The 57671-nt window shown below is 44.3% G+C and carries 57 protein-coding genes (1 of these 57 running past the window's edge); 34 read left to right on the top strand and 23 right to left on the bottom strand.

Features of this window, described 5'->3' with window-relative positions; all coding sequences use genetic code 11:
• Window positions 1-2075 carry the 5' portion of a valine--tRNA ligase gene (locus FD974_RS07960; RefSeq protein ID WP_215366799.1) on the bottom strand. The gene continues 784 nt to the left of window position 1, outside the view, so the window shows 2075 of its 2859 coding nt (coding positions 1-2075); it begins with the start codon at window positions 2073-2075; its stop codon lies beyond the left edge, outside the window.
• A gap of 66 nt (window positions 2076-2141) precedes the next feature.
• Between FD974_RS07960 and FD974_RS07955 the strand changes: the two genes are divergently transcribed.
• Complete coding sequence (locus FD974_RS07955) at window positions 2142-4532, top strand: UvrD-helicase domain-containing protein (protein ID WP_215364118.1); 2391 nt, start codon at window positions 2142-2144, stop codon at window positions 4530-4532.
• 4 nt (window positions 4533-4536) lie between these two features.
• On the opposite strand, the gene FD974_RS07950 is transcribed toward FD974_RS07955, so the two are convergent.
• From FD974_RS07950 to FD974_RS07940, 3 genes are read right to left on the bottom strand one after another with little or no spacing between them, the layout of a single operon-like run.
• A complete protein-coding gene (locus FD974_RS07950) occupies window positions 4537-5319 on the bottom strand; it encodes a BPSS1780 family membrane protein (protein WP_215364116.1) in 783 nt (260 codons plus the stop codon).
• Window positions 5316-6293, bottom strand: coding sequence for a homoserine kinase (locus FD974_RS07945; RefSeq protein ID WP_215364114.1), 978 nt, complete (start codon window positions 6291-6293; stop codon window positions 5316-5318). The genes FD974_RS07950 and FD974_RS07945 overlap by 4 nt, the downstream gene beginning before the upstream one ends.
• A gap of 42 nt (window positions 6294-6335) precedes the next feature.
• Window positions 6336-6707: a hypothetical protein gene (locus FD974_RS07940; protein ID WP_251374573.1), complete on the bottom strand. Its 372-nt coding sequence runs from the start codon at window positions 6705-6707 to the stop codon at window positions 6336-6338.
• Between the two features lie 117 nt (window positions 6708-6824).
• On the opposite strand from FD974_RS07940, the gene polA reads away from it, so the two are divergent.
• From polA to FD974_RS07925, 3 genes are read left to right on the top strand one after another with little or no spacing between them, the layout of a single operon-like run.
• On the top strand, window positions 6825-9668 hold the full coding sequence (gene polA, locus FD974_RS07935; protein WP_215364112.1) for a DNA polymerase I: 2844 nt from the start codon (window positions 6825-6827) through the stop codon (window positions 9666-9668).
• 15 nt (window positions 9669-9683) lie between these two features.
• Window positions 9684-10580 (top strand): dienelactone hydrolase family protein, encoded by an 897-nt coding sequence (locus FD974_RS07930; protein ID WP_215364110.1) that lies wholly within the window; start codon window positions 9684-9686, stop codon window positions 10578-10580.
• A 5-nt stretch (window positions 10581-10585) separates the two neighbouring features.
• Entirely contained in the window at window positions 10586-11359 is a 774-nt protein-coding gene (locus FD974_RS07925; RefSeq protein ID WP_215364108.1) for a ZIP family metal transporter, read from the top strand.
• Here FD974_RS07925 and FD974_RS07920 read toward each other — a convergent pair.
• Window positions 11356-12186 carry a sulfurtransferase gene (locus FD974_RS07920; RefSeq protein ID WP_215364107.1) on the bottom strand — a complete coding sequence of 277 codons (831 nt, stop codon included), beginning with the start codon at window positions 12184-12186 and terminating at the stop codon, window positions 11356-11358. The genes FD974_RS07925 and FD974_RS07920 overlap by 4 nt on opposite strands.
• Before the next feature lie 33 nt (window positions 12187-12219).
• Complete coding sequence (locus FD974_RS07915) at window positions 12220-13326, bottom strand: aromatic ring-hydroxylating dioxygenase subunit alpha (RefSeq protein ID WP_215364106.1); 1107 nt, start codon at window positions 13324-13326, stop codon at window positions 12220-12222.
• Between the two features lie 162 nt (window positions 13327-13488).
• On the opposite strand from FD974_RS07915, the gene xseB reads away from it, so the two are divergent.
• From xseB to folE2, 4 genes are read left to right on the top strand one after another with little or no spacing between them, the layout of a single operon-like run.
• A complete protein-coding gene (gene xseB / locus FD974_RS07910; protein ID WP_215364105.1) occupies window positions 13489-13722 on the top strand; it encodes an exodeoxyribonuclease VII small subunit in 234 nt (77 codons plus the stop codon).
• A gap of 31 nt (window positions 13723-13753) precedes the next feature.
• Window positions 13754-14647: a polyprenyl synthetase family protein gene (locus FD974_RS07905; RefSeq protein WP_215364104.1), complete on the top strand. Its 894-nt coding sequence runs from the start codon at window positions 13754-13756 to the stop codon at window positions 14645-14647.
• A 16-nt stretch (window positions 14648-14663) separates the two neighbouring features.
• Complete coding sequence (gene dxs, locus FD974_RS07900) at window positions 14664-16580, top strand: 1-deoxy-D-xylulose-5-phosphate synthase (RefSeq protein WP_215364103.1); 1917 nt, start codon at window positions 14664-14666, stop codon at window positions 16578-16580.
• A 25-nt stretch (window positions 16581-16605) separates the two neighbouring features.
• On the top strand, window positions 16606-17433 hold the full coding sequence (folE2, locus tag FD974_RS07895) for a GTP cyclohydrolase FolE2 (protein WP_215364102.1): 828 nt from the start codon (window positions 16606-16608) through the stop codon (window positions 17431-17433).
• On the opposite strand, the gene tsaD is transcribed toward folE2, so the two are convergent.
• Complete coding sequence (gene tsaD / locus FD974_RS07890; protein ID WP_215364101.1) at window positions 17426-18499, bottom strand: tRNA (adenosine(37)-N6)-threonylcarbamoyltransferase complex transferase subunit TsaD; 1074 nt, start codon at window positions 18497-18499, stop codon at window positions 17426-17428. The genes folE2 and tsaD overlap by 8 nt on opposite strands.
• Before the next feature lie 77 nt (window positions 18500-18576).
• On the opposite strand from tsaD, the gene rpsU reads away from it, so the two are divergent.
• The 4 genes from rpsU (at window position 18577) to rpoD (ending at window position 24166) form a co-directional block, all read left to right on the top strand.
• Window positions 18577-18789, top strand: a complete 213-nt coding sequence (gene rpsU / locus FD974_RS07885; RefSeq protein ID WP_011903537.1) for a 30S ribosomal protein S21 — start codon at window positions 18577-18579, stop codon at window positions 18787-18789.
• Between the two features lie 117 nt (window positions 18790-18906).
• Window positions 18907-19353, top strand: a complete 447-nt coding sequence (locus FD974_RS07880) for a GatB/YqeY domain-containing protein (RefSeq protein WP_215364100.1) — start codon at window positions 18907-18909, stop codon at window positions 19351-19353.
• Window positions 19354-19388: 35 nt separating this feature from the next.
• Window positions 19389-21350 carry a DNA primase gene (dnaG, locus tag FD974_RS07875; protein ID WP_215364099.1) on the top strand — a complete coding sequence of 654 codons (1962 nt, stop codon included), beginning with the start codon at window positions 19389-19391 and terminating at the stop codon, window positions 21348-21350.
• A gap of 224 nt (window positions 21351-21574) precedes the next feature.
• A complete protein-coding gene (gene rpoD, locus FD974_RS07870) occupies window positions 21575-24166 on the top strand; it encodes an RNA polymerase sigma factor RpoD (RefSeq protein WP_251374572.1) in 2592 nt (863 codons plus the stop codon).
• A gap of 29 nt (window positions 24167-24195) precedes the next feature.
• Here rpoD and FD974_RS07865 read toward each other — a convergent pair whose 3' ends face one another.
• On the bottom strand, window positions 24196-24600 hold the full coding sequence (locus FD974_RS07865; protein WP_215364098.1) for a PIN domain-containing protein: 405 nt from the start codon (window positions 24598-24600) through the stop codon (window positions 24196-24198).
• Window positions 24590-24820 (bottom strand): AbrB/MazE/SpoVT family DNA-binding domain-containing protein, encoded by a 231-nt coding sequence (locus FD974_RS07860; RefSeq protein WP_215364097.1) that lies wholly within the window; start codon window positions 24818-24820, stop codon window positions 24590-24592. Before FD974_RS07860 ends, FD974_RS07865 begins: the two co-directional genes overlap by 11 nt.
• A gap of 751 nt (window positions 24821-25571) precedes the next feature.
• On the opposite strand from FD974_RS07860, the gene FD974_RS07855 reads away from it, so the two are divergent.
• From FD974_RS07855 to FD974_RS07845, 3 genes are read left to right on the top strand one after another with little or no spacing between them, the layout of a single operon-like run.
• The gene (locus tag FD974_RS07855) at window positions 25572-27197 is read left to right on the top strand and encodes a class I SAM-dependent DNA methyltransferase (protein WP_215364096.1); all 1626 of its coding nucleotides are present in this window, start codon (window positions 25572-25574) and stop codon (window positions 27195-27197) included.
• Window positions 27197-28408, top strand: a complete 1212-nt coding sequence (locus FD974_RS07850) for a restriction endonuclease subunit S (RefSeq protein ID WP_215364094.1) — start codon at window positions 27197-27199, stop codon at window positions 28406-28408. Before FD974_RS07855 ends, FD974_RS07850 begins: the two co-directional genes overlap by 1 nt.
• A gap of 10 nt (window positions 28409-28418) precedes the next feature.
• On the top strand, window positions 28419-31613 hold the full coding sequence (locus tag FD974_RS07845) for a type I restriction endonuclease subunit R (RefSeq protein WP_215364092.1): 3195 nt from the start codon (window positions 28419-28421) through the stop codon (window positions 31611-31613).
• On the opposite strand, the gene FD974_RS07840 is transcribed toward FD974_RS07845, so the two are convergent.
• Entirely contained in the window at window positions 31610-32029 is a 420-nt protein-coding gene (locus FD974_RS07840) for a hypothetical protein (protein WP_215364090.1), read from the bottom strand. The genes FD974_RS07845 and FD974_RS07840 overlap by 4 nt on opposite strands.
• Before the next feature lie 174 nt (window positions 32030-32203).
• Here FD974_RS07840 and FD974_RS07835 point away from each other — a divergent pair, with 174 nt between their 5' ends.
• Both FD974_RS07835 and FD974_RS07830 read left to right on the top strand, forming a co-directional pair.
• The gene (locus FD974_RS07835) at window positions 32204-33550 is read left to right on the top strand and encodes a hypothetical protein (RefSeq protein ID WP_215364088.1); all 1347 of its coding nucleotides are present in this window, start codon (window positions 32204-32206) and stop codon (window positions 33548-33550) included.
• Window positions 33551-33781: 231 nt separating this feature from the next.
• The gene (locus tag FD974_RS07830; RefSeq protein ID WP_215364087.1) at window positions 33782-33931 is read left to right on the top strand and encodes a hypothetical protein; all 150 of its coding nucleotides are present in this window, start codon (window positions 33782-33784) and stop codon (window positions 33929-33931) included.
• A 52-nt stretch (window positions 33932-33983) separates the two neighbouring features.
• On the opposite strand, the gene FD974_RS07825 is transcribed toward FD974_RS07830, so the two are convergent.
• The 5 genes from FD974_RS07825 to FD974_RS07805 form a co-directional block, all read right to left on the bottom strand.
• Window positions 33984-34325, bottom strand: coding sequence for a hypothetical protein (locus FD974_RS07825; protein WP_215364086.1), 342 nt, complete (start codon window positions 34323-34325; stop codon window positions 33984-33986).
• A gap of 34 nt (window positions 34326-34359) precedes the next feature.
• Entirely contained in the window at window positions 34360-34710 is a 351-nt protein-coding gene (locus FD974_RS07820) for a hypothetical protein (RefSeq protein WP_215364085.1), read from the bottom strand.
• 29 nt (window positions 34711-34739) lie between these two features.
• Window positions 34740-35105, bottom strand: a complete 366-nt coding sequence (locus tag FD974_RS07815) for a DUF6876 family protein (RefSeq protein ID WP_215364084.1) — start codon at window positions 35103-35105, stop codon at window positions 34740-34742.
• Between the two features lie 18 nt (window positions 35106-35123).
• Entirely contained in the window at window positions 35124-35645 is a 522-nt protein-coding gene (locus FD974_RS07810; protein WP_215364083.1) for a DUF6641 family protein, read from the bottom strand.
• Between the two features lie 720 nt (window positions 35646-36365).
• Entirely contained in the window at window positions 36366-36797 is a 432-nt protein-coding gene (locus tag FD974_RS07805; protein ID WP_215364082.1) for a hypothetical protein, read from the bottom strand.
• Window positions 36798-37073: 276 nt separating this feature from the next.
• Here FD974_RS07805 and FD974_RS07800 point away from each other — a divergent pair, with 276 nt between their 5' ends.
• Window positions 37074-37640, top strand: coding sequence for a site-specific integrase (locus tag FD974_RS07800; protein ID WP_215354682.1), 567 nt, complete (start codon window positions 37074-37076; stop codon window positions 37638-37640).
• 1 nt (window position 37641) lies between these two features.
• On the opposite strand, the gene FD974_RS07795 is transcribed toward FD974_RS07800, so the two are convergent.
• Window positions 37642-38601, bottom strand: a complete 960-nt coding sequence (locus FD974_RS07795) for a hypothetical protein (protein ID WP_215364081.1) — start codon at window positions 38599-38601, stop codon at window positions 37642-37644.
• Window positions 38602-38722: 121 nt separating this feature from the next.
• On the opposite strand from FD974_RS07795, the gene FD974_RS07790 reads away from it, so the two are divergent.
• The 3 genes from FD974_RS07790 to FD974_RS07780 are packed head-to-tail and all read left to right on the top strand — an operon-like array spanning window position 38723 to window position 40570.
• Window positions 38723-39388, top strand: a complete 666-nt coding sequence (locus tag FD974_RS07790; protein WP_215364079.1) for a hypothetical protein — start codon at window positions 38723-38725, stop codon at window positions 39386-39388.
• Between the two features lie 60 nt (window positions 39389-39448).
• Entirely contained in the window at window positions 39449-40249 is an 801-nt protein-coding gene (locus FD974_RS07785; protein WP_215364077.1) for a hypothetical protein, read from the top strand.
• A gap of 12 nt (window positions 40250-40261) precedes the next feature.
• Window positions 40262-40570 (top strand): hypothetical protein, encoded by a 309-nt coding sequence (locus tag FD974_RS07780; RefSeq protein ID WP_215364076.1) that lies wholly within the window; start codon window positions 40262-40264, stop codon window positions 40568-40570.
• Between the two features lie 101 nt (window positions 40571-40671).
• On the opposite strand, the gene FD974_RS07775 is transcribed toward FD974_RS07780, so the two are convergent.
• Both FD974_RS07775 and FD974_RS07770 read right to left on the bottom strand, forming a co-directional pair.
• The gene (locus FD974_RS07775) at window positions 40672-40884 is read right to left on the bottom strand and encodes a hypothetical protein (protein ID WP_215364075.1); all 213 of its coding nucleotides are present in this window, start codon (window positions 40882-40884) and stop codon (window positions 40672-40674) included.
• Between the two features lie 221 nt (window positions 40885-41105).
• A complete protein-coding gene (locus FD974_RS07770; RefSeq protein WP_108469576.1) occupies window positions 41106-41456 on the bottom strand; it encodes a DUF3147 family protein in 351 nt (116 codons plus the stop codon).
• A gap of 223 nt (window positions 41457-41679) precedes the next feature.
• Between FD974_RS07770 and FD974_RS07765 the strand changes: the two genes are divergently transcribed.
• From FD974_RS07765 to FD974_RS07735, 7 genes are all read left to right on the top strand, one after another.
• On the top strand, window positions 41680-42015 hold the full coding sequence (locus FD974_RS07765; protein ID WP_159074842.1) for a hypothetical protein: 336 nt from the start codon (window positions 41680-41682) through the stop codon (window positions 42013-42015).
• Between the two features lie 70 nt (window positions 42016-42085).
• Window positions 42086-43369: a TolC family protein gene (locus FD974_RS07760; protein WP_108469574.1), complete on the top strand. Its 1284-nt coding sequence runs from the start codon at window positions 42086-42088 to the stop codon at window positions 43367-43369.
• 13 nt (window positions 43370-43382) lie between these two features.
• Window positions 43383-43952 (top strand): hypothetical protein, encoded by a 570-nt coding sequence (locus FD974_RS07755; protein ID WP_108469573.1) that lies wholly within the window; start codon window positions 43383-43385, stop codon window positions 43950-43952.
• Window positions 43949-44989 carry an efflux RND transporter periplasmic adaptor subunit gene (locus FD974_RS07750; RefSeq protein WP_108469572.1) on the top strand — a complete coding sequence of 347 codons (1041 nt, stop codon included), beginning with the start codon at window positions 43949-43951 and terminating at the stop codon, window positions 44987-44989. Before FD974_RS07755 ends, FD974_RS07750 begins: the two co-directional genes overlap by 4 nt.
• 10 nt (window positions 44990-44999) lie before the next feature.
• Window positions 45000-48122: an efflux RND transporter permease subunit gene (locus tag FD974_RS07745; RefSeq protein ID WP_215364074.1), complete on the top strand. Its 3123-nt coding sequence runs from the start codon at window positions 45000-45002 to the stop codon at window positions 48120-48122.
• A 15-nt stretch (window positions 48123-48137) separates the two neighbouring features.
• The gene (locus FD974_RS07740; protein ID WP_108469570.1) at window positions 48138-48506 is read left to right on the top strand and encodes a hypothetical protein; all 369 of its coding nucleotides are present in this window, start codon (window positions 48138-48140) and stop codon (window positions 48504-48506) included.
• 718 nt (window positions 48507-49224) lie between these two features.
• Entirely contained in the window at window positions 49225-49620 is a 396-nt protein-coding gene (locus FD974_RS07735) for a hypothetical protein (protein ID WP_015422222.1), read from the top strand.
• 243 nt (window positions 49621-49863) lie between these two features.
• Here the strand turns inward: FD974_RS07735 and FD974_RS07730 are convergent, their stop codons facing one another.
• Window positions 49864-50673: an energy transducer TonB gene (locus FD974_RS07730; protein ID WP_199908297.1), complete on the bottom strand. Its 810-nt coding sequence runs from the start codon at window positions 50671-50673 to the stop codon at window positions 49864-49866.
• A gap of 3 nt (window positions 50674-50676) precedes the next feature.
• Window positions 50677-51351 carry a metalloregulator ArsR/SmtB family transcription factor gene (locus tag FD974_RS07725; RefSeq protein ID WP_159074855.1) on the bottom strand — a complete coding sequence of 225 codons (675 nt, stop codon included), beginning with the start codon at window positions 51349-51351 and terminating at the stop codon, window positions 50677-50679.
• A 40-nt stretch (window positions 51352-51391) separates the two neighbouring features.
• On the opposite strand from FD974_RS07725, the gene FD974_RS07720 reads away from it, so the two are divergent.
• The 6 genes from FD974_RS07720 (at window position 51392) to FD974_RS07695 (ending at window position 56199) form a co-directional block, all read left to right on the top strand.
• A complete protein-coding gene (locus FD974_RS07720) occupies window positions 51392-51817 on the top strand; it encodes a hypothetical protein (RefSeq protein WP_215364073.1) in 426 nt (141 codons plus the stop codon).
• Window positions 51818-52273 carry a rhodanese-like domain-containing protein gene (locus FD974_RS07715; protein WP_215364072.1) on the top strand — a complete coding sequence of 152 codons (456 nt, stop codon included), beginning with the start codon at window positions 51818-51820 and terminating at the stop codon, window positions 52271-52273.
• Window positions 52274-52276: 3 nt separating this feature from the next.
• On the top strand, window positions 52277-52891 hold the full coding sequence (locus FD974_RS07710; protein WP_215364071.1) for a class I SAM-dependent methyltransferase: 615 nt from the start codon (window positions 52277-52279) through the stop codon (window positions 52889-52891).
• A 260-nt stretch (window positions 52892-53151) separates the two neighbouring features.
• Window positions 53152-54309 (top strand): efflux RND transporter periplasmic adaptor subunit, encoded by a 1158-nt coding sequence (locus FD974_RS07705; RefSeq protein ID WP_251374571.1) that lies wholly within the window; start codon window positions 53152-53154, stop codon window positions 54307-54309.
• Window positions 54306-55496 carry an ABC transporter permease gene (locus FD974_RS07700; protein WP_215364070.1) on the top strand — a complete coding sequence of 397 codons (1191 nt, stop codon included), beginning with the start codon at window positions 54306-54308 and terminating at the stop codon, window positions 55494-55496. The genes FD974_RS07705 and FD974_RS07700 overlap by 4 nt, the downstream gene beginning before the upstream one ends.
• A 1-nt stretch (window position 55497) precedes the next feature.
• Window positions 55498-56199, top strand: a complete 702-nt coding sequence (locus tag FD974_RS07695) for an ABC transporter ATP-binding protein (protein ID WP_062310079.1) — start codon at window positions 55498-55500, stop codon at window positions 56197-56199.
• 84 nt (window positions 56200-56283) lie between these two features.
• On the opposite strand, the gene FD974_RS07690 is transcribed toward FD974_RS07695, so the two are convergent.
• The 3 genes from FD974_RS07690 to FD974_RS07680 are packed head-to-tail and all read right to left on the bottom strand — an operon-like array spanning window position 56284 to window position 57520.
• Window positions 56284-56967, bottom strand: a complete 684-nt coding sequence (locus FD974_RS07690) for a response regulator transcription factor (protein WP_215364069.1) — start codon at window positions 56965-56967, stop codon at window positions 56284-56286.
• On the bottom strand, window positions 56964-57320 hold the full coding sequence (locus tag FD974_RS07685; protein WP_215364068.1) for a hypothetical protein: 357 nt from the start codon (window positions 57318-57320) through the stop codon (window positions 56964-56966). Before FD974_RS07685 ends, FD974_RS07690 begins: the two co-directional genes overlap by 4 nt.
• 2 nt (window positions 57321-57322) lie before the next feature.
• Window positions 57323-57520: a hypothetical protein gene (locus FD974_RS07680; RefSeq protein ID WP_215364067.1), complete on the bottom strand. Its 198-nt coding sequence runs from the start codon at window positions 57518-57520 to the stop codon at window positions 57323-57325.
• Between the last annotated feature and the right edge of the window lie 151 nt (window positions 57521-57671).

Here is a 57671-nt window from a genome sequence, read left to right as displayed (position 1 = left end):
AATCCCTTGGCAACATCAGCCTCTGTTCTTTGTAACAGAGAAACAATCCACCTATCAGCAGGAGAAAAATCAAGGTAGCCGTCGGGACCGCACTGATTATCACAAGGAGCAAAGCCATTGTCCTGATCATTCCCTGGACAATTCATGAGTACAAAGCGTGTGGCATTCCACAGCTTGTTGCAAAAATTGCGATAACCCTCGCAGCGTTTCTGATCAAAGTTAATGTTGCGACCCAGGGATGCAAGTGAAGCAAAGGTAAAGCGCAGGGCATCTGTACCAAACGCGGGGATACCTTCAGGAAACTCTTTTTTGGTTTTCTTGGAAATGCTTTCAGCTTGCTTGGGATTCATTAACCCCGTAGTGCGCTTATTCACCAACTCTTCAATTTGGATACCATCAATGAGGTCGATTGGATCCAAAGTATTACCTTTGGACTTGCTCATTTTCTGACCTTCAGCATCACGCACGAGGCCATGCACATAGACAGTATTAAAAGGGACCTTACCAGTGAAGTGACAAGTCATCATCACCATGCGGGCAACCCAGAAAAAGATAATGTCAAAGCCAGTGACTAAAACAGAGGATGGCAAGAAATGTTTGAGTGCAGGCGTTTCTTCTGGCCAACCGAGTGAGCTAAAAGGCACGAGTGCGGAGCTAAACCAAGTATCGAGTACATCTGGATCGCGATTGAGTTGACCTTGGTAACCGGCAGCAGCAGCTTTAGTCTTGGCTTCCTCTTCAGAGCGCGCTACAAAGATCTGACCATCATCGCCATACCAGGCGGGGATTTGATGGCCCCACCAAAGTTGGCGAGAGATGCACCAATCTTGAATGTTTTCTAGCCACTGGGTGTAAGTGGTAATCCAGTTTTCTGGAACCAATTTAATGTCACCCTTAGTAACCGCATCTAATGCCGCGCCGGCAATAGATGAGCCTGGCTGATATTTATTGTCTGGGCTCGGTTTGGACATAGCCACAAACCACTGATCGGTGAGCATCGGCTCAATAATGGTTTGTGTACGATCGCCGCGGGGCACCATCAGTTTATGAGGCTGCACTTTTTCGAGTAAGCCTGCAGCATCTAAATCAGCTACCACTTGCTTGCGCGCTGCAAAGCGTTCTAAACCTTGATACGCAGCCGGGGCATTTTCATTAATCTTGGCGTCTAGCGTGAGAATATTAATGAGCGGTAGTTGATGACGTTGACCCACGGCATAGTCATTAAAGTCATGTGCTGGTGTCACTTTGACAACGCCGGTACCAAAGGCGAGATCCACATAATCATCAGCAATGATCGGAATCTGTCGATTGCACAGTGGTAAGTTCACTGTTTTACCAATGAGATGCTTGTAACGCTCGTCTTCTGGATTGACCATGACGGCGACGTCACCCAACAGAGTCTCTGGGCGAGTAGTAGCAACGGTCAGGTGTCCAGAGCCATCTGCTAGTGGATAGCGGATGTGCCACATGGAGCCATCTTCTTCTTCACTCACTACTTCTAGATCGGAGACTGCAGTTCCCAGAACTGGATCCCAGTTCACTAAACGTTTTCCGCGGTAAATGAGTCCTTGCTCATGCAAACGAACAAATACTTCTACTACTGCCTTGGACATCTTGCTGTCCATGGTGAAATATTCTTTACCCCAATCGATCGAAGCGCCTAAGCGACGAATCTGCCGAGTAATGGTATTGCCAGAAGTTTCTTTCCACTCCCAGACCTTTTCGAGGAACTTCTCGCGCCCCAAGTCATGGCGTGATACTTTTTGGGCATCGAGTTGACGCTCAACAACGATTTGCGTAGCAATACCGGCATGATCTGTGCCGGGTACCCATAATGTATTTTTACCCAGCATGCGCGCATGACGTACCAAGCCATCCATGATTGTTTGGTTAAAGGCATGCCCCATATGCAAGGTACCTGTCACATTCGGTGGGGGTAACTGAATTGAGAAGTCTCCCTTGCCCTCATCTAGAGTGGCGTCGGCAATTCCTCGGCGTTCCCATTCCGGACCCCAATAGGCTTCTATCGGCGCAGGTTCATAGGATTTGGCGAGATCATCGGCTGAGCTGGCCATTGGAGGGTTTGATGAATTAGGGGTATTCGAGGCATTTGGCATAAGAGGCAAATTATAATTGGGGCGATGTACTCAGACCTGCTCGCCAACCTTAATCCAGAACAACGCGAGGCAGTGACCCTCCCGCCCGTAAACGAAAATGGCCAGGCCCAGTCAGCCCTAATCTTGGCGGGGGCTGGTAGCGGTAAGACCCGCGTCCTCACCACCCGGATTGCTTGGCTGATTCAGACGGGCCAGGTTTCCCCGATTGGGGTCTTAGCGGTCACCTTTACCAATAAAGCGGCCAAGGAGATGATGCTGCGCCTGAGTGCCATGCTACCCATTAATACCCGGGGTATGTGGATTGGCACCTTTCACGGTCTGTGCAACCGCCTATTGCGTGCACATCATAAGGAAGCAGGTCTACCCTCAACTTTTCAGATTTTGGATACCCAAGATCAGTTATCTGCCATTAAGCGCCTGTTAAAGGGTTTAAAGGTTGATGATGAGAAGTATCCCCCTAAACAGCTGCAATACTTCATTGCCCATGCCAAAGAGCGTGGCCAACGAGCGCGCGAGTTATCGGTTGGGGATGACTTTCAGGCCAAGATGGCTCAGTTATATGAGGCCTACGATGAGCAATGCCAGCGTGAAGGCGTGGTTGACTTTGCTGAACTCTTATTGCGTAGCTATGAATTACTCAAACACAACGAAGCCATTCGGACACATTATCAAGAACGTTTTCGCCACATTTTGATTGATGAGTTTCAAGATACCAACGCCTTGCAATACGCCTGGCTCAAGTTGCTTTCTGGTCATGATGCGAGTCGGGTGAATGTCAGTGGCATGGGCAGTAGTGCAGTCTTTGCTGTAGGTGATGATGACCAAAGTATTTATGCTTTCCGAGGTGCTGATGTAGAGAATATGCGCCTCTATGAAAAGCAATACCATCCGATGATGGTGAAGTTAGAGCAGAACTATCGCTCACATGGCCATATTTTGGATACGGCCAATTTTTTAATTGCTAACAACTCAGATCGATTGGGAAAAAACCTGCGCACGGATGCTGGTCATGGTGAGCCAGTGCGGATTTATGATGCACCGAGCGATCATGCTGAGGCAGCTTGGCTAGTTGATGAAATTAAAGCGCTAATCAGTAGCGGTATTAAACGTACTGAAATTGCATTGCTTTATCGCAGTAATGCCCAGTCCCGCATCATTGAGCATGCCTTATTTTCTGCTGGCATTCCGTACCGAGTGTATGGTGGCCTACGCTTTTTTGAGCGCGCAGAGATTAAGCATGCATTGGCTTATCTCCGTCTTTTGGAAAATCCAAACGATGACACCTCATTCTCGCGGGTAGTCAACTTTCCAACGCGTGGTATTGGTGCGCGCTCAATTGAAGCGGTGCAAGATGCTGCTCGGGCGCAGAACAGCTCTTTGTATCTAGCTGCCTCTACGCTTGATGGAAAAGCGGGTGCTGCTCTCGGTGGATTTGTGCGTTTAGTTGATCACATGCGTGAAGCGACACGTCACAACACCTTACCTGAAACTGTAGAGTTTGTAATTCAGCATAGCGGCTTAATTCAACACTACCTCTCTGAACGTGAAGGTCAAGATCGTGTTGAGAACTTGCAGGAATTAATCAACGCAGCGACAGCCTTTATTGCAGAAGAGGGTTATGGTCAAGACGCTGCTGCAGCGATGTTGCCAGGTGAAAATGCACCCGGCGTTGTCGAAGTTTCTCCTTTGGCTGCGTTCTTGTCGCATGCTTCATTAGAGGCTGGCGATAACCAAGCGCAGGCTGGGCAGGATGCCGTGCAGTTAATGACCGTGCATTCAGCCAAGGGTTTGGAATTTACTTCCGTATTTATTACAGGGTTAGAGGAAGGTTTATTTCCTCATGAAAATAGTATCAATGAGCAAAATGGTTTAGAGGAAGAGCGTCGCTTGATGTACGTGGCAATTACCCGTGCCAAAGAGCGTTTATATCTTTCGCATACTCAGTCGAGAATGCTCCACGGCCAGGTCCGTTACAACATGCCATCTCGCTTCTTGGAAGAATTACCATCCGACTCCTTGAAGTGGTTAACTCCAAAGGCAAAAGATGCGCGTTGGGGTGGCGCTGGCAGTTATGGCAACGCTGGACGAGCCGGATCAACTTGGCAAGACGGTTATACCCGGCAGCGCGATTCAGAAACGAATGATTTCTTTGATTCTGGCAGTGATCGTCAAAGACCCGCTAGACAAATTGGACGTGTTGGTTCTGCCTCTACGGCTGTTACTCGAATGGCCTCACCCCCAAGAGGAAACTACCCATTTAAGATCGGCCAAAACGTATTTCATACCAAATTTGGTGAAGGACGTGTCACCGGCTTAGAGGGGCAAGATGCAGATGCACGCGCACAAGTGAACTTCAAGCGTCATGGCGTGAAGTGGTTGCAGCTCAGTATTGCAAAGTTAGCTGCGATTGATTGATGCGCTAAGCAATTAAGGTTGCTGATTCTTTTTCAGCGAAGCATGCTTTCCAGGTTGCAAAGAAAGAACAGTGCATCACAGTGAGCGCTGCCATGGATAGTGGCGCGATGATAAAAGACGCTGCTTGTCCTAAATTAATGGCATCTAGGATGGAGCCAATTGTTAAGGGGATGATCGCGAGGATGCCGCCCCAAATGGCGACATAGAATAAAAATGCACCCTTGTTGGCCCAACATGCAACAGCACTAGAAAATAGCGCCTGACCTACTGACATGTTTGCCCAAGCTACTAACACTGGTGAGAACCACATCAACATCGCTACAGGCACGTAGAGTAAGCAGCCATAAAACAAGATGAGATAAATCTGATTGATTACTTCTGGTGTGATGGGCTTATCGCCGGTCAGTAATGGAAGGATGACTTCAAAATCTACCAGTAGACTCAAAATAAAACTTAATGACAGAATCATTGCTGCATAGACTATGCCTAATTGCAGTATGCGTTTGCGCACAATGGGTGTACCTTGCAGAGCAATTAAATACACCATCGGACGGATACGTTCTTTTTGAATTGCTTGGCGACATGCCGTCATAAAACCAACCGAGAGGGTGGGTGTCAGAAGGAGAACAGCAAATACGCCAATTACTGGAATGATGACAGCTAATTGCGCTGTAAAGACGTATAAAAATACCAGCATTAAGAATCCCAAAGGATTTTGTTTAAACAGCCAAATGCCTTGACGAATCCAGGTGTAGCCTTCTTTAGGGGCAACGGTATTCAGTTTCATAGTGCCTTACGACTTAAAAGAATGTTTTCAAAATGACGAGGATCATGTGGAGTGAGCATTTGCGCATCTCTTGGGAGGTAATAGTCCCATAAGCGTGAAATCCAAAATCGTAACGCCGCCGCACGAAGCATCAACGGCCAGCTTCTTTGCTCCGCCTCTGTCAGGGGCCGCACACGTTGATAGGCTTGCATTAAGGCTTTTAAGCGATCGGGATCTAGATCTTGCTTGTTTTCGGCAAGACACCAATCGTTAGCAGTCACCGCTAAATCAAATAACCATTTATCGGTACCAGCAAAATAGAAGTCAAAGAAACCACCTAGCTGATCTTTAGTGCTATCACTTTCCACTTGTGGATCAAACAGGACATTATCCCTAAACAGATCACAGTGACTTGCACCTTTTGGTAGGTCAGCATAATCATCCGATGAAAAAAATGTTTCTTGGGTTGATAGCTCTGTTGTGAGTAATTGCGCTTGAGCGCTATTAAGGTGTGGCAATACTTGCGGAACGGTTTTTTGCCACCAAGATAGACTGCGAAGATTTTCCTGACTTTGTTTAAAGTCTGAGCTAGCTAGATGCATCTTCGCCAACATCTCACCAACAAGAGCGCAGTGATTTACTTTGGGATCCAATCTAGATAAACCAGGTAGCTTACTGACTATGGCTGCAGGCTTAGCTTTGAGTGAGAAAAGAATCTCGCCATGCTTATTCTCAAGAGGCTTTGGAACTGGAATCCCTTTGTTTGCCAAATGGCGCATTAACTCTAAATAGAAGGGCAGCTGTTCTGCAGATAATCTTTCGAAAATCGTTAAGACATATTCTTGCTTCTTATTTTCTTTTTCGGTATCGAGAAAGAAATTAGAGTTCTCGATACCACCATGAATCCCCTTGATGGAGACAGCTTGGCCAATCTCAAAATCGTGCGCGATCCAGTTTGCGATATCGCCCAGTTCAATGGGTGTAAAGACAGCCATGGCTACTTAAGAAAAGAAAAGTGAATCAATGACTAAGGTGTCTTAGAAAGGAATCTTAACGCTGGGGACGCTAATAAGATCAGTTTCTTTAGGCACTCCTGGCATCACAGTAGCAGGGGGTGCCATCTCGTAACTGGTGTAGCGTGTTTTGACATCAACCTGTGTTGGCGCATTGGCGTCTTTGTACTCTGTAATTTCAGTGCCGGTGGCCTCTTTGTGCACAAAGCTGGGTTTACGGCCTTCAGGGGCATTCGTCGCTTGGGAGGCGCTGACTGGCGGTGAAAGTGGTTGATTATTAATTTGCTGCAATTCAGAAGGGCTTAAGGCTTGGCTATTGCCTTGCGCTTGTGCTGCGCTTAGCCCTAATGTCAGAAAAGCAAGAAAAAAGCTTGTTAGAACAAGGGTATGGCTCATGCTTGAGTGTAATAAATTCGAGAGGGTATGCATCATTTTCACCTTTTTGGACCCATTTTCAGGGACGTTTAAAACCTAATCTGTAGGTAGTTAGCAACTAGATTGTACGATTGCGGTATGACTAAACATAGACTCTTGTTGGTAGATGGCTCTAGCTACCTATATCGCGCCTTTCATGCCATGCCAGACCTTAGAAATGGGGCCGGGGAGCCCACGGGGGCCATTTATGGCATGGTCAATATGATGCGCCGAGCTAGGTCTGAGATTCAAGCAGACCATATTGCCTGTGTTTTTGATGCCAAGGGTAAGACTTTTCGAGATGAAATGTACTCAGAATATAAGGCTCACCGCTCCCCGATGCCTGAGGACTTGGTAAAGCAGATCGAACCCATTCATGCCATGGTTAAGGCCCTAGGCTGGCCAGTATTAATGGTTTCTGGGGTTGAGGCAGATGATGTCATTGGTACCTTAGCCTGTCAGGCTACTGAAGCCGGCTGGGAAACCATCATTTCCACGGGTGATAAGGATTTGGCTCAATTGGTTAATCCGTCTGTCACTCTCATTAATACGATGACCGATGAAAAGCTGGATATTCCAGGGGTGATTGCCAAGTTTGGAGTGCCCCCAGAGCGCATTGTTGACTACTTGTCGATTATTGGTGACACCGTTGATAACGTTCCAGGTGTACCAAAGGCTGGTCCTAAAACCGCCAATAAATGGTTGGCTGAGTTCGGTGATTTGGATAACTTGATGGCAAATGCTGATCAGGTCAAAGGCGTTGTTGGGGAAAATTTACGCAATAGTTTGCAATGGTTACCGCAAGCTCGCCAACTCATTACGGTTAAAACGGACTGTGATTTATCGCCCTATCTGCCTGGTTTAGATGATTTGCATGCCAAGGCCGAAGATGCGCCGCTTCTGCGAGAATTATTCGAGCGTTATGCATTTAAAACCTGGCTTCGTGATGTCGAGAAGCAATTAGGTACGTCAAGCACTGAAGATGTTTCTGAAGGTTTTGATTTAGCGGGCAGCCCTATTCAAGATAATGCAGATACTGCTTCGGGACTTGGTGGAAAAAAGTCAACGAGCCACTTTGGTCCAACAGCAACTATGGCTACCGCAGCCCTATCTCAAGAGACGACAGACTTACAAGCCTCTATCGCCAAGCATTATGAATGTGTTGTTGATGAAGGTGCATTAGATCGTTGGATTGAGAAAATTAATCATGCACCATTAACTGCGGTGGATACTGAAACCACCAGTCTAGATGCGCTTGCTGCGGAGCTAGTTGGTATTTCTTTGTCGGTGACGCCAGGTGAGGCTTGTTACATTCCGGTGGCACATCGCAATGGTGATATTCAGCTCAGTCGTGAGCTGGTCTTAAGTAAATTAAGACCATGGCTTGAGAGCAAGGCCCATTTTAAAGTTGGGCAAAACCTCAAGTACGACATTCATATTTTTGCTAATTACGGCATTACTGTTCAAGGCGTGCAGTTTGATACTTTGCTGGAGTCTTATGTGTTGGAGTCCCATATGCCACACAATATGGACAGCCTCGCTGAGCGTCATCTGGGGATGAAGACGATTCGCTATGAAGAGGTATGTGGCAAGGGCGTACATCAAATTGGCTTTGATCAAGTTGATCTTCAGACGGCAACCAACTACGCTGCAGAAGATGCCGATATTACTTTGCGCTTGCATTTAGCGCTCTGGCCTCAAATCCAAGCAAGTCCTGGATTACTCTATGTTTACGAGCACATTGAGATGCCAGCCATGCGAGTGCTCGGCATCATGGAGCGTAATGGTATCCGCATTGATTCAGCACTACTTTCTGTGCAAGGTCAGGAGGTCGGAAAACGTTTGCTTGCGCTCGAGGGTGAAATTCATCAGCTGGCTGGACAACCATTTAATATCCAATCGCCAAAGCAGATTGCGGAAATTTTATTTGGCCAGTTAGAGCTTCCGGTAATTAAGAAAACGCCATCAGGCGCCCCGTCTACAGATGAAGAGGTCTTGCAAAAATTGGCAGAGGATTACCCCTTACCAGCACGTATTTTGGATTACCGCAGCCTAGCTAAATTGATGTCAACCTATATTGAAAAGTTACCTCGTATGGCTGACCCTAAAACTGGGCGTGTACACACGAGTTTCTCTCAGGCCACTGCCGTGACAGGACGTCTAGCATCCAGTGATCCCAATCTGCAAAACATTCCCGTTCGCACGGAAGAGGGGCGGCGAATTCGGGAAGCTTTTATTCCGGCAGAAGGCTGCAAATTGCTATCGGCGGATTATTCGCAAATTGAATTGCGCATCATGGCGCATATTGCTGAGGATGAAAATTTATTAGCTGCATTTGCTGCCGGTAAGGATGTTCATCAGGCAACCGCTGCAGAGATTTTTGGGGTGCCTCTGGAGCGTGTGAATTCAGAACAACGTCGTTATGCCAAAGTGATTAATTTTGGTTTGATTTACGGAATGAGTGCTTTTGGCTTGGCGGGCAATCTGGGTATTGAACGTTCAGCAGCGCAAAACTATATTGCTAAATACTTTGATCGCTACCCAGGGGTTGCGCAATACATGGAGCGTACCCGCCAAGAGGCTAGAGAAAATGGTTATGTGGAGACCGTTTTTGGCAGAAGATTGTGGCTTCCAGAGATAAAGGGCTCTAATGGACCACGTCGCCAAGGAGCTGAGCGAGCCGCTATTAATGCGCCAATGCAAGGCACTGCTGCGGATTTGATTAAGCTAGCAATGGTCGCGGTAGAGAATTGGCTTGAAAAGGAGCAATTAAAAACCCGCATGTTGCTCCAGGTACACGATGAATTGGTATTTGACGTACCCTTAGACGAACTGGGGCTTTTGCAAGAAAAACTACCTGATTTAATGTGTCAGGTGGCGGAATTAAAAGTTCCATTGGTAGTTGGTATCGGGATTGGTGATAATTGGGAAGAAGCCCACTAACGAGGAGAAGACAAAATGACAAGAAAAAAAGATCAAGATTCTAAAGTTGCTGTAGGTGATAGAAGAGGTTTTATCAAAGCTTCGGCTGTGACAGCCACTTCAATTGGCATTGGTTTTGTTGCGGCTTCAGAGCCAGTATTGGCTGCTGCGATTGAAACAGACTTTAAAGGTATTAAAGCGGGTGAGCAGATGATTCCTGTTGGCACCTTCCAGATGCCTACCTACGTTGCTCGCCCAGAGAATGCCAAAGGTAAATTGCCTATTGTGATTGTTGCTAGTGAAATCTTTGGCGTACATGAGTACATTGCAGATGTCACACGACGATTTGCCAAATTAGGTTACATGGCCATTGCCCCTGAGTTTTTTATTCGTGCGGGTGATCCAAATACTTACGGCACTACCGCTGACATCATGAGCAATATTGTTGCTAAGACACCTGATTCCCAAGTGTTAAATGATATTCAAGCCGCTTTAGTGTGGGCTGGTAAGAACGGTGGCGATGTGAAAAAAGTAGGCGTCACTGGCTTTTGCTGGGGCGGTCGCATTACTTGGCTATCGGCCACACTTCCTCAGGTAAAAGCTGGGGTCGCTTGGTACGGTCGCTTGGTTGGTGAAAAAACAGAAAATAGTCCAAAGCATCCCGTGGATATTGCTGCAGAACTCAAAGCTCCAGTGTTAGGTTTATATGGCGGTGCTGATGCTGGCATTTCATTGGAAACGGTCGAGCAAATGCGTCAAGAACTTGCTAAGGCTGCCCCTAAAAATCCTGCAGCTAAAGCCTCTCGTTTTGAAATCTATCCTGATGCGCCTCATGGATTTCATGCGGACTATCGTGCACTCTATCGTGAAGGTCCGGCGAAAGATGGTTGGGAAAAATGCATTGCCTGGTTTAAGCAATACGGAGTGGCGTAGTTTTAATGTCTGTTTTGCAAAGCATACTGCTGGTAACGGCGCTAGCAGGTACTGCTAGCGTCTTAGTTGCAGCCAGTTTTTCACTATCTTTTTTATCAAAGATGGTGAACAACATGGTGAGCGTATCTGTGGGAATTTTGCTGGCAACTGCTTTATTGCATTCTTTGCCAGAAGCATTCTCGATGGAGGGGGTTAATCCTCAGATTCTTTTTGCTACTTTGCTTGCTGGATTGCTTGGATTTTTCCTGCTTGAAAAAATTGCCTTATTAAGACACAGCCATCATCACGAGGGTGATGGCCATGGTCATCACCATGGACATGATGCAGAAGTAGCAGGTCGTAGCGGTTGGATGATTCTGATTGGCGATGGCCTGCATAATTTTGTCGATGGCGTATTGATTGCAGCAGCCTTCATGGCCGACTATCAAGTGGGCATTTTTACTGCCATTGCCATCATCGCCCATGAAATTCCGCAAGAGATTGGCGACTTTATTGTTCTCCTCAATGCGGGCTTCTCACGTACTCGCGCTTTGCTCTATAACTTAATATGCGGTCTTTCAGCAGTGGTGGGTGGTGTATTGGCTTATTTCTTCTTAGAGCGTGCACATGCCGCGATGCCTTACCTCTTGGTGCTTGCCTCTAGTAGTTTCATCTACATCGCAGTAAGTGATCTTATTCCGCAAATGCACCGACGCCCTCATTGGGCAGAATCTCTGCGCCAAACAATTTTGATTGCCTGTGGCGTTGGTTTTGTTGTGCTACTTTCGCTAATGCATTAACGTGCGACAGGTCTACTAGGATCTGCGCACCATTCACTCCAGCTTCCTGCATATAGCCTGGAGCCTTTGAGTCCTGCAAGCTCCATAGCCAACAGGTTATGGCAAGCAGTGACTCCAGAGCCACATTGGTGGATGATTTCAGATGCCTTCTTACCGCCCAGTAAATCCACAAAATCTTTGTAGAGTTGTTCAGGAGATTTAAAAGACTTGGACGACAGATTATTGCGGAAGCAGTAGTTGATTGCATCAGGAATGTGGCCGCCAACAGGATCTAAGGTTTCGTTTTGACCTTGAAAGCGATCGGCCATACGGGCATCTATTACCAGATTATTTTTGCTCTGCAGATTGCTCACCAGCTCATCAACCAATACTAGGCCGACATAGGGCATGGGTTGGACTGGAGTGGCGGTTGGTGTAGGTGGGCGTGGCACCGTTCCGATAGGGCCATTCCAGGCATCCAATCCACCATCGAGAACTCGAACATTGGCATGGCCTGTTGCTTTGAGCATCCACCATAAACGGCTGGCATAGACCGAGCCATGATTGTCATAGGCAACCACTAATGTTTTAGGATCCATGCCAAGACGTGATTTGGTGTTAGCCCAAGCCTCTGGACTAGGCATAGGATGACGACCATTCTGCCCAGTTTTTTCTCCAGAAAGATCACGATCTAGATCTACATAAATTGCACCAGGGATGTGACCCTCTTCGTAAGCTTTTTTGCCCGCCTCATGATCTACTAAATCAAAACGGCAATCGCAAATCAAAACATCTTCGCCGCTATTAATAATTTCTTCTAGCTGGTTAGCTGTGATCAGAGGAGTCATGAGGGCTTCCTTTAGCTGTCAATGTGAAACTAATTATGCGCCTTGATAGTTCATTGCGCGACGGTACCATTCATGGAAATGCTGCATACCGTCTTCCATGGGGCTTTGATAGGGTCCTACCTCGTTTTCACCACGGGCCAATAGGGCTGCGCGACCTGCATCCATACGCTCAGCAATTTCATCATCCTCAATGCAGGTTTCCATATAAGCGGCGCGTTCTGCTTCAACAAATTCGCGCTCAAACAGGGCGATTTCTTCTGGGTAGTAGAACTCCACAACGTTACGCGTTTTATTAGGACCCATAGGATGTAGGGTGGATACACACAGCACTCCTGGATACCACTCCACCATCACATTAGGGTAGTAGGTGAGCCAAATCGCACCATGACGTGGAGATTTGCCTTCATAGTGGCGCAATACTGCTTCATGCCATTTTTGATAGACAGGTGATCCTGGTTTTTCAAGATTTTTGTGTATGCCAACAGTTTGTACGCTATGCCAATCGCCAAACTCCCAGCGCAAGTCTTCGCAAGAAACAAACTTGCCTAAGCCTGGATGAAAAGGAACAACGTGATAGTCCTCAAGATAGACCTCAATGAAAGTCTTCCAGTTGTAATTGCATTCATGGACCTCAACATGATCCAAAACGTAGCCCTCAAATTGCAGATCATTAGCTACGCCAAGTTTCGCAAGATCAGCACGAACATCGCGCGGACCTTCAAATAAAAGGCCTTGCCAATTTTGCAGAGGGGATTTACCTAGATTTAAGCAGGGCTTATCTTCAAAATGTGGCGCACCCAAGAGATGACCATTTAAATCATAAGTCCAGCGGTGCAGAGGGCAAACGATGTTGTCCGCTTTGCCTTTGCCATTGAGCATGAGTGCTTGGCGATGGCGGCAGACATTGGAAAGTAGTTCAACGCCCTGCTGATTGCGCACCAGTAGGCGCCCTTCATTCTCTGCGCTCAGAGTTTGATAGGAGCCCACATCAGGCACCATGAGTTCGTGGCCAACATAGCCAGGACCCTGCTTAAAAAGCAGTTCAATCTCACGCTGATACAAATCAACGTCAAAATATGCCGAAACCGGCAGTTGTAGTTTGGACGGCGCAAGCTGCTGCGCGGTAGCCAGATTAGTCATTCTCCCCACCCCCGAAAACGTCAGCCGAAGCTAAGCGGAATAACCAATCCAACCATCGACGGATCGATATTGGAAAGGAAGGAGGGGATTATACCCATCTGACCCCCATCTCGCTTTAATATGTAGGGCTATATCTGTGAGAAATTTGAAGGAAATAAGTCAATGCCAGCAAAGAAATCTGAGGGTCAGAAGCCCGGTCTTGAGGTGCAAATTGATCCTAATCTGCGCTATGAGCAGGCAGTCAAGGAGTTGGAAAAGCTCATTTCTGATATGGAATCAGGCAAATTTTCCTTGGAGGAGACACTTTTGGCCTATCAACGTGGTGCCGCACTCCTAAAGCACTGCCAGGGTGTGCTTGCTCAAGTTGAGCAACAAGTACGGGTATTTGAGGCTTAAGCCTCAGGGAATAGTGGTTTTAAGCCCATTCATGAATCAACCTTTTGCTTTTGACAACTGGATTCGCACCCATGGGGAGCGATTCGAGTTGGCATTGGATTCTTTATTAGATTTCGCCAATACCAATCCAGTGAGATTGCACCAAGCGATGCGTTATGCCGCTCAGGGTGGTGGTAAGCGTATTCGCCCATTGTTGGTATATGCGGCTGGCGACCTGGGTGACGATGTCAATCAAAGCACTTTAGGTGCTGCTGCAGTGGCTATTGAATGCATTCATGCTTATTCCTTGGTGCATGATGATTTGCCGTGCATGGATGATGATGATTTGCGCCGCGGTCGCCCTACGGTACATATAGCCTTTGACGAAGCTACCGCATTATTGGTGGGCGACGCCCTGCAGACTCGAGCTTTTGAGATATTGGCTAATGCACAGTGTGATGCAGACATGCGCATAGCTATGGTTCGCGCTCTAGCCACTGCATCTGGTTCTCGTGGCATGGCTGGCGGTCAAGCCATTGATTTGGAGAGTGTGGGTAAGCGCTTAGATTTGGCTGGTCTCAAACAAATGCATGCCATGAAAACGGGCGCTTTGCTTTCTTGTTCGGTTGAGCTAGGTGGCATTGCTGCACAGTTGAGTGCAATACAAATGCAGCATCTCCAAGAGTACTCTGAGGCTTTGGGTTTAGCCTTTCAAATTGTTGACGATATTTTGGATGTCACTGCCGATAGCCAAACCTTAGGTAAAACCGCTGGAAAAGACGCCGCGAACGACAAGCCAACCTATGTCAGCTTGATGGGTTTAGACTATGCCATGAAGGCGGCAAAAGAATTGCAGGAAACTGCCATTGCTAGCCTAGAGAGTTTTGGCGCTAAAGCCGACGCTCTGAAAGATTTGGCTCTATTGGTAGTCAATCGAGGCAAATAAGATTATTGAAGAATTAATGACTTTACATTCCATTCACTCTCCTGCTGATTTAAAGAAACTGCCTCGTGAGCAACTTGTGGCTTTGGCTGATGAGTTACGCCAATTTGTATTGGATTCAGTCTCCAAAACGGGTGGTCACCTGTCTTCTAACTTGGGGACGGTAGAGCTATCAATCGCATTGCATTATGTTTTTGATACGCCACATGATCGTGTAGTGTGGGACGTGGGTCATCAAAGCTACCCTCACAAAATTCTTACTGGTCGCCGTGAGCGCATGAATACCCTGCGTCAATTTGATGGCTTATCGGGCTTTCCGCGTCGCTCTGAAAGTGAATATGATGCTTTTGGTACAGGCCATTCATCGACCAGTATTTCTGCGGCAATGGGAATGGCGCGCGCCTTTCAAACCAAAGGTGAAAAACACGTTGCTGTAGCAGTCATTGGTGATAGCGCGATGACAGGTGGTATGGCATTTGAAGCTATGAACAACGCCGGTGTGTATGACGACTTGCCATTAGTCGTCATTCTGAATGACAACGATATGTCGATCTCGCCTGCAGTAGGCGCCCTCAATCGTCACCTTGCGAGATTACTCAGCGGCAACATTTACTCTGCAACTAAGAAGGGCATTGATAGTGTTTTATCAATTGCGCCACCATTGCGTGAGTTTGCCAAGCGCTTAGAAGATCATGCCAAAGGCATGGTGTCACCTTCTACTATTTTTCAAGAGTTTGGCTTTAATTATTTCGGGCCAATTGACGGCCATGACTTAGATGCCTTGATTCCGATGTTGCAAAACGTACGCCGTCTTGCACTAGAGGGACGCGGCCCACAGTTCTTGCATGTCGTTACCCGCAAGGGGCAAGGCTATGAGTTGGCAGAAGCTGATCCCGTGCTCTATCACGGCCCAAGCAAATTTAACCCTGAAGAGGGTGTTAAAAAATCGAGTACTGCTCCGCAAAAAACCTTTACCCAAGTATTTGGTGAGTGGCTCTGCGATATGGCGCATGCTGATCCATTGTTAATCGGCATCACACCAGCCATGCGTGAAGGATCAGGACTAGTGGAGTTTGAGCAGAATTTTCCGAAGCGTTATTACGACGTTGGTATTGCCGAGCAACATGCAGTAACTTTTGCTGCGGGTATGGCATGCGAAGGCATGAAGCCAGTTGTTGCAATCTATTCAACCTTTTTGCAACGTGCCTACGATCAATTGATTCATGATGTTGCCATTCAAGATTTACCAGTATTGTTTGCATTGGACCGCGCTGGTTTAGTTGGCGCAGATGGTGCAACCCATGCTGGCGCATACGACATTCCATTTTTACGTTGTATTCCGAATATGCTGGTATTGACGCCGGCAGATGAAGCGGAGTGCCGTGATTTATTGACTACGGCTTTTCATCAACCACATCCAAGCGCAGTGCGTTACCCTCGTGGTGCCGGTGTGGGAACAATCCCTTCAAAAGAATTGCGTACCGTACCATTGGGCAAGGGTGAATTGCGTCGTAAATCCAATGCACCTGCAGGTCAGCGAGTAGCAATCTTGGCTTTTGGTACTTTGCTATATCCAGCATTAGAGGTGGCAGAGCAATTAGATGCTTCTGTGGCCAATATGCGCTTTGTAAAACCATTAGATATCGATTTGCTCAAATCGCTTGCACAAGACCATGATTATTTTGTGACTATTGAAGATGGTGTGATTCAGGGCGGTGCTGGAAGTGCCTGCCTAGAGGCCCTGTCAGCTATGGGAATCAATAAACCTTTATTGCAATTAGGCCTTCCCGATGTCTTTGTTGAGCATGGTGATTACAAACTCTTAATGAGTAAGTGTGGTCTAGATTCCGAGGGGATTGCTAAAGCAATCGTAGAACGCTTTCCCGAGGTAATTCCCACAAAATTGGCAGTAAATGCCGCTATCGTGGGCAAATAAGTCATTTTTGCCTGAAAATAGAGCTATGAACGATATCAATACAGCCTTTCTCAAACCGCAAACCATGCCAGACGTGCAGTCTTCGCATGACGAGCGCGCACTTCCGATTGAGCAAGTAGGTATTCGTGGATTACGTCACCCTTTGGTGATTCGTACTAAGTCTGGCGATATGCCTGCCGTTGGTAATTTTGAGATGGATGTGGCATTACCTGCGCATGTTAAGGGCACGCATATGTCCCGTTTTATTGCGCTTTTACAAAAACACCAAGAGCCTGTAGACAGCACTTCGATTGTGGCAATGGTGCGTGAGATGTTGCCATTGCTTAATGCTACTGAGGGCCGCATTCAGTTTACTTATACGCACTTTGTTAAAAAAGCGGCACCGGTGTCCGGTGTTGAAAGCTTGATGGATTATGAAGTGACTTGGACGGCAATTGCCAAACAAAGTGCTGCCGGTTCCATAGGTGTTGAGTTGAATTTACGTGCTCTTGTCCCAGTGATGAGTTTATGTCCTTGCTCTAAAGAAATTTCTGAGTACGGCGCGCACAATCAGCGCTCTCATGTGACGATGTCAGTATCTCTGGATCCACACACCAAAATGACGGTGGAAGATTTAGTAACTGCTGCTGAGGGCCAGGCCTCTAGTGAGTTGTGGGGTTTACTCAAACGTCCCGACGAGAAATGGGTGACTGAGCGTGCTTATGACAATCCCAAGTTTGTCGAAGACCTGGTGCGTGATGTAGCAGGCCAATTGAAGGGCGATCAACGCATTCTGTCTTTAGTGGTCGAGGCTGAAAATTTTGAGTCGATCCATAATCACAGCGCTTACGCCAAAATCAGTCTGACTAAGTAAGATTGTTGCTGGCTAAATCCCAGCGCGGCTTAACATCAAAAGCGCCAGATCTAGTTGAGCCATTATTTTCGGCAAGCATCCGTAGCGCTCCAGCAAAAGCAATCATCACACCATTATCAGTACATAAATTGACGGGTGGATAGTGCACCTCGAATCGATTCTTTTGAGCACTGGCATTGAGCGCTGCGCGTAATTGCAAATTTGCACCGACACCACCAGCAAGCACCAAATGTTTGCAGCCTGTTTGTTTCAGCGCCTTTTCCGATTTGTTCACCAAGACTGCCACTAAAGAATCTACAAAGCCTCTTGCAAGATCCACATGAAATGTTGCAATCTCTTCAGGATCGGAAATGCCCAATGCCTCAAATTTTTTCACTTGATTGAGGACTGCCGTTTTCAGCCCAGAGAATGAAAAGTCCAAATCTCCCGAGTGGAGCATGGGCTTGGGTAGATCAAAACGACCAGATTGGCCTTTTTCAGCCAGTTTGGAAATTGCCGCACCTCCTGGGTAATCCAGGCCAAGTAATTTAGCGGTTTTGTCAAAAGCCTCACCCGCAGCATCGTCCAAGGTTTCGCCCAAAAGTTGGTATTTGCCAACCCCGCTAACCAGCATGAGCTGGGTATGTCCTCCTGAGACCAGGAGGGCAATAAAGGGAAACTCTGGGACAGAGGCCCCCAAAAGTGGAGAAAGTAGATGACCTTCTAGGTGATGCACCCCAATTGAGGGTACTTCAAGCCCTTGGGCTAGGGATTTAGCAAATGCACTACCCACTAGTAGCGCCCCAGCTAGGCCAGGACCCTGGGTATAAGCAATCGCGTCAATATCCTTTAATTGCAGTTTTGCTTCGTGCAAAGCGTCATCTAGAAGGGGTAAAACCCGCCGAATGTGGTCTCTAGAGGCCAATTCTGGGACTACGCCACCATATTCTTGATGCATGGCGATTTGGGAGTGCAAAGCCTGGCCCAATATGCCTATATGGGCTGGAGCGTGGTTTTCCCAGGCGGAGGTGTCATAAAGGGCCACCCCAGTCTCATCACAAGAAGTTTCTATGCCTAAAACAATCATTTTTTTGCTTGGTCGTGCTAGAATCGCGTTTCAGTTAATTTTTCGATATTTTTCGAGCATATACGAGTTAAACAAGTATGACTACAGTCCGCCTCCGTGAGAACGAACCATTTGAAGTGGCATTACGCCGTTTTAAGCGCACCATTGAAAAAAATGGTCTTTTGACAGACTTGCGTGCCCGCGAGTTTTATGAAAAGCCAACCGCTGAACGTAAGCGTAAGAAAGCTGCTGCTGCTAAGCGCCATTACAAGCGCATTCGTAGCCAAATGTTGCCTAAGAAGCTTTACTAATCGAATTTAAAAGCTCTCCTCACCGAGAGGCTTTGAAACCCGCTGACGGTGAAACGCAGCGGGTTTTTGCTTTTGAAGCTTTAGAAATATCCAATATCCAGAATAAGGAATATCGCCATGACACTCAAAGATCAAATCACTGAAGACATGAAAAATGCCATGCGCGCCAAAGAAGTGGCGCGTTTGGGAACTATCCGCCTTTTGTTGGCAGCAATTAAGCAACGTGAAGTCGATGAGCGCATCGTGCTCGACGATGCCAGTGTGATTGCCACTATTGAGAAGATGATTAAGCAGCGTAAAGATTCGATCTCTCAGTTTGAGAAAGCGGGTCGTGATGATTTGGTGGCGGTTGAGGCAGCAGAGATGGTCATCTTGCAAGCCTATATGCCAGCGCAGATGTCAGATATTGAAGTGGAGGCTGCGGTTCTTGCTGCAGTAGCTGTTACTGGCGCGGCGGGTCCTCAAGATATGGGCAAAGTCATTGGAGTTTTGAAAGGGCAGTTAGCCGGCAAGGCAGATATGGGCAAAGTATCTGGATTAGTTAAAGCAGCGCTAGCGAAGTAATTGAAGAACTGCGTAAACAGTTTCATACTGGATCCATGGCGCTTATTCCCCAATCCTTCATTGCCGATTTATTAAATCGGGTTGACATCGTTGATGTCGTTGGGCAGCACGTCAAGTTAAAGAAAGCGGGCGCGAACTATCAAGGTTTGTGCCCGTTTCATTCTGAGAAGTCTCCTTCATTTTCTGTATCACCTACTAAGCAGTTTTATCACTGCTTCGGTTGTGGCGCGCATGGTTCTGCCATTAGTTTTTTAATGGAGTATTCCGGTCTGGGCTATGTAGACGCTATTGAAGAATTAGCGCGCTCCGCTGGATTAGATGTTCCCCGTGAAGAGCGTACTGCAAATGATGTAGCACGGCTGCAGCAAACTATGGCCTTAAGTGAAGTCATGAGTGCAGCAGCGGATTGGTATCGCCAACAACTGAAAGGTGCACCTCGCGCAGTCGAATATCTCAAGGGGCGTGGTCTTACTGGTGAGATTGCTAAGCGCTATGCCTTGGGTTACGCGCCCGATGGATGGCAAGGCTTAGAAGCAGTCTTTGGCTCTTATGGTAATGATGAAGTTGCTAAGACTTTGCTTGAAGGTGGCTTACTAATTCAAAGTGAAAATAGTAGCGATAGTCCTGGTGCAAACCAGACAGCTAGGCGCTACGATCGTTTCCGTGATCGCATCATGTTTCCCATTCGAAATCCTAAAGGGCAAACCATTGGCTTTGGTGGACGCATTCTTGATCAGGGTGAGCCAAAGTATTTAAATTCACCTGAGACACCACTCTTTTCTAAAGGCAATACGCTGTACGGTTTATTTGAAGCAAGACAAGCGATTCGTGCACAAGAGTATGTGCTCGTTTGTGAAGGTTATATGGATGTGGTTGCACTAGCGCAATTGGGTTTCCCTAATGCTGTAGCGACACTGGGTACAGCGTGTACCGCCAACCATGTACGCATGTTATTGCGCCAAACAGATCGTATTGTGTTCTCGTTTGATGGTGACTCTGCCGGTCAGCGCGCTGCACAACGTGCATTAGAGGCTTGCTTACCACTCATGTCAGATGACAAAGAAATTCGCTTCTTATTTTTACCGACTGAGCATGATCCCGATAGCTATGTACGTGCTTATGGGGCACCTGCTTTTGAAAAAGTCATCAAAGAGGCAATGTCACTTTCGAGTTTCTTTTTTAAGATTGCAAGTCAAGAGCATGAGCTCACTACTCCTGAGGGCAGAGCGCAAACGCACCATGCTGCTAAGCCCTTATTGTTATCCATGCCGCCGATTGCATTGCGCACACAAATCTTGCGTGAGTTAGCTATTCGGACGAACTCTACCCCCGCGGAGTTAGAAGCGTTTTGCGGTTTAACAGTTGCGCCCGCACCAGTACAGCAGACTTCGTATTCCAATAGCAATCAGCGAGCACCCAACTTTATTCAATCGGGTGGCGGGAATCGCACACAGGGTGCTCCTTGGCAAGCGTCCAAAGGTTCGCAAAAAAGGGCGGCAACACAAAATATTGCTCCACCTCAGGCGCCAACCGATTTAGCAGAGCAGATATTGCGCGTACTTATTCAGTTCCCGCACTTGGGCAAAGCACTCGATACCCATAAACGCCACTTAGCTTTACAAGCTTCTGAGTTGCGCTCGGCTAAAGCCTTGGAATTAATGAAAGATTTATTGGCTCAATGTGATTTGGTGGAATTAATTCCCGGGGAAAATGGCAAGCCACCGACAGTAGGTGCTGGCGCATTTGCCTTATTCCAAGATCAACTTTCCCGTAGTGACTTAGCTCCCTTGTATGAGGTGCTGAGAAAAAGGGTAATGGGCTCAGATTTAGAGCTTGAAGGAGCGACAGCAGATCTGGAGGGGGCCTTCAAAAAGTTGGAATTAACCCATCTCAAGACAGAAATGACCGAGATCGCTCAAAAGATTGCTGGCAGCACCGCCACCGAGCAAGACCGTGCTCGATACCGAGAATTAGGCGAGCGCCTAAAGCATTCCTAAGTTTTTTCTGATTTGCCCCTAGAAAACCCAGAAAATTACCCCATATTTTGAGTAATGGGAGGGGTAAAAAAGCGGCAATCGACTATAATCCTCTATTCCCAGAAAAAAACCGATTTAATTCAGCCACTTGCGCTTTATTTTGAAGAAATTTGGGGCAAGTGGAAAACGTGGCTGCGCTTCATCAGCCGAGATCAATAATCAGTAATGTGAGTCAGTGCTAATAAATGCCTAATATCAAGAAAAAACCCGCCAAACCAGTTGCTAAAGCTAAGGCACCAGCCAAACCAGCAAAGCCTGCAGCAAAAGCCAAGGCGCCTGCAAAAGCAGCAAAGCCAGTGGCTAAGGCCCCTGCAAAAGCAGCAAAACCCGCTGCTAAAGCACCTGCTAAGCCAGTGAAGTCTGCTGCAAAAGCAGCAAAGCCAGCAGCTAAGACTCCTACTAAAGCAGCAAAACCAGCAGCTAAAGCACCCGCTAAGCCAGTGAAAGTTGCGGCAAAACCAGTTAAACCAGTGGCCAAAGTGGCCGCAAAGGTCACCGCTAAGGCTCCTGCGAAAGCGGCAAAACCAACAGCTAAAACACCCGCTAAGCCGGTGAAGGTTGCGGCAAAACCCGCTGCTAAAGCGCCTGTAAAAGCGCCAGCGAAAGCGGAAAAGATTGAGGCTCCTAAAAAAGGTAAAGCTTCTGTAGCTAAGGCTGAAGTTAGTAAGCCAGTTAAAGAGACCAAAGAAGTAAAAGAAGTAAAAGAAACCAAGGGTAAAAAAGCCAAGGAAGTTGAAGTTGAGGTAGTTGCGACCGAGGAAGTTAAAAAAGGTCGTAAGCCCAAAGCCGATGCTCCAGCTGAAGGCGCTGAACCCGTTTTGACAGATCGTCAAAAGGCACGTGAGCGCAAGGCTAAAGAAAAGGCCCTCTTAAAAGAATTTGCAGCACAACAATTAGGCTCCGAGGAGCAACAAGAATTACGTCGTACTCGTCTAAAGATCTTGATCAAGATGGGTAAGTCCAAGGGTTACTTAACCCATGGTGAAATGAATGACGTGATGTCAGATGAGTTGTCTGATGCGGATGCATTGGAGACATTGATCAGTCTCTTAAACGACATCAATATTACTGTTTATGAGCAAGCCCCAGATGCTGAAACACTTTTGCTCAATGAAAACGCTTCAGCAACCACTTCCGAAGAAGAGGCTGAAGAAGAGGCGGAAGCCGCTTTAGCTACTGTTGATTCTGAGTTTGGCCGTACAACCGATCCAGTGCGTATGTATATGCGCGAGATGGGTACAGTAGATCTTCTGACTCGCGAAGGCGAGATTGTCATTGCGAAGAAAATTGAAGCCGGTCTTAAAGACATGGTGATGGCATTGGCTGCTTGCCCTGTCACTATTGCAGAAATCTTGGGTAATGTGGACAAGATTGCTAGTGGCGAGATGGAGATTGATCAATTCGTTGATGGATTGGTTGACCCGAATGCAGAAGATATCAAGTTGGGACCAGAAGAGCCAGAGGTTGACCCGGATGCAGAAGAGGGTGATGAGGAAGTCGATGGTGAAGATGAAGGTGGCGGCGGTGGCGGCGGTGCAGCCACAGCAAACGCTAAGCAGTTAGAAGAGCTCAAGCAGATTTCTTTAGAGAAGTTTGCGATTGTGCGCACTCAAGCTGACAAGATGCGTCGTGCCTTTGATAAAGAAGGTTACAACTGTCCAGCCTATATTAAGGCTCAGGAAGCTATTCGCGCTGAATTACTCGGTTTCCGCTTAACTGCAAAGAGTGTGGAGAAGTTGTGCGACACGATGCGCTCACAAGTAGATCAAGTTTGGAAGCTAGAGCGCGGTATTGTGAGCTTATTGGTAGATAAGGTAGGCGTGAACCGCGGTGAAGTGCTCAAAGATTTCCCGAAGATGTCTATGAATCTTGAGTGGACAGCAAAGCTCCTGAAAGAAAACAAGCCTTACTCAGCACTATTAGAGCGTAACGTGCCGGCGATTCAAGAACTTCAACAGAAGTTGATTGATATTCAGACTCGCGTAGTCTTGCCACTTCCAGAATTAAAAGAAGTGAACAAGCAAATGATTGCGGGTGAGAAGCGTGCTCGTGAAGCAAAGCGTGAGATGACTGTTGCTAACTTACGTTTGGTAATCTCGATTGCTAAGAAATATACCAACCGTGGTTTGCAGTTCTTGGATCTGATTCAAGAGGGCAATATCGGTTTGATGAAGGCGGTAGATAAGTTTGAATACCGCCGTGGTTATAAGTTCTCTACCTATGCAACTTGGTGGATCCGTCAGGCAATTACCCGCTCGATTGCCGACCAAGCTCGTACGATCCGTATTCCAGTTCATATGATTGAGACGATCAATAAGATGAACCGTATTAGCCGTCAGATCTTGCAAGAAACTGGCCATGAGCCAGATGCAGCAACCTTAGCGCTCAAGATGGAAATCCCTGAGGATAAGATCCGCAAGATTATGAAGATCGCTAAAGAGCCAATCTCCATGGAAACGCCAATTGGTGACGATGAAGACTCTCATTTGGGCGACTTCATTGAGGATGGCAATACATTGGCTCCAGCTGAGGCGGCATTGCATGACTCGATGCGCGATGTGGTGAAAGATGTATTGGATTCATTAACGCCACGTGAAGCAAAAGTATTGCGTATGCGCTTTGGTGTTGAAATGAGCACAGACCATACTCTCGAAGAAGTTGGAAAGCAGTTTGACGTAACGCGTGAGCGTATTCGTCAGATTGAAGCTAAGGCACTCCGCAAAATGCGTCATCCAAGCCGTAGCGACAAACTTAAGACCTTCCTCGAGGAAGATTAATAGCTGCATTACCCAATATCGTGAATCTCTTATGCAAAGGGATTCACGATTTGTAGTTTTTTATCGATTACCTGTCGATGCTGCATATCTTCTGAATACAGTCTTTCGCAACCCGCCTGCAGTGCTGCAGCAATAATCATCGAATCATAGTGTTGATATCCATAGCGCCTGGAGACCATTAGTCCAGTTTCAAAGGTATCTATATCTAGAGATCTCACATTGAATGTGGATGTAAATAGATCCAAAAACTCATCTAGCTCAGCATTGGATATTTTTATTTTTCTCAGGCTAGCTGATGTAAATTCATTGAGCACTTGAACGCTAATCACATTGTGCTGCTGTAGATTTTTGCTTACCCAATCTGCTTTTTTGTTATCCGATGACAGTAGGTAAAGCAGGGTATTGGTATCAAAGAATATTTTCTTAGCGTTCATTCAGTTCGGATCTATCAAAGTGAAAATCAGCAGGCATTCGTCCACGAAATTTTCTCAGACCCTCTATCCTCTCTTGAGGAGATGGTTTTTTTCTAATATGAAAATGTTTTTTATCGGCGACCTGAACCTCAATATCATCCCCTTCCTTAAGCTTCAAAAATTCCACCACTTGGGAAGGTAGTCGAATAGCTAGGCTATTGCCCCATTTGGAAACGATCATGATCAATGACTCCTTTAGATATACATATATTAATGTATATCTAATTGGCATGTAAATACAATTCCACCAATTAGATAAGGGGTGGCTTGACCCTTCAATTACAATGTTGGCATAGGGCCCATAGCTCAGTTGGTTAGAGCAGAGGACTCATAAGAAAGAAGCCCTAGGGGTCTTGTAGTTAAGACCTCAATAGATTCAAGAGGTTAGTGGTGAATTAGGCGGTATAAATTCACTACACACCGCTTACACACCGAAGCAAAAACCGAGGTGTGTAGTAAATGCGGTTTTAGTGTGGTTTTGAAGCGGCAAACACCAGCAGCAAGGTGTGTAGTAAAAACAGTTTTAGGGCCCATAGCTCAGTTGGTTAGAGCAGAGGACTCATAGCGAAAGTTGTGCCTTATGCGTGGAAACTGCATAAGGGATGGTGTCAAATTCGGAGAAAGCTAAATGTAGCCAAAAGCTGCACAAGCTAACGCCGAGCCAAGCTTCAGCGTGAAAGTGCTGTTGAAGGTGTAGAGACTAGACGGCACCCATCTAAGTCGAGCAATCGATATGATGAAGGCATAGTCCAGGGAGTAGTGAAAGCTACACAAACCGGAATCCTTTGGTCCCAGGTTCAAGTCCTGGTGGGCCCACCAGAAATGAAAATACCAACCTTCGGGTTGGTATTTTTTTGAGCGTTACTTTAAGTAACGCTTAGGGCAAGCTACACTACTAGTAGAAAACAATAAATACATCAGAAAGTAAAAATATGCGTTGGATTGCAGCTTCTGAAAAAGATGCGAATAATGCAACCCTGGAGAAACATCTATGGGATGCTGCGGATGACTTCCGAGCAAATTCTGGATTGAAAACCCAGGAGTATGCTGGGCCAATACTGGGATTGATATTTTTGAGATTTGCAGAGGCTAGATTCGCCTCTAAACATGAGCAGTTAGGAAAAGAAGGCTCCTCTCCAAGGAGAGTTAGTCGATCCGAAGACCCTACTGCATATTTGGCCGAAGGAATTCTTTATCTGAGCCCAGAAGCTCGATATGACTATTTGCTAACTTTGCCTGAGTCAGAGAATATTGGTGCGAAAGTTAATGAGGCAATGCGTGAAATTGAAAAGCATAACCCTCGTTTGGCTGGAGTGCTTCCAAAAACTTACAACCTCTTTACTAGCTCGTTACTTAAAGGGCTGCTAAAAAAAGTTTCTGAAATACCTGTAAGTTTGGAATTTGATGCATTCGGACGCGTATACGAGTACTTCCTTGGTGAATTTGCTATGACCGAAGGGCAGGGCGGTGGTGAATTTTATACACCCTCAAGCATTGTGAAATTACTAACAGAAATTATTGAGCCATATCATGGACGCATTCTTGATCCGGCATGTGGCTCAGGTGGAATGTTCGTTCAGTCTGCACGTTTTGTTTCGGAACATCAAAAGAATCCAACTGCAGAACTGTCAATTTTTGGCGTTGAAAAAACTGATGACACTGGTCGCTTATGTCGTTTGAATTTGGCGATTCATGGCTTGGAGGGTGATATACGTCACGGCGGCAATACCAATAGTTATTATGATGACCCTCACGGAGCGGTTGGGCAGTTCGATTTTGTTCTTGCAAATCCACCCTTTAATGTTGATTCAGTGGACAAGGAGCGACTTAAAGAGATGGTGGGAGGTGGTCGGAGATTTCCATTTGGGTTACCTCGAGCAGATAACGCAAACTACATATGGATTCAGATGTTTTATTCAGCCCTCAATGCTAAGGGGCGAGCGGGATTTGTTATGGGAAATTCTGCTGCTGACGCAAGATCGTCTGAACGCGAACTGAGGGAGAAACTCCTTCAGGATAAGGTTGTTGATGTGATGATATCTGTCGGATCTAATATGTTTTACACAGTGACACTACCATGTATGCTTTGGTTTTTGGATAAAGGTAAATCGCAAACTCCAAGGGCTAATACTGTACTCTTCATAGATGCTCGTCACATCTACAGAAAAATTGATAGGTCTCATAGGGACTGGACGAAAAATCAAATAGACTTTATATCAAATATTGTTAAGCTATATCGCGGCGATAAAGTTGACTTAGCGCAAGGTGGTGAAGAGCTTAAAGCTAAGCTTGAAGAAATTTTCGGTGCCAAGCCTGTCTATAAAGATATTTTGGGTTTATGTAAGGTGGCTACATTATCAGATATAGAAGCACAAGGATGGTCGTTAAATCCAGGGCTTTACGTTGGAGCCCCTCTTGGTGATGAGACTAGTAGTAAAGATTTTAACGATCAACTTGGGTTCCTAAGTGAAGAACTTGAATTTTTAAATCTGGAAGCGCGGGAAATAGAAAAAAATATCTCATTAAATATTTCCGAAATATTAAGAACTGCCGAATAATGATGGATAAATCATGGAAGCCGATGCGGCTTGATGAACTCGGTTATGTTGGCAGGGGAAAATCAAGGCATCGCCCGCGAAATGATTCGCGCCTTTACGGCGGTGTTCACCCCTTCATACAGACTGCAGATATTATGACTGCAGATCCTTACATCACCGAATATTTGCATACCTATAGCGATTTTGGAATATTGCAGAGCAAGCAGTGGCCTGCTAATACGTTATGCATAACTATCGCTGGGGCTAATACAGCAAAGACTGCAATCTTAAAGTTTCCAGCTTATTTTCCTGACAGTATTGTAGGATTTATTCCTGATCCTCATAAATCTGATTTGCATTTTGTAAAGTACTCATTGGACTTGATGCGTAACAAATTCCTATCAGTATCAAGGGGGGCTACACAAGATAACTTGAGTTTAGATAAGTTATTATCATTCCCCATCTATACGCCGCCCATTGAGGACCAAAAGCGTATTGGTGAAATTCTTTCTTCTTTCGACAATCTTATCGCTAATAATGGCCGTCGCATTAAAATCCTTGAAGAAATGTCACAGTCAATTTATCGCGAGTGGTTTGTAAACTTTAGGTATCCAGGATATGTTGAACATAAAGCAACCCCTTTAGGGGAGACATCACTACCTACCGGATGGGAGGCACGAAAAGTATCAGATTTTGCTGATTTTGAGAGGGGCATTGAACCAGGATCCGACTCTTACATGGATGAGTGGGCGGAAGGATTGGTCAAGTTTCTCCGGGTGGGAGATCTTAGTAAACGTGAAAGCGATTTATTCATTCCACATGCTTTAGCTAGGAATAAGTATTTAAATCGAGATGATATTGCTTTAACTCTAGATGGATCTGTTGGGCTTGTGAGGATCGGTTTGTCAGGCTCGTATTCAACTGGTATACGGAAACTTGTGATTAAAGATGAGAGTAGGCTGGGGTGGAGCTTTGCCTATAACTTGCTTCTTTCTGATAGCATTCAAGATACGATAAGGGCGCATGCAAAAGGAACAACTATTTTGCATGCTGGATCGGCTGTTAAAGCTATGCAGTTTATTTCACCCCCAGAAAGTTTGATAGTTGAGTTTGAGAGGGTTGCTGCGCCAATGCTAAGGCAGATTCTTACACTTTCTTTGCAAATTTCTAAGCTAAGTAAGATGCGTGATCTTTTACTTCTGAAATTATTATCAATCCAAATTAATAATTGAGCTTTTCCTAATGAATGCCCATGCCTATTCTGAAGATCAATTAATTGAGCAGCCATCTATTAATTTATTTGCTTCCTTGGGATGGGAGATACTAAATGCATCCGATGAGGTATTTTCTGGCGATGGGTGTTTTGGCCGAAGCACTAAAAGTGAGGTTGTGTTACTTCCCCGACTACGATCAGCTTTGATAAAGCTTAATAATTCCGATATACAACCTTCATCAATAACTTCGGCTATTGATGAAATTGTTAGAGATAGATCGACAATGGGATTAGCTGCCGCAAACCGTGAAATTTATGAATTCTTAAAAGAAGGTGTTCCAGTTTCAATTCCAGATACTGAGAATGGCGGTCAAAAGACTATAAGAATTAAGGTTATTGATTGGGAAACCCCTGAGAGTAACGATTTCTTGCTTGTAAGCCAGTTTAGTGTGACGGGTTCGCTGTATACATGCCGACCTGACCTAGTCGGTTTTGTGAATGGGCTGCCTTGGGTCGTCATTGAGTTAAAGAAACCGGGTGTTCCAGCCAGGAATGCTTTTGATGAAAATTTAACTCACTACAAAGATCAAGTACCTAGTTTATTTTGGTACAACGCTCTAATGATTGCCTCAAATGGATCCGATAGTCGCGTTGGATCTTTGACTGCTGATTGGGAGCGATGGTTTGAGTGGAAGCGTATTGAGCGTGAAGATGAGCCACGAAGAGTTTCTCTTGAAGTAATGCTCCGAGGTGTTTGTGACAAAGGGCGACTTTTGGATTTGGTGGAAAACTTTACTTTATTCTCGGAACATAAAGCGGGTTTAGTAAAAATACTAGGGCAGAATCATCAATTCATTGGTGTTAATAATGCAATTGCATCAATGCTTGAGGCTCGGGAACTAGGTCACGGTAGAGGCGGTGTCTTTTGGCAGACCCAAGGTAGCGGAAAGAGCTTCTCAATGGTTTTCTTTGCTCAAAAGGTGTTGCGTAAACTTGTGGGTAACTGGACGTTTGCTGTTGTCACGGATCGAGTAGAGTTAGATAATCAAATTGCTGGAACCTTTAAGGCTGTAGGTGCAGTAACTCAAGCCGAAGGCGATAAATGTCATGCATCTAGTGGCGCAGAGTTAAGAGAGTTGCTACGAGGAAATCATAGATATGTTTTTACTCTAGTTCAAAAATTTCAATCTCCAGATTTATTATGTGATCGATCTGACGTTATTGTTATGACTGATGAGGCACACAGGAGTCAATATGACACCCTAGCGCTGAATATGAGATCGGCCTTGCCTAATGCCATGTTTCTGGCATTCACAGGAACACCACTGATCGCTGGAGAAGAGAGAACAAAAGAAGTTTTTGGTGATTATGTTTCTATATATGATTTTCAGCAGTCCGTTGAGGACGGAGCTACCGTCCCTTTATTTTATGAAAATCGCACCCCTGAGTTGCACCTGAATAATCCAGATTTAAATGAAGATTTATACCGCTTAATTGAAGAAGCTGAACTAGATCCCGAGCAAGAATCAAGACTAGAGCGTGAACTTTCTAGGCAATATCACATCATTACAAGAGATGATCGATTAGAGGTTGTAGCTCGAGATATTGTTTCCCATTTTTTAGGTCGAGGTTTTTTAGGAAAGGCAATGGTTGTTTCCATTGACAAGGCTACCGCCCTAAAGACCTTTAATAAAGTTAAAAAGTCCTGGGAGCAAGAGACTACAAAAGTAGAAGAGGTGATTAAACTATTACAGAATGCTGCTGAAGCAGGCGAAACAACACCTAAGCAAGCGCAGCGTGATATTCAATTGGCCGAGTTGAGAAGGCGATTAGATGTTTTAAAGACAACTGATATGGCAGTCATTGTTTCGCCAAGCCAGAACGAAATTTCTAAAATGCATGAGTTGGGCTTAGATATTGAGCCGCATCGTAGACGCATGAATGATTCTCAGCCTCCGCTAGATGAGCGCTTTAAGGATTCCAAAGATCCACTTCGGTTGGTATTTGTTTGTGCGATGTGGCTGACAGGCTTTGATGCGCCAAGTTGCTCCACTGTTTATTTGGATAAACCGATGCGTAATCACACGCTGATGCAGACCATCTCACGCGCCAATCGGGTTTTCCCAGACAAGCACAGCGGCATGATTGTTGATTACGCAAATGTATTTGCTTCTTTGGAAAAAGCATTAGCGATTTATGGAGTTGGTGGTGGTGGCACAAATCCAGTTAAAGATAAGCAGCAATTAGTAAGGGATCTGAAAATTGCCATTAAGGCGGCTTTTGACTTTTGCAATACAAAAGGGGTCAATCTGGAGCGCATAATTTCTTTAGCAGATGGAAGTTTTGAGAGGTTGCAAAGTATTGAGGATGCAATTGATAGTCTGATTTCTCCGGAGTCCTTGCGTAGACAGTTATTTGGTCATGAGCGACTTGTTAATACTCTATACAAAGCGATTAAGCCTGATCCAGCTGCTCTAGAGTTTTTTAATATCGTTGTATGTCTATCCACCTTAGTTGAGGCAATTCGTGTCAGATTAAATCCAAACCCTTCAGACATCTCAAAGATAATGGGTGGTATCAGTGATATTTTGGATGAATCAATTACTGGCTTGGCAATTCGTAAAGAAGGACCAGCAGCATTAGACCTCTCAAAAATTAATTTTCAAGCACTTGCCCAGAAGTTTAAGGAGTCAAAGCATAAAAATACAGACTTAGAGTCTCTTAAGGCCGCCATTCACTCTAAATTGGAAAAGCTTATCCAAGCCAATAAAACGAGGGCTGATTTTTCTGAGAAGTTTGAAGAACTCATTGAAAGTTACAACACTGGTAGTCGGACTATTGAAGAAATATTTGCAGAGCTACTAAACTTTACAAATACTTTAAATGCTGAAGAAGAGAGACACGTTCGCGAGAATATGTCAGAGGAAGAGCTTGTTATTTTTGATATTTTGACAAGGCCTGCTCCTGATTTAACGAATGCTGAGAAAGCAGAGGTAAAGAAGGTTTCTCGTGAATTACTTGCAAAATTGAAAAATTTGCTGGTGTTGAACTGGCGTCAAAAAGAGACTGCTAGATCACAGTTAAAGCTTGCCATTCAAGATGCCTTAGATGATGGCTTGCCCGAGGCGTATACAAAAGATTTGTACCAAGACAAATGTTCAGCGATGTTTGAGCATATATACGAGGCTTATCCTGAGGCTGCTGGAAGGGCAGTCCTTGGTTAGATCCAATGATCTAGATTTGAGTCTCCAAAATGCTCATGTAAAACATCTGTTGCTTCAAAATACTGATCCGAATCAAGGCTGCCTTTAAGAAATGGATAGTTGGTTTGAATTAAGGATGGCGTAATGTCTATAAATGAGCCATCTAAATTCTTAATTACGGAATGGGCAATAAATCTGTAAAAACCGATAGCAGTTAAATCTATAGAAAGCCATCCATGAACTATTTCGCAATTTGGATTGTTTAAATACCACTCGGCGCAGTTGTCGTGACATCTATTTATTTGGGGCTTCCAATTCGGTAGTTCAACATTAACCTTTGGGATATAAATTGCCTCATTCCTTCTATCATAAAGAGCTTTTGCATAATCTCGATGCGCTTTAGATGGAGGTTTTAAGTAGTTGAGATGTAAGCTCATTTTTTAATATAGAATTAATCTTGATTTTTTGCAACATCCCAAGCGTTACTTTAAGTAACGCTCATCCCCCCCAATAAACTCCACTCTTAGCCACAAGTTCTTTTGGCTAAATTGACCTCTATTTTTCAGCCAACTTGGTTGCTCTAGCCTAGGCTCTGAAGCTAAAGTATATGTATGGCAATTAAAAAAGAAAGTACACATCAACTCATACACCGTAACCTAACCCTCTATCAGCGCGAGCATAGCGCCGTATGGCAATGTCGCTATAAGGTGGATAACAAGTGGATACGAGCAACTACTAAAGAAACCCAGCTTGACTTGGCAGTTAATAAGGCTAAAGAGCTATTAGTGGAGGCAGAGATTCGTAAACGCTCCGGTATTCCAGTAGTAACCAAACGCTTTAAAGATATCGCCATGCTGGCAATTGATCGCATGGAGCGAGACTTGAAGGGTGGCTTGGGTAAGTCAATCTACAAAGACTACATCCGCATCATTAATGAGCACTTCATACCTAGTCTTGGGCAAAGACTCATAACCAATATTGACTACGACGCCCTGCAGCAGTACTACGATGACCGTGAAGCCAAGTATGGATTAGCGCTATCCAATAGCAATCGTAAGACTCAAAACGCTGCATTTAACAGGGTATTTGATGAAGCCATTGTTCGGGGTTACTTAACCGAGAGCAATCGTCCCAAGTTAGATGGCAAGACTAAAGAGAGTGTGCGTCGCCCAGCATTTGAGCTGCATGAACTCAGAGCCTTACTAAAACTACTAGGTCCATACATAGAATCAGGTAGAACTCGGGATGTGCGTGAGCGCCGTGAGATCCTGAGAGATTATGTGGAAATGCTGGTAGATACAGGAGCAAGGCCAGGCATTGAGTTGCTTGATATGAAATGGAAGCAAATCCGCTTCATGATGAACCCCATTAGCACCGTGACAGATCAATTGGATGAAGAAGGCGAAGTTATTGAAATTCATAACTTAAATAGAAGTTGTGAAATGACAGTAAAAGGTAAAACAGGGCAAAGGCAGATTATTGGGCGACTACCTAGCGTCAAGGTGCTAGAGCGTATTGCGCTTAGAAATTATGGGGTAGCTAGCTCAATTAAAGATCCTTTAGCTGGGCTGATTAAACCCACCAATGATGACTACATCTTTAGAGCTAAAGATGGTAGAGATTTAAGTGATGTTTTAAACCATATGTTTGATAACTTCTTATCAGACCATGGCTTACTAATAGATCCCAAGACCAATCAAAAGCGTGTGTTCTATAGCCTACGCCATACCTATGCCACATTAGCACTTACTCACGATATGGTACCTATTCATACGCTAGCAAAACAAATGGGTACAAGTGTATTAATGATTGAGCGGCACTATAGCCACTTACAGGTAATACAGGCTATTGAGCAATTACGTGGTGTAAATACTAGAAAGCTGATTGAGGCGGATGGCAAGGCTACTGATAACTATCCTAGCAGGAAGCGGGCAGCACGAGAGCTGCGGATGGTTTAAGTTTAACAAGAATTTCCTGGTCAATTTTAATGATTTAGGAGTATTGCTATAAACCAATTTTGGAAAGGTATTGCTGATTTCTTAAAATTATTAGCTGGTAAAAGTTAATGCAGCAGAAAATAAATTTTAGTGAGTCGAGACTGCCAATAATGGAGGTTAATATAGATAGCATTAGAGTACTAGACGGCATAAAAAATAAGATTTAAAGCAGATGTTTCTTAAGGAAAATTTATGAAATTAGTTACACCAAGTTGGCACACGGGATCGTGGACGACTAAAAATCAAGAAATGCTAATAGAAGAATTAAAAGACGCTGAGAAAGAGAGAAGTTTAACTAATGACGAGCAAGAATGGTTGAGGCAAGTTCAGCATGTTGCGTAATGCCAAGCTTTCATTGCAAGGACGAGGTTAACTATATTGGTTTTAAATATGTCTATCTTGAATTAATAATTTCTTGCGCTACTTCGTCTGGATTCCATGTTCGACAGTTATCAATCGCTTTTCTGAAATCGCTGATAAATGTAGCTTTATCCTCCACTACTTCGAATAGCATATCTAACATTACAGTTCCACCAATTTCGGATGAATCGGCATCTTCATCTAGATTACCTTCATCAATGTTGATTTCCCTTGTTTCTTCTGGATAGGCTTTAGAGATTATGTATTGTGCACAATCATAGTGATCGCCCTTAATGAGTCCATTATCCAGAGAATCTGACAGATATTGATACAGCTTTTCAAATTCAATTTGAAGTTCTTCAGGTGAATTGCTCATATAGCACCTTTCCAAGAGAGTGGAAAATGATTAATTAAGATGAATATATCGTAATCTTAGCGCCATCTTGTATCTGCACTGCAATTGACCCTTGATTCTTTTTTCTTAGTACTGCAGCTAGCGCATCATTAAATGATCCATAGGTACCAATGCCGATCCAAGCGGAGTATGGGTTATTGGGCTTATGTAATGCTCTAAAGGTTTTTGACATTGAGTGGCTTTCTAATTGATTGAGGGTAGTTTGAGCGGCCTGTATCTTTTGCCTAGCTCGTTCAGCCTTAACTGCTGCCTGTGCTCGTTTAGCCTGATCTTTAAGAGCTTTGATTCGTGCTTGTGCCGAGCTTAATGGTTTAGTTGGACTAGATTTAAATTCATAAAATCGCATACTGATATTTAGCTGCTGACTTTTAGTGACTAATACTCGGTAGGAAGCATTAAGATCCAACGCTCACTATCCCAGCACGCATACAGCACTATGGAGTCCAAGGGGAAGGTCGTATAGGCAATCTTCTGTGTGGCTAGTACGTTGCCATTGCCATCGTCTAGTTGTAGTTCAGCCTTATCGTTATAGACAATTAACTTGCAGCTGACAAATACTTCTGCTTTTGGTAAATGAACAATATGACTAGCTATGGCATCCATCAGCCAATAGCAGGCCGCTTCTTGTGCCAGAAACTGGGCGCCATCCGTTAGAAAGACTTTAGGCCATAGAGGGTAGTAGTACTGCGTTCCATAAAATTGCTCCAAATGATTCAAAAGCTGGGTTTTAGATGGATTCATTTTTGCTATACCTCACAGTCATTTATTTATGAATGCGGTTTGCGTATTGGAATCGGTCAGAACCTTACTCTTTTGACTCGTTTTCGGGATTTTCAATTCAAAGCGGCTGCGCAGCTGTAAGCTTGCTGCCTCAATGGCCGCATCAAACGTGCCGATCTCCGCTTCACGCTTGAGTAGTTCTAGAACTTCAATGACGTTAGCAAGATTAGTGGCCTCAACTGCGGTTTTGCCATTAGCTAGATCTAAAAGCTTGCTGCCATAAAAAACATTGATACAAAGTGTTCCAGTGTTGCTGGTAAACCACCAAGGTTTGATACGTTTAGGCTTTTCGATGCTCTTGATATTGCCTTCTAGATCCTTAACGTTTTTGTAGCGCTTTACGACAAAGTCTTTACCGCTATGTTTTGCTTTGGCCAATTCCAGCTGTTCCCATAACTTGCTAATCAGCTTGTTTCTACGCTGCACTACAGGGGGCTGGTTTTTAGGCCTTTTTGCATCGGTCAATTTGAAGGTATTCAGGTTCTCTAGCATTGCCATCATGTTCTCCATCAGTTGAGTTAAAAATGCCTGGACAACACAACAATATGATCAGAAAACCCCTTTGGACAACCGAAAAAAGGCCATTCTTGAGCCCCTTTTAGGTCTTAGAACACATATCTACTTTTTTTACCGATCTTTATGTTCAAGCTAAATAAATTCATAAAAAGCAGTAAAAAAACAGTAAGGCTTAAAGGTTGGCACGCCGAAGGTAATAGTGCTGCGAAACCCGTTCTGATGTGTGACGGTACGCAATTCAGAACCCTTACTATCTGGCCTCATTGCACTACCCAAGACCCTGTTTTGGATGCTTTAAACGACGCCCCTGTGTGGCAGTACCGTTTGCGATGTTGTATTGGTTGGTAGCGTAGAAATACGTGAATGTAGGCTTAGAAGTATTTAGGCTGAAAGTGAGTGGGAAAGCCAATGAGATAAACCCACAAGCTAGTTTGTAAGGGTTCCTGATATAGACCGCAAATTAGCTGCGTATGACGGCACGTAATAGGTGATAGCAATACCTACCTATCTTGCACTAGCAAGTTGTGTGTATATCAGTTGAAAACCTCAGTGAAAGAGGCTTGCATGAGTTGAGCCCTTTAACAGGGCTTGGCTTGTGCTTCCTAGTGAAAGAGAATATTTAATAATTAAAAAAAGAAAAAATGTGCCAAGCGGTAGCGAAGGCACAAGCGAGCCTAGCTCGCTATTAAATATCTATCAAATAGATCAATTATTAAGTTGAATTGCGTATGGTATTACTCTTTGATGTTTGTTTACCCATTCAATTAATCCATTTTGTAATGCAATTCTAGAGAGATTTTCTTGGGTAATAGGCATATCCTTAGCCATAGCCTCTTGATTAATCCTTTTTAGATATCGACTTTCTTTGTATTGGCTTTTGATAATATCAAGCTCATTATTGATAAGATCGCCAAAAGGCTGATATTCAGGCTTAGATAAAAATTCTTTTCCAGTTATAGATATGAGCCAGTAATACATTTCCGGCATTTTTCCATGTTGGTGTGAAAACCTCAAAATATGGGCTAAGTGTTGTTTAGCGTCTTTACCAGTAATTTTCCTATAGACGTCTATATAACGAGTAGACGATCTTGAAAGAAATGGACCAAGTAAACGTTCGGGACTATTGGGATTTTGCATATCAAGGCCTTTAGTAAATTTGAGCTATTAATGCTTTCGAATAATTGTGGCAGATCTGCCACGAAATACCATCAAATTCCATGATTTTTCCACTCAACACATTAGTTACGTTAAGTGTTGAGTGCTTGTAACCATTTGAAAATCAAGCGATTATTTTTCAGTCATTTTCACTTGAAAAACCCATCAATCTGAGTGTATTAGTGGCCATTTTCGGTAGGAATATGGCAGTTTTGACTACAAAATATAAGTACATAGATGGCAATACAAGGAGAGACCATGGCACAAGCAAAAACATTAAGTGATGCAGAATTACAGCGAGCACTAGACTACGCAGCGAGCACCAAAGCAGCAGTGCGTAATCGCGCAATACTGCTGTTAACGCACTGGGCGGGTATGCGAATAGGTGAAGTAGCAAGTGTGCGCTACAGCGACGTTTTAAACGCGGATAAACAGGTGTTAAGCGAGATTCACTTAGCTGCAAATCAGACCAAGGGCTCTAAAAGTAGGGTAGTGCTGTTATCAGAGCGTATGCAACAGGAACTTGCCATCTATATCGCAGCGCATCCACCAAAAGACATGAATCGTCCATTGTTCCCCACACAAAGGGCTTTGGGATTCACACCAAACACCTTAACGCATGTGATTAACGGCTTATATCGTCAAGCAGGGCTTAATGGCGCTACTAGCCATAGTGGTCGCCGTGGCTTTTTGACACGACTCAGTGAGAAGGGGGTGTCAGTAAGGGTCATGATGCAGTTGGCAGGTCACAGTCAAATGTCCACCACGCAGCGCTATATTGATACTCGTCCCGATATCCTGCGTAATGCGGTGGAGCTGATTTAGCCTACTTTGATTTTGTAGGTTTACCTGCTTTAAGCTGCGGATACCTTGCCTGTAATCGCATAAAAACAGCATCCAGATCAAATGCGGGCAGGACCAATTTGGCCGAACTAGGAAACTGTCCTCGCGCCGCCTGCTCTGCAACGCATTTGGCCTTGAGTAGATATCGACTTGTCAAAATACTCAAATGAATCTTAGCGTCAGCATCTTGTAAGCGTTTTTTATTGAGTGTAATTTCTGTTTGGGCATATTTTTGGCTCACGCCCGCATGCTTCCCAATCCGCCATAACGGTAATTGAGGGTACTGGGCTCTAGCCATCAATATGCGCAACATGATAAAGAGTGGCGCTGAGCGTAAGCGTTTGGCTACAAGTGGCTTGATAGCCCTTTGGGACTTAATAGGTAAAGGAACTGCCTCAGCATCAATGAGTTTAGAGATATACGCGAGTAATATCCTTTTAGGTTGCCCAAGAGGAACTGCCAGCAGTAAAGCCGGTGGATTGCCCTCACTGGCTCGCTGTTTATTAAAGTAATGCTCTAGCGCTCGTCCGAAGAGGGGTTCATAAGACTCTCCTTGACTGATGCCGGCTATCTTCTTAACGATGGGTTTGTTATGGGGTGATCCATACATAGCTAATCCTCGATTGGCCCACCACTCTTCAAATGAACATTGGAATATGTCGCCGTATTCATCGTACGTCGATAGCACTCGCGCGAAGTCACTAATTACATCGCGCTCTGCTTGTTTGGTGAGCGGTTTATCCGTATCTCGGTAAAGCTTAAGAATGAGTGGAGCTTGTTTTGATGGGGCTATCTTCTTAGTTCTAATCTCATGCGCTAAGGCATAGCTTGGGCTAATCCGCAAAAATTCCACCATCAGCATGACATAGCCCTGGATACCTTTAGTCGACCAATCTTTGGTGGTTCGCCCTGGAATAGTGGTTTTTTTAGGTGCTGTAGCCATTCAAATATATTAACACTTAAAGGTGACAATAAACAGGCAAATCAAATAGTTGCTAATAGATTCTACACTCATTTCATGGATCGAAACACAGTGTCTAGACCATAAATGAGGAGAATTAAAGATGAGAAATACAGTGAAATTTGGGATGGTCAGTGCAGACAAAATCATGTTGTCCGGCACTGGAATTAAATTATTAGATGTTAAGTACACCATTGAGGAAGGCTTAAGCCAAGAAGAATTGGCGCTTTATACAAAAGCCATTAACAAGATCAGTCAAGGGGAAAAACTAAACCGCAAAGATTTAAAGATACTTGATCGCATAGATCAACTCACCATGGACGTGCATGGTATCTGCTTAAAGGATTCGAAGGTGACCAAGGCGCGCATAAAAGCAGCCAAGCGCTACGGTATGCAATTTATTGATCGGGATGGTTTGGTCGATCATATGAATATGGCCTTGGGGCTTACGGACGACTCGAGTGAAGAAGAGGCTTTTTTTGACCCAATCATGGAATGCCTAAATGCCAATATGTGCTCGGACTGCATGAATAAAGTACATCAGGCGGCATTTAAGATCGCCAATCAAATTCCGCTCACAGAAGACGATGTCTGGATTATGCAAGAGGCATCGAGCATCGTATTTGAAGAGCTGGGTTTTTCGTTTGATGGCTCTGAAATTGGGGATGCATTAATCGAGGCTTGCGATCACTTGGGCATCAAATACAACTGCCATTCAGAAATGAACTCGGATAGCCCGATACGCTCAAATGCTCATCGCTATCACTAATTGTAAAAAAGCAGCGCCGCTATTGGCGCTGCATAAGAAAACCAAATAAGGAAACAAAAAATGAAAAAAAATGAATTAGTAGTGAATAAATCACTTATTAGTAAGGCTGAAGAGTTGGCCATGGAACATGATCTATTTAATGACCAATACATAGTGACTGGTAGACGAAAGCTCTATGAGCTATTGTCAAAAATAATGGAATTGGCTCAGCAGTTTGAAGCAAGTCCAGATAAGGAGGATCTATTTTTTAACCTACGGTATAGACTTAAAGAGGCAAACATTAAGGTGCAAGAAAATACCAGCGATGTTGCCTTACTTGTCAAATACATTACGAGAGCTGATCGTAAAACGGCGCACGTCTACACCAGGGCGATCGAGACTGCTATGGCGTGCCATTTTAAGGCAGCCGAATTGCCGCAAGTAATTATTGAGGCAGGCGGCTTAGAAAAAATGCGTCTTGCTGGGGTAGATGATGAGAAGGTAGACGAGCAGCAACAGATTGAAGATGAGCGTTTAGAGCTTACGCGTACTTATTTGCAGTCGCGTGGCTACTTTCCATTTGCAAAGTTTGCTGCGCCAAATCAGTTCGATGGAATTAATAACGACAACTGCGAATTTGAGTATGTGGTGTGTACTGTTAGTAATGGGCACTACAACGTCGTCTGTAAGTTGCCGGCTGAAGTCGAGCTCGAAAACTATGCGCTTAAAAAATTAAGTGCTTATCTATGTAAAGACATGGATAAAGCCCGAGAAGCCATTGCCAAAATGCGAATTAAGGCAAATGAAGAGCGAGAAAAACTCAATCAAGGTGGTCGTACCGTAGAGCAGATTGAGCTCGTTAATGAAGCCGCTGTAATCTAAAAAGGAAATATCATGAACTTAGCTTTTAATGCCGCACTTAAAAACGATGTTAATCAAGTAATTAATGCATTAAAGAAACACAAAAGCGTTATTTTGCAGTTTGAGCATCTTTCGCCTGAGGTGCTGATTGATACGCCTCAGCATTACCGCGCTAGGTATACAGATCGGCATGGCGACTATGAATTTGAAATCACTAAAACCAGTGCTGGGTGGAAAGTCACTAGCTCGGGAATGGTGATCGGTACATTTAAAGATGCTGATTTCATCAAGTGGGACTTTGAGTCGCAGCTAGCAAAATACACACCTAAGGTGCTAGGCTAGGAGGTAGCCTCTGTGAATTGCAACCGTTACGTAAAGTAACGGTTGCTTTCGGGGGGGGCATAGGCTATCAAAGTTGTCTGCTCCTTATATCCTTGCCCTATCTATCCTAGGAGTAAATCTTTGCTAGCAATTTTTTCTTCTAGTGTTTGAAGGGTGATATAGACAAGGGTGCCATTACTCTTTTCAATAGCCAAATAGCCATCTCCTGTGGATTTAGCTTTATAAGTACCGACAACTAGCGGCGTGAAGCCGTCATCAGCTCCATCGCTTAATCGTTTGCGGGCATTAAAGCCCTTTAATATTTGGATATTCATATGTTATGCATTTTAGCGAATACATCGTACTGTAAAAAAAAGGGGGGGGTGATGACCATTACTCCAATGTCATCTGCTCTCATAACCAGAGAACCTAAACTAGACCTAAACGTCACAAAAAGCTAGCTTTTGAGACTAAAGGTTGGGTTTGGAGTTGTAGGCGTTACTTTAAGTAACGGTTGGGGATGCTAGAAAGTGTGTAGGCAATTACTGCACATTTTCTACAGCAGCTCAATCCCAACGCTTTTCATCACTAAGGAAAATAAGCCAAAACAGATAACTGCCGCTACTACACACGTGGCCATGGTCATCCAGAAGCCTAGCTTTGGAAGTAGGTATGGAAACAGTAAGAACATTGGTAAGGTAGGTATTACATACCAAAAGGTGTAATAGGCATGGTTTGCTATCTTCTCTTCAGATTGGTTTTCAATATATAGCCAAGTAAGTGTTAGTAAAGTCATCAGTGGCAGAGCTGCTATAAAGCCACCTAACCTATCGCTCCGCTTAGCTATCTCAGAAATGAATACAACCATTCCTGCAGTGAGTAAGTATTTGGTAATGATCCAAGCCATTTGAGCCTTAGGAAGAAATAGTTGTGGAATAGTCTAAAGCAGAGTCAGATATCCTAAGCCCTTTTTTGATTCCGCCCCGGACCGCCAAGAAACACTAAAATCGTCCTGCGTAGGTGTTTTACTGGTATGAGCTGTTGGTAACATCTTTATCCAAAGCTAATCCATTAAGCGTTTTGAGAAAGCTCATAATGCAAAATACTAAGAAATATGCTGTAATAGAAACATGAGAAAAATCCTGATAATTCTGGCCCTGCTAGCTTTATCGATACAAACCTCCTATGCTACGGTTTCTGCTTACTGCCAAGAAGAGCAGGCAGCAGCTTCTCATGTTTCACATCACGAGCATGAGAAGCCAGTCAGTATTGCCTCAGCTAGCGATTCTGCAAGCTACGATTCTGATTGTGGGGTCTGTCATTTGGCGCATTCTCCAGCATTACATTCCACTTTTACCATTTCAATTGCCACTACCATCTTTCATTATGAAGATGCTCGAGTGGAGTTTTTAGTCAATATTTCTCCTCCCCCTCCTGAAAAACCCAATTGGCTCGCTCTCGCCTAAGTTAGCGAGAGCCTTAACCTAATTCTTCTTCTCTCGCTAACTCTGTTTTGAACAAACAAATGGAGTTTTTATGTTGCGAGAGTATTCGGGCGTAGTTCGTCGCTGCGTCATTCAATTTACTGGATTGGTTTTTATATTGGGGTCGCCAATAGCGCTGGCTAATGGCGAGCGCAAAGCCGAGTCGGCCTTAAAGTCCTTCTATGAATCTTCATGGGAGCGCCAACCTGACTATAAGTCCTATCAGTATCGAGTAGAGGCCGCGCTTGCTAAGCAAAAAATTGCTAGCAGCCTTTTGGTAAGCCCAGCTTCGGTGGAAGTGTCGCAAAAGACCGATAGAACTAACAGTAATCAAGGCGCTAGTGAAACCATACTGGGTTTAGATATCCCCCTTTGGTTATGGAATGAGCGGTCAAGCTCAATTAATTTAGCGGATGCAGAATATAAAAAGCTTTTGTCTCAATACTATCTATCCCAATTGAGAGTTGCGGCCGAAGTAAGGGATGCCTATTGGAATTACCAGAAATCAAAAATTGAGTCTGATTTAGCGCTACGCAGAAATGAGAATGCAAAGAGCTTAGCTCTTGATGTTGAAAAGAGATTTAAGGCTGGAGACTTATCTCGCGCAGATCTTCATCAGGCTAATGGGGCTCTCGCATCATCAGAAGCTTTTTTGGTCGAAGCGCAGGCCAACGTCATTAATGCTGAGCAAAGGGTGCGTTCTTTATTGGGAAGTGAGTATCTCAAGAAAATTCAATTCGGTGACATTGCTAAAAATATTGAACCGTTACCCAAGGTTCCTGAAAACCTGTCAGGACTAGATTCTAGTTTGCCAATCGTTGCAGCACTTGTAGACCAGTTAGAGGTTGCTAAAAAAGCGGTTGACTTAGCAAAGTCTCAAACTCGGGCATCCCCACAATTGCAAGTATGGACTACTAAGGGCCGTGAAGTCTATGGCGTTCCCTATCAGCAATCAGTTGCTGTTGGATTAAGAATTCCTTTTGGCTCTGATGCTCGCAATACCAATAGATTGGCCAGCGCTACAGCTGAGATGGTCGATTCAGAGGTTCGATTGTCCTATGAGCGAGAGTCTGCATTAAGTAATGTGGAATCAAATGTGGCTTTGGTGAAGTCGGCAAAAATGAAGCTTGGCGCTGCAGATAAGAGGTCTAACCTAGCCAATGAAACACGTCAATTTTTTGACAAATCATTTCGCTTTGGTGAAACCGATTTGCCCACAAGACTACGTATTGAGCTAGAAGCAGTGGATGCAAATAGACAGGCTGCGATTGCAAAAATCAATTACGCAGTCTCAGTTTCAAATTTACGACAGGCCCTTGGCCTGTTACCAGAGTAAGGTCACTTTAACTATGAATTTATTGAACAAATATAGTCAGTTGGCGTCAAAACTATTAATTGCGCTATCTCTGACAATTGCATCGGCAGCTTATGCAGGCCCTGGTCATGGGGAGGAAAAACCCACCACTGCACAAACTCAAACATCACCTCGCTTTTATGCTGAATCTGATCTCTATGAGGCGGTAGGAGTGATCAATGGTAAGGAAATCACGCTCTACCTAGATCGCTACTCCTCCAATGAATTGGTCAAAGGAGCTAAGGTTGAAATTGAGCTTGAGGGCTCTAAAATTAGTTCAGAGCCTCATGGTGATGGAGAGTATCTCTTTCGCCTAAAAAATAAAATTAAGGATCAGCCTACTGCGATCACCATCACGATTAATGATGATGTTACCGACATACTAGCAGCCACTATCGATCTAAGTTCCTTTGAGCACTCCTCATTGATCTCTTGGAAATCAGCAATAAAAATCTTGCTTTATTTCAGCCTCTTGATGGCAATTGCCTATTTTTCTTATCGCAAGAAAGAGGTGTTGATGACGCATGCAAAAAAATTAATCAAACAAATCAAGGAGCGGGTATGAATCGCAAACATAGAGATTTTGTATTTCGCCCCTTTATCCTTATTGGTTTATCTGTGGCGCTATTTGCTTTTAAGGTTCATGCTGGGCCGGGTCATGGTGAGTCGGAAGTATCCCAAGTTCAAGGCGACGCTCCGAAAAGACAGTCGGACGGCAGTCTTTTTATTCCCAAGCCTGCGCAACGCCAGTTACACGTGATGACAACTCCTGGCCAGTTCGGCGAATATGCCAAAACCTATGATTTAGCTGGAAAAGTCATCATGGATCCTAACTTTGGCGGTAAGGTGCAAGCGATTGTTGCTGGCCGTATTACGCCGGGACCAGCTGGTTTTCCATTGCCCGGACAGAAGATTAGTAAAGGCGATGTCTTGGCGTATGTAACGCCAGAGGCTGGCCCAGGAAAATCAAGATCACTTGCGGAAAGTCGACTAAAGCGTTTGCGAGATCTTAGCGATACGGTTCCACGTAAGACTATTGAAGAGGCAGAAGCCGCGGTTGCTAATGAAGAATTAAGAGCCCCAGTCAGCGGAATTATTTCTACTACGGGTGTCGTGTCTGGCCAAGTAGTACAAGCAAGAGATCTAATCTTTGAGGTTGTTAATCCATCCAAGCTATTAATAGAAGCGCTTGCCTACGACTCAAATCTGAGTAAGAACATTGCTGATGGCAAAGTGGATGTTAATGGCAAAGTGATTGAGCTCAAGTATCTCGGTGGTGGACAGACCCTCAGAGAGCAAGCCTTGCCTCTTACTTTTTCTGCTAAATCGGATGATCTCCAATTTTTACCCATAGGTCAGCCCATTCGAGTATTTGTAAATACCGATAGCAAGGTCACTGGAGTAAAGGCGCCCTCAAAATCATTAGTCAAAAGCAGCTCGAACCAAACAATTGTCTGGATTAAAAAGTCCCCAGAAATATTTGAGCCCAGAACAGTTATATATGAGCCTTTAGATGGTCAGAACATTGTTATCACTAGCGGTATTAAAGATGGTGAACGAGTCATTACTGATGGGGCATCCCTCATCAATCAAATTCGTTAAGGACTAAGACATGTTTACTTGGTTATTAGATTTCAGCTTAAAAAATCGCATGATAGTGATTTTGCTCAGTGCTATATCTATGGTCTATGGTGCTTACACCTTAAGCAAGATGCCTGTGGATGTCTTTCCCGATCTGAATAAGCCTACTGTCACCATCATGACTGAGGCTGGCGGAATGGCTTCAGAAGAAGTTGAACAACTCATTACATTCCCACTCGAAACCGCTATGAATGGTTTACCGGGAGTAGAAGCCATTCGCTCAGTATCTAGTGCTGGCCTTTCTTTCATATACGTTACTTTTGACTGGTCTGTAGACATCTATCGCGCTAGGCAAATGGTTTCAGAAAGACTCTCATCTATGGACGGAGCAATTCCGGATGGCATTGTTTCGCGCATGGGGCCCATTAGTTCAATCATGGGTGAGATCATGCAAATTGCCATTCCGATTGATGAATCTAAGATTTCATCCATGCAGGTTCGCGAGTATGCTGATTGGGTTTTGCGACCCAGATTGATGGCTATCCCCGGGGTAGCGCAAGTCATTCCTATTGGCGGGCAAGTTAGGCAGTTTCAAGTACAACCTAATACTCGTCGTATGGCGGAGCTAGGCCTTAGCATATTGCAGATTGAAGATGCATTGCGGGGCTACTCTGCAAATACGTCTGGTGGATTTCTTGAGTCTAATAATCGTGAGTATCTCATTCGTCATATAGGGCGAACTTCTAGCCTTGAAGATTTAAAGAACATTGCCGTATCGAACCGCAATGGACAAACAATACTTTTAAGACAAGTTGCAGATATTACTTTTGCACCAGCAGTTAAGCGAGGTGATGCCGGTTATGAAGGTGGGCCAGCAGTCATTCTAGGTGTACAAAAACAACCTTCAGCAGATACGGTAGTGCTAACAAAAAAGATTGAATCAGCTATTGCAGAATTAAAGCAGGGCTTGCCAACTGGCATGGAAGCTCCAAAAGTAACATTTAGGCAGGCGAGCTTTATTGATGCATCCATTAGCACTTTAGAGGGTAAGCTCATCGGCGCATCAATCTTTGTTGCTGTAGTGCTGTATTTCTTTTTAGGAACAATTCGCCCGGTCCTCATCTCATTAACAGCAATTCCAGTTTCAATTCTCTTAACTGCCCTGGTTTTTAAGTACTTTGGTTTATCAATTAATACGATGACCTTAGGAGGCTTAGCCATTGCAATCGGCGGCCTAGTTGATGATGCAGTAGTTGATGTGGAAAACGTGATTCGTCGCCTTAGAGCAAATCTAGATAAAGCATCTTTAGATCAATTAAGTCCACTAGCGATTGTGAGAGCCGCCTCGCTTGAGGTAAGGACCGGCATTATCTACGCTACAGCCATCATCGTTTTGGTATTCATCCCATTATTTGCATTACCAGGTATAGAGGGGCGACTATTTGTGCCTTTGGGTATTGCATTTATAGTCTCTACTCTTGCATCACTTTTAGTTTCAGTGACTATCACACCAGTACTCTGCTTTTATCTGCTGCCCTCAATGCAGTCCCTGAGGGATCACGATACAAAGATTGTCACTTGGCTTAAAAGCCATTATGAGTTTCAGTTATCAAGGTTGTTAGCGGCGCCTAAAAAGCCTCTGATGTATGCTTTTGCATCCGTCATCGTAGCTGCTGCCAGTGTTCCCTTTATGGCGAGCTCATTTTTACCGCCCTTTAACGAAGGGACTTTACTGATCGGGCTGCGTTTAAATCCTGGTGTCTCACTCTCTGAATCGGCAGGCCTAGCCAGCCAAGCAGAAAAGTTAGTCAGGCAGGTTCCTGAAGTGACTTATGTTGGACGCAGGAGTGGCCGCGCAGAATTGGATGAGCATGCAGAAGGTGTACATGTGAGTGAGTTAGATGTTGGTTTAAAGCCTGCGGGAGATTTAGATCGCTCCATGTCTGAGATACAGGCAGATATTAGGTCAAGATTAGTTAACTTACCCGCTGCAATTGCAATCGGTCAGCCAATCTCACATCGAATAGATCACATGCTTTCAGGAGTTCGGTCACAAATTGCGATTAAGATTTTTGGAGATGATTTAGACGTGCTGCGTAGCCAAGCCGATCTTTTGAGATCCAAATTAGCGGGCATTGAAGGCTTAGTTGATTTAGAAATAGAAAAGCAGGTTTTAGCACCACAAATTAAGGTGCGAATTGATTACGATAAAGCAGCGCAATACGGAGTTTCAACTTCTCAGATTATGGCCACCTTGCAGGGCATGGTTGAGGGGGAGAGACTCTCGCAAATTATTGAGGGTAATCGACGGTTTGCCTTAGTGATCAAGCTACCAGACTCAGCAAGAAATTTAGAAGGTCTTGCTGATATCTTGATTGATACGCCAAATGGAAAAATCCCACTCTCAAAAATTGCCAGCATTGAGGATGGGGATGGCCCAAATCAAATTAGCAGAGACGGCGGTAAGCGAAGAATTGTCTTATCGGCTAATGCCTCCAAGCGTGCCTTGTCAGATATCGTGGCTGATATTAGAACTGTGATCTCTAATCAGACTCTTCCAGAGGGGTACTTCATTACTCTAGATGGCCAATTTAAAGCGCAAGAAGAGGCATCTAAAGTAATTGGTTTGCTATCAATTGGATCATTTCTTTTGATGTTTGCGGTTTTAAATAATCGCTATAAGTCCATACGCTTATCTTTAATGATTATGTCTAACATTCCATTGGCTATGGTCGGAGCAGTGATTGGTTTATGGATTTCAGGCCAGCCACTCTCGATTGCTGCATTAATAGGATTTATCACGCTAGCAGGAATATCTGTGCGTAACGGAATCTTAAAAATTAGTCATTACCTGAATTTGATGCAGTCAGAGGGTGAATCGTTTAGCCTGGCAATGATTATTCGCGGATCAATTGAGCGCTTAAGTCCTGTACTAATGACAGCTTTGGTCACAGCTTTTGCCTTGGCGCCATTGTTATTTGAAGCAGAGCGTCCTGGTACAGAGATATTGCATCCAGTAGCAGTTGTTATTTTCTCCGGGCTCCTCAGTTCTACCTTATTGGATACTTTTTTAACGCCAGCCATGTTTTGGCTTTACGGGAAAAAAGCATCTGAAATAGCCTTGAGCAATATGAAAACTAACGAAGTATTTTAATTTAAAGGGGTTTATATGAAATCAATGATGTTGATTGCAACCTTGCTCATCAGTTTTACTGGCTTAGTTCAAGCTGGAGCTGGCCATGAATTAAAACCAATGCATGGCGGTGTCATAGTAGAGGCTAAGGACATTGATATTGAATTGGTTGCAAAGCCTGATAGCTTGTCGCTGTATTTGACGGACCACGGTAAACCGATACCTATAGATGGTGGGACCGCAAAGCTGACAGTCTTAATTGGATCAGATAAAAAAGATTATGAGCTACTGCCTAATGAAGGGAAATTGGAAGTGAAAGGTAATTTCGCTATTCCCAAGGGTGCTAAGGCCATAGCAGTTATCAAGATAAAGGCGAAAGTGATTACAGCAAGATTTAATTTATAAGTTAAATCACCTCAATCTAGCCTATAGATTGGGTTGTTGTGAAGTAATCGGATTGCTATCGTTGATTGGTGGAGCCATGTTCCGCCAAGGTCCGCCTTTGGGTCGATGGCGGTCATTGGCTAATCAAGCGTTACTTTAAGTAACGCTTATTAACCACTCAAAAAGTACTTTGGAGCAACGAGGTGTTAGATGGTTGCTCCAAAAATCCTGTGGTTTAGAAAACCAAAGAGTGAGTCAGTGTTTCTTCTGCTCTGTTTAAATTAGTCACACAAATACTCACACACCGATAAACAGGCGACGTAAGCTCTTGAAATCCTAGTGGTTTTCTTTGGATATCTGCTCTCATAACCAGAGAACCTAAACAGGACCTAAACGTCACAAAAAGATAGGCTTGTGAAGAAAATGATTGGTTTGGTCATTTGAGCGTTACTTTAAGTAACGCTGGGTATGCTCAAAAGTGTGTAGGCAATTACTACACATTTTTCAATGGCGATGCCAATAGATTGTTGTCTGAGGGGCTGCTTCCGGCCAGTAGCGGACGGTAGAGTAAAGGATTGAAAATCCTTGTGTCGGTGGTTCGATTCCGCCCCGGGCCACCAAGATTCTATAAACCACCTTCGGGTGGTTTTTTCATGCCTAGCCCCTTAGTTTTAATCACGTCATACTTCAAACATAAATAACCAGTAGAGTGTTAACTTAACTTTTAAAGGGGATCTACATGAATCGTATTAAGGGCGTATTAATTAGTTTGATCGCTGCTGCTACATTAGCTGCATGTGCGTCGATGACGGGCGGAGCCATGGCGCCATATACCAAAGTAAATGATGGCATGTTAGTAGGTAGTAATAATATGACCCTGTATACCTTTGCCAAAGATGCGGCTGGTTCAGGTAAGTCTATGTGTAATGGCCCATGTGCCACCAACTGGCCACCACTATTAGTTGATGGTAGTCCAGCAGTGTCTGGCGATTATTCTGTAATCACTCGTGATGACGGCAAAAAGCAATTAGCATTCAAAGGAATGCCCCTGTATTTCTGGGTTAAAGATACCAAGCCAGGAGATAAGACTGGAGACGGCTTCTTAAATGGTGCTTGGAAAATTGTGAAGATGTAATAGTAGCAAGCAGGATTAAGCATCCTAGGCCCAGGCCGATTCCGCCCCGGGCCACCAAGAATCTCAATAGCCCACTTGTTGGGCTATTTTCTTTTATGGCTTGGTAGGCTTAGACGCCATTAGAGTCAGATGTCCCCAGTATGACCTGTCCTTTAAAAGGACATGTCAATTATTCATCCCTGCGTCAGTCGATGTCGTTTAAAACGACATTACAAATATATACGCATAGACGTATGTATTGAACTACTTTCTTTGATTCAGATTGCTTGACCCCCATTGATCCAGTTGTCTCTGATTATGGGCGGCCACACCTTCAATAGAATCTTGAGGTAATTGTTTGAGGCACTCTGCTAATGCTTCAGGACTGAGCTTTTCGGCAGGCTTATTTTGTTTAATCTCTTGTGGCGATTTGCCATCCCAAGCAAAGGGATTATTAAATGATGGAGGATCAGGTAAGCAATCATCGCTGTAAATGGGTGTGTCATCAGTAGCAAATGGTGAAAATGAAATTGTCTTTTCAAAGATGAGTGGTTTACCAGTTGGCGTGGGTGGTGGCGGTGGCATTGAATAAATGGCTTTGCGAGCCAGCACCTCTGCTTTATCAGATGTCTTCCAAAGTGTTTCAACTCTAGTGATGCTGCCATTTGGAGCAATCTCGATTCTAAATCTCACTTGTCCTTGATCGACACCTTCAACAGCTGTTCCCATCATGCTACGCACTTGCTTACCCCAAGTGTGTCTGTAGCCTTTACTATTTTTTAATGTGTATGTTGAGGCAAAAGCCCACTCTTCTGCTGTTGGGGCATTTGGGGCGGCTTGTGTTGCCGGAGCTTTCGTTGTGAGCGTTTGATTCTTTTGAATGTTGACGGGCTCTTGCTTTTCTTGCGGCTCGTTCAGCTTGATAACAACGACATCATCTTTAATTTTTTTTAGCGGCTTTGCTGTTGATGGAGCCCATAAAAGCAGAAAGCAAACGTGTAAAGCCAAAGATAAAATAATTGCCGACTTAAAAGCAGACTGTGGCGTTTGAATAAGGCGATTAAGAGGGAGCAATCACTACTCGTCTTGTTTAGCTAGCTTCAAATTCATATTGAGCCAATTGGGTATGCCATCTTCTGCTCGTACTGCCTTAAATCCTTTTTCTCTGAGGCGCTTTACAGCTTCATAAGACAGTACGCAATAAGTGCCCCTACAGTAAGCAACAATCGTTTTAGATTTCGGGAAGTCGCCTAGGCGCTCTTCTAACTCTTCAAGGGTGATATTGAGCGCCCCTTCTAGATGAGAGTGAGCATACTCTTCACTAGGTCGCACATCTAAAAGCGTGATTTCTCCACGCTTAGCTAATTTAAGTACTTGATTAACTGGCATGCCTTCTAAGCTATCGCGCGAGGTGAGGTACTTATTAACGAGGCTATCAACTTCTTCAATGTGGCGTTGCCCAACACCTTGTAGCTTTAAGAACAAATCAATGACATCAGAGTCTGCTATTTCATAAACAATGGATTTACCTTGTCTGATCGTGTTCACAATGCCCACTTGTTTGAGTACTTGTAGGTGCTGAGAGACATTGGCAATCGGTAGTTTGACCTTCTTTGCTAAGTCTTCTACCGCTGTGGGGCACTGAATAATGAGCTCAATAAGCTCTAGGCGAACTTCAGAACCAAGGGCTTTGCCTAGTTTGGCGAACTGTTCGTAAAGTTTTTGCTTGAAAGTAGATTTTTGTTTAGGCATAATCATTCAATGATTTTATTGAATATAAGCGAGGGTGTAAATGCTTAAAAAGCTCGTGGGTGTCATTATCTCTTTGTTCTCATTAAGCGTTCTCGCTAACAGCCCTGTCCCGCTAGAGATTAACGGGCAAAAAGCCTTGGTATTCATTAATCAAGATCCTCCTGGGACTAGATGTAATACCAATGTTCAAATTGCCGCAGAGATAGCTAATGCCTATCGACTGCCTATTTTGATTCTGCCCCAAACAGCCGTTCCGCCATTAACACCAGCTCCTTCAGTTTGGTACAACGGACAAAACATAGCGGCAAGTGGTGGCGCTCACAATGGCATGGTGAGCTATCAAATCATTGCGGACATTCTGGAGTTAGAGGGAACGACCAAGCAGAAGAGGCAAGGTAAGTTATTCAACGATAGCGTAAGACCTGAATTCGATAAGTTCAAATCAACTATTAAGACTGGGAAATAAATGAAAAAACTATTCATTGCGCTTGCGCTCACATCATTCATAGCAAGCCCAGCGTTTGCTGATAACAAAGCTATTGCTGTTGATGAGATGGCGGGTTACCTTGAGTTTGTGGACTATGGTGGCGCTACGATATTTCCTGAGCAGATACCCGCAGAAGAATACAAGAAGATGATGGTGATTGATGCTAGAGATAAGGCTCAGTTCGATAAGAGTCATATTCCTGGAGCAGTCAACATTGAGTGGCGCCAAGTCTTGGCACAAAAAGATAAGATTCCTAAGAACAAGCCTGTCTTAATCTACTGTAATACCGGCAGTCTCTCAGCACAGGCAGGATTTGCTTTGCGTGTTGCTGGCTATGAGAATTTGCGCATTCTTCAAGGTGGCTATGAAGAGTGGAAAACTAAAGGTGGCATGGATGCTTATAAGAAGGCTGTTAATAAACAACCTAAGTACTAGCAAATGAACAAAAAAGAACACTGGGAAAAGGTCTATGGCGACAAGGCGCCAGATGCGGTGAGTTGGTATGCGCCACACCTTGAGACATCATTAAATTTAATTCATCAAGCTAGTGCCAATAAGAGTGCTGCCGTTATTGATATTGGTGGTGGCGAATCTACACTAGTGGATGACCTTTTGTCTCAGGGTTATGAGGGCATCAGTGTTTTAGATATTTCTCAAAAAGCAATTGATGTGGCAAGGGATCGTATTGGCAAGCAGGCTGATAAGGTTCACTGGTACTGCGCTGATATTACACAAGCAACATTACCGCAAGGCTATTTTGACGTTTGGCACGACAGAGCCGTCTTTCATTTTTTAACTGAAGAAGCACAACGAGCAAGATATGTAGAACAAGTGATGCGCTCAGTAAAGCATGGTGGCTATGTGATTATGTCGACCTTTGGACCCGAGGGCCCTGAGAAGTGCAGTGGTTTAGACATCGTTCGCTATGACTCAGAAAATCTTCACAGTCAGTTTGGTCAGACATTCAAGCTGATTGACAGCTCAACAGAGCTCCATCAAACCCCTATGGGGACCACCCAGCAGTTCTTATATTGCTTTTGTAGGATGGAATAGGCTTTACTTAGCTTAGATATTTTTTTACCCAAGTAGGGATCGTTCGAAGTAACAAGTTTGGTGTTAAAGCTATCATACATTATATAATAATATATAGTGTATGATAGCTTTAAATAGTGCAAAAAGATTAATATTAGGGATTAATAACGATTGCGTTGATTTCCATCGTAATAGGTAATTAAATCACCCCTTAAACAACTAAAGGGAGCATGATTAAAAGATAGGCATCTTTTATTCAAGTACATTAATGGCTCAAAAAAATGAATAGCACCATTAAATTAAAAGAACTCTTAAGTTCGCTTCTACTCCGAATGCGTGAATTGAACATTACCCGCCGTCAATTACTGATGGGTCTCACGCTTACATTTTTATTAGTCGTATTTGGATTTGTTGTTCTAAATTCTGGGCCTTTAGCGTCCACAAAAGTGACGACTATTAAAGTTAGCGATCAATCGCTTGCACCCACACTATTTGGAGTAGGAACAGTTGAAGCCAGGCGGGCGTATTTGATGGGGCCGGTAGTTGCTGGACGCGTTTTAAACGTATATGTAGATGTGGGCAATTTGGTTAAAGAGGGTCAACTACTTGCCGAGATGGATTCTATTGATCTGAATCAGAGAATGATTGCTGCTCAGGCACAAGTGACTGATGCAAAGGCACGCTTACTGCTGGCTTCTGAAACGTACAAGCGATATGTGGAGTTGGGAAAGAAAAATTTTATTAGCCCAATTGTTGTTGAAGGCAAGTCACAGGAACTCAATTCAGCAAAAGCGATTGTTCAAAAAACAACTGCTGATTTGGCTGGGCTTAAACAACAAGAGCTTAATATTAAATTAAGGGCTCCAGTAGATGGGATCATTACATCTAGAGATGCCGAGCCAGGCTCAACTGTTATTGCTGGTCAGGCGGTTTTAAAATTAATCGACCCAACGAGCCTATGGATTAAGACGCGTTTTGACCAAGGTAAGTCAATGGGATTAGCCGTTGGCTTAGATGCAAATGTGATATTGCGCTCTAATCCACATCACCCAATCTCGGGCAAGGTAGTTCGCGTTGAGATGCTCAGTGATAGTGTCGCGGAAGAACGCATTGCCCAAATTGAAATGATAGATATGCCCAAGACTGTTTCAATTGGGGAGATGGCAGAAGTGACATTGCAATTAGCCTCTAGTGAATATGGCCTTAGCTTGCCCAATGCAAGCATTAAAAAGAGGGGTGATGAAACTGGGGTATGGGTGCTCAAGGATGGCAAGCCCTACTTTGCTCGAGTACAAGTTGGACAAAACGGCTTAAATGGTCAAGTGGTTATTCTGAGTGGACTTAAGAGTGGTGATGAAGTTGTTCTCTATAGCGATGCTGAAATTAAAGAAGGGCAGCGTATTAAGGTGGTTGATTCTTTATTGAAGAAAACGCCGTGATTAGCCTAGCGGGTCGTGACATTGCGCATTCTTGGGGTAAGTTTGCTCTAACGGGATTGGGTCTCGGACTGCTAATCGGTGTCACTCTAACAATGGCAGGGGTATATCGAGGCATGGTGGATGATGCCATGGCCCTACTAAACAATAGCGGTGCAGATCTTTGGGTGGTACAAAAAGATACCCAAGGCCCTTATGCTGAAGCATCCAGCATTCGAGATGACTATGTAAGAGGCGTGCTGGGAATGCCAGGCGTTGCACGCGCAGCTAACATCACCTATCTCACAATGCAGGTTCGTAAAGGGCAGAGTGACACTAGAGCCATGGTGGTTGGGGTAGAAAGTGGGCAGCTTGGTGAGCCGGCCTATTTGATTTCTGGTCGACACATAGTCCAATCACACTATGAAGCTTTAGCGGATATCAAAACGGGGTTTGAGCTAAACGACCTCATTCAAATTAAGCGCCATCAGTATCGGGTAGTGGGTTTAACTCGACGCATGGTTTCATCGGGCGGTGATCCAATGGTATTCATTCCAATTAAAGATGCACAAGAGGCGCAATTTCTAAAGGACAACGATGCGATTCTGAATGATCGTGCCAGAAACGTAGCCAATCCCAGTTTGAATCGCCCTATTCCTGGCTTATTAGATGCCATTACAGCATCGCAATCTACCAATCACAGCGTTAATGCCATCCTTGTTCAAATCCAAGCCGGCAGTAGTCCAGAGGAAGTAGCCAAACCAATCCGTCGCTGGAAACATCTTGAGGTGTATACAAGGGCGCAGATGGAAGAAATCCTTGTTGCCAAGTTGATCGCAAATTCCGCAAAACAAATTGGTATGTTTCTAGTGATCTTGGCGGTAGTAAGCGCTGCCATTGTGGCTTTCATTATCTACACCATGACCCTAGGAAAGATTAGGGAGATTGCCGTGTTGAAATTGATTGGCACTCAAAATAGTACTATTGGCAGCATGATTCTGCAGCAAGCCCTTGGCTTGGGGTTAATTGGTTTTGTTGTGGGAAAAACTTCTGCTACTTTTTGGGCGCCGCTGTTTCCAAAGTATGTTTTATTAGAGCCTGTAGACGCAATCATCGGATTCATTTTAGTGATGGTCATATGCGCTTTAGCTAGTACCTTGGCGATTAGAGCTGCTTTGCTGGTAGATCCCGCCCAAGCAATTGGAGGCTGATATGAGTACTTACAGCATTCAATTAGAAGGGCTTAGAAAAACTTACGGACATGGTGACGCTGCTGTAGATGCCCTCAAAAATGTCAATATGCAAATTGCTCCAGGTGAAGTGGTGGGGCTTATTGGCCCATCTGGATCCGGAAAAAGTACGCTACTGAAATGTCTAGGGGCAGTCATTGAGCCCACAGCAGGTCGCATGACTTTGGGTGGTGAAGTGATCTACGAGAATGGTTGGAAGATTAAGGACTTAAGGGCTCTGAGAAGAGACAAAATTGGCTTTATTTTCCAGGCCCCTTATTTAATTCCGTTTCTAAACGTTACCGATAACGTCGCACTATTGCCTATGCTTGCAGGCGTGCCTAATGCTCAGGCTAGAGCGCGCGCTAGAGAGTTGCTAGAGGCTCTAGATGTTGCACATAGGGCTAATGCAAGCCCATCTGAATTATCTGGGGGTGAGCAACAACGAGTTTCCATTGCAAGAGCTTTGGCAAATAGACCCCCAGTGATTTTGGCTGACGAACCTACTGCGCCTCTAGATAGCGAGAGGGCTCTAGGGGTAATGGGGATCTTAAATCAAATGGCCAGTCAATATCAGACTGCGATTATTGTGGTTACCCATGATGAAAAAATTATCCCACTATTTAAGCGCATTTATGCAATTCGAGACGGGCAAACCATTGAGGAATCTAGGCAGGGTCAATGAGTAACCTGAGAATTGCTTAAGTGGCGGCTAAGGGTCGAAAGCAGCCCTTCGCGATATAAGCGTTACTTTAAGTAACGGTTCCCATTAAATAAGCCCTTTAGCTTTAGCCTCTCGATATCTCAAGGTTAACTGAAGTAGCTTGGCTGCACGATTTACCTTAAGCTTTTCCATGAGGTTCGCTCGATGCGCTTCTACGGTTTTAATTGAAATACCTAAGTCCATGCCAACTTCCTTATTAATCCTGCCAGCAACAATGCGATCAAGCACATCAACTTCTCTTTGGGTTAGAAGTCTAAATCTCTCTTTGATCTCTTTGAGCTCCGTAGATTGTTCTTTACTAAGATAAGCCTTTGATAGCATTTCATTGATTAAGCCAATAAGAATCTCTTCATTGATCGGTTTTTGAATAAAGTCTACAGCTCCTTTTTTAAGTGCATTTACCGCAGTGGTGATCTCCCCATGGCCAGTAATAAACGCAATGGGAATATTAAGACCCATATTCAGAAGCATTTCTTGAAGTTCGATTCCAGACATGCCACCAAGGTGAATATCTACTAAAGCACAGCCCAAAGTTTGTTGATCACTAGCGGCTAGTGATTGCAAGAATCTTTCGGCACTTTCATGAGGGCTGACCCTAAAGCCATAGGCATTAAGTAGTAGAGCCAGGGAATCTCGAATCGCTTCGTCATCATCAATGACATACACCACACCGCCTTTTCCCGAAGGGAAAGGGTTAGTCTTATTAAGAATTGTTCGTTGCTTGCTCATTCTTTAATCGTTTTTATCTTTTGCGACACAAGTTCTAGCGCTTCTTCCACATTTCTAGCTATCGTGCCACTGCCGGACTTACCGATAACAAAGTAATTGTCTTTGTGGATATAGATATGAATATACAACTCTGTCTTTTGGATTCCAATGACCACTTGCAACACCGGTTCATGGCTAGCTCGGTCATAGCTTTCGGTAAAGCTACTGTAATCTAAATGATCAGCTTGATTTTTGGCTAACTCTCGAATTTGTGCACTAATACCCTCAATTAACAGTTCATACTCATGATAAAAGTTTGGATTTGAGTAGCGAAGCTCGTCAATAGCGATCGCGTGTAATGTGCTATTACCCATGGTTATTTGATGATTTCAAGATGGACATAAGCATCTAAGTTTGCAAGTGAGCCACGTTTATCCATAACGGCTAATCGTAAAGCCTCTTTTTTAAAGTCTTCAAGACCCGGGTGAGAGCCATCTCCGCCTAGAGAGACGATATAAGTCCAGAGCATTTGATCTCTTTGATCTTTTCGGTAGATATCGACAATCCGCTTCATCTATCCCCCTTAAAAATGACTATACGCCCAGACTATGAGAATTGGTTCTAATTTTTATAATGCACTGCCGCAAAATTAAAGGAGCGCTCAAAGAGAGCTTTGGTTTGGCTTGACGATGGTCAATGAATGTAGCTCTAGGATTGCTTACTAT

It is taken from the genome of Polynucleobacter sp. es-EL-1 (assembly GCF_018687975.1).
GTDB lineage: Bacteria > Pseudomonadota > Gammaproteobacteria > Burkholderiales > Burkholderiaceae > Polynucleobacter.
This window is presented reverse-complemented; position numbering and strand designations above follow the sequence as displayed.

Bases quoted from the DNA above. Each gene is read 5' to 3' on its own strand.
- FD974_RS07880 (WP_215364100.1), top strand. From the start codon at position 18,907: ATGACACTCAAAGATCAAATCACTGAAGACATGAAAAATGCCATGCGC.
- FD974_RS07795 (WP_215364081.1), bottom strand. From the start codon at position 38,601: ATGGCTACAGCACCTAAAAAAACCACTATTCCAGGGCGAACCACCAAA.
- FD974_RS07915 (WP_215364106.1), bottom strand. From the start codon at position 13,326: ATGACTAATCTGGCTACCGCGCAGCAGCTTGCGCCGTCCAAACTACAA.
- FD974_RS07800 (WP_215354682.1), top strand. From the start codon at position 37,074: ATGGCACAAGCAAAAACATTAAGTGATGCAGAATTACAGCGAGCACTA.
- FD974_RS07945 (WP_215364114.1), bottom strand. From the start codon at position 6,293: ATGGCTGTCTTTACACCCATTGAACTGGGCGATATCGCAAACTGGATC.
- folE2 (WP_215364102.1), top strand. From the start codon at position 16,606: ATGAACGATATCAATACAGCCTTTCTCAAACCGCAAACCATGCCAGAC.
- FD974_RS07925 (WP_215364108.1), top strand. From the start codon at position 10,586: ATGTCTGTTTTGCAAAGCATACTGCTGGTAACGGCGCTAGCAGGTACT.
- polA (WP_215364112.1), top strand. From the start codon at position 6,825: ATGACTAAACATAGACTCTTGTTGGTAGATGGCTCTAGCTACCTATAT.
- FD974_RS07840 (WP_215364090.1), bottom strand. From the start codon at position 32,029: ATGAGCTTACATCTCAACTACTTAAAACCTCCATCTAAAGCGCATCGA.
- FD974_RS07825 (WP_215364086.1), bottom strand. From the start codon at position 34,325: ATGAGCAATTCACCTGAAGAACTTCAAATTGAATTTGAAAAGCTGTAT.
- FD974_RS07745 (WP_215364074.1), top strand. From the start codon at position 45,000: ATGTTTACTTGGTTATTAGATTTCAGCTTAAAAAATCGCATGATAGTG.
- FD974_RS07680 (WP_215364067.1), bottom strand. From the start codon at position 57,520: ATGAAGCGGATTGTCGATATCTACCGAAAAGATCAAAGAGATCAAATG.
- FD974_RS07855 (WP_215364096.1), top strand. From the start codon at position 25,572: ATGCGTTGGATTGCAGCTTCTGAAAAAGATGCGAATAATGCAACCCTG.
- FD974_RS07705 (WP_251374571.1), top strand. From the start codon at position 53,152: ATGAATAGCACCATTAAATTAAAAGAACTCTTAAGTTCGCTTCTACTC.
- FD974_RS07920 (WP_215364107.1), bottom strand. From the start codon at position 12,186: ATGACTCCTCTGATCACAGCTAACCAGCTAGAAGAAATTATTAATAGC.
- FD974_RS07780 (WP_215364076.1), top strand. From the start codon at position 40,262: ATGAACTTAGCTTTTAATGCCGCACTTAAAAACGATGTTAATCAAGTA.
- FD974_RS07735 (WP_015422222.1), top strand. From the start codon at position 49,225: ATGAATCGTATTAAGGGCGTATTAATTAGTTTGATCGCTGCTGCTACA.
- FD974_RS07820 (WP_215364085.1), bottom strand. From the start codon at position 34,710: ATGCGATTTTATGAATTTAAATCTAGTCCAACTAAACCATTAAGCTCG.
- FD974_RS07695 (WP_062310079.1), top strand. From the start codon at position 55,498: ATGAGTACTTACAGCATTCAATTAGAAGGGCTTAGAAAAACTTACGGA.
- FD974_RS07805 (WP_215364082.1), bottom strand. From the start codon at position 36,797: ATGCAAAATCCCAATAGTCCCGAACGTTTACTTGGTCCATTTCTTTCA.
- dnaG (WP_215364099.1), top strand. From the start codon at position 19,389: ATGGCGCTTATTCCCCAATCCTTCATTGCCGATTTATTAAATCGGGTT.
- xseB (WP_215364105.1), top strand. From the start codon at position 13,489: ATGCCAGCAAAGAAATCTGAGGGTCAGAAGCCCGGTCTTGAGGTGCAA.
- FD974_RS07690 (WP_215364069.1), bottom strand. From the start codon at position 56,967: ATGAGCAAGCAACGAACAATTCTTAATAAGACTAACCCTTTCCCTTCG.
- FD974_RS07905 (WP_215364104.1), top strand. From the start codon at position 13,754: ATGAATCAACCTTTTGCTTTTGACAACTGGATTCGCACCCATGGGGAG.
- FD974_RS07815 (WP_215364084.1), bottom strand. From the start codon at position 35,105: ATGAATCCATCTAAAACCCAGCTTTTGAATCATTTGGAGCAATTTTAT.
- rpsU (WP_011903537.1), top strand. From the start codon at position 18,577: ATGACTACAGTCCGCCTCCGTGAGAACGAACCATTTGAAGTGGCATTA.
- FD974_RS07770 (WP_108469576.1), bottom strand. From the start codon at position 41,456: ATGGCTTGGATCATTACCAAATACTTACTCACTGCAGGAATGGTTGTA.
- FD974_RS07865 (WP_215364098.1), bottom strand. From the start codon at position 24,600: ATGAACGCTAAGAAAATATTCTTTGATACCAATACCCTGCTTTACCTA.
- FD974_RS07930 (WP_215364110.1), top strand. From the start codon at position 9,684: ATGACAAGAAAAAAAGATCAAGATTCTAAAGTTGCTGTAGGTGATAGA.
- rpoD (WP_251374572.1), top strand. From the start codon at position 21,575: ATGCCTAATATCAAGAAAAAACCCGCCAAACCAGTTGCTAAAGCTAAG.
- FD974_RS07720 (WP_215364073.1), top strand. From the start codon at position 51,392: ATGCTTAAAAAGCTCGTGGGTGTCATTATCTCTTTGTTCTCATTAAGC.
- FD974_RS07775 (WP_215364075.1), bottom strand. From the start codon at position 40,884: ATGAATATCCAAATATTAAAGGGCTTTAATGCCCGCAAACGATTAAGC.
- FD974_RS07830 (WP_215364087.1), top strand. From the start codon at position 33,782: ATGAAATTAGTTACACCAAGTTGGCACACGGGATCGTGGACGACTAAA.
- FD974_RS07760 (WP_108469574.1), top strand. From the start codon at position 42,086: ATGTTGCGAGAGTATTCGGGCGTAGTTCGTCGCTGCGTCATTCAATTT.
- FD974_RS07710 (WP_215364071.1), top strand. From the start codon at position 52,277: ATGAACAAAAAAGAACACTGGGAAAAGGTCTATGGCGACAAGGCGCCA.
- FD974_RS07835 (WP_215364088.1), top strand. From the start codon at position 32,204: ATGGCAATTAAAAAAGAAAGTACACATCAACTCATACACCGTAACCTA.
- FD974_RS07725 (WP_159074855.1), bottom strand. From the start codon at position 51,351: ATGCCTAAACAAAAATCTACTTTCAAGCAAAAACTTTACGAACAGTTC.
- FD974_RS07850 (WP_215364094.1), top strand. From the start codon at position 27,197: ATGATGGATAAATCATGGAAGCCGATGCGGCTTGATGAACTCGGTTAT.
- FD974_RS07755 (WP_108469573.1), top strand. From the start codon at position 43,383: ATGAATTTATTGAACAAATATAGTCAGTTGGCGTCAAAACTATTAATT.
- FD974_RS07685 (WP_215364068.1), bottom strand. From the start codon at position 57,320: ATGGGTAATAGCACATTACACGCGATCGCTATTGACGAGCTTCGCTAC.
- tsaD (WP_215364101.1), bottom strand. From the start codon at position 18,499: ATGATTGTTTTAGGCATAGAAACTTCTTGTGATGAGACTGGGGTGGCC.
- FD974_RS07845 (WP_215364092.1), top strand. From the start codon at position 28,419: ATGAATGCCCATGCCTATTCTGAAGATCAATTAATTGAGCAGCCATCT.
- FD974_RS07950 (WP_215364116.1), bottom strand. From the start codon at position 5,319: ATGAAACTGAATACCGTTGCCCCTAAAGAAGGCTACACCTGGATTCGT.
- FD974_RS07790 (WP_215364079.1), top strand. From the start codon at position 38,723: ATGAGAAATACAGTGAAATTTGGGATGGTCAGTGCAGACAAAATCATG.
- FD974_RS07785 (WP_215364077.1), top strand. From the start codon at position 39,449: ATGAAAAAAAATGAATTAGTAGTGAATAAATCACTTATTAGTAAGGCT.
- FD974_RS07860 (WP_215364097.1), bottom strand. From the start codon at position 24,820: ATGATCGTTTCCAAATGGGGCAATAGCCTAGCTATTCGACTACCTTCC.
- FD974_RS07750 (WP_108469572.1), top strand. From the start codon at position 43,949: ATGAATCGCAAACATAGAGATTTTGTATTTCGCCCCTTTATCCTTATT.
- FD974_RS07740 (WP_108469570.1), top strand. From the start codon at position 48,138: ATGAAATCAATGATGTTGATTGCAACCTTGCTCATCAGTTTTACTGGC.
- FD974_RS07810 (WP_215364083.1), bottom strand. From the start codon at position 35,645: ATGATGGCAATGCTAGAGAACCTGAATACCTTCAAATTGACCGATGCA.
- dxs (WP_215364103.1), top strand. From the start codon at position 14,664: ATGACTTTACATTCCATTCACTCTCCTGCTGATTTAAAGAAACTGCCT.
- FD974_RS07715 (WP_215364072.1), top strand. From the start codon at position 51,818: ATGAAAAAACTATTCATTGCGCTTGCGCTCACATCATTCATAGCAAGC.
- FD974_RS07765 (WP_159074842.1), top strand. From the start codon at position 41,680: ATGAGAAAAATCCTGATAATTCTGGCCCTGCTAGCTTTATCGATACAA.
- FD974_RS07955 (WP_215364118.1), top strand. From the start codon at position 2,142: ATGTACTCAGACCTGCTCGCCAACCTTAATCCAGAACAACGCGAGGCA.
- FD974_RS07940 (WP_251374573.1), bottom strand. From the start codon at position 6,707: ATGAGCCATACCCTTGTTCTAACAAGCTTTTTTCTTGCTTTTCTGACA.